The 56,586-nt window shown below is 57.9% G+C and carries 54 protein-coding genes and 9 pseudogenes (1 of these 63 only partly in view); 25 read left to right on the forward strand and 38 right to left on the reverse strand.

What is annotated here, in order from left to right:
- From G5S42_RS38490 to G5S42_RS38520, 7 genes are all read right to left on the reverse strand, one after another.
- Nucleotides 1–435: IS66 family transposase (locus tag G5S42_RS38490; RefSeq protein WP_217710312.1), on the reverse strand; the 435-nt coding region annotated here is incomplete at its 3' end.
- 63 nt (nt 436–498) lie between these two features.
- On the reverse strand, nt 499–837 hold the full coding sequence (gene tnpB, locus G5S42_RS38495; protein ID WP_176112030.1) for an IS66 family insertion sequence element accessory protein TnpB: 339 nt from the start codon (nt 835–837) through the stop codon (nt 499–501).
- Nucleotides 834–1,226: an IS66-like element accessory protein TnpA gene (gene tnpA / locus G5S42_RS38500; protein WP_176112031.1), complete on the reverse strand. Its 393-nt coding sequence runs from the start codon at nt 1,224–1,226 to the stop codon at nt 834–836. Before tnpA ends, tnpB (G5S42_RS38495) begins: the two co-directional genes overlap by 4 nt.
- Nucleotides 1,227–1,397: 171 nt before the next feature.
- The gene (locus G5S42_RS38505) at nt 1,398–1,622 is read right to left on the reverse strand and encodes a hypothetical protein (RefSeq protein WP_176112032.1); all 225 of its coding nucleotides are present in this window, start codon (nt 1,620–1,622) and stop codon (nt 1,398–1,400) included.
- An 86-nt stretch (nt 1,623–1,708) separates the two neighbouring features.
- Nucleotides 1,709–2,518, reverse strand: a complete 810-nt coding sequence (locus G5S42_RS38510) for a hypothetical protein (RefSeq protein ID WP_176112033.1) — start codon at nt 2,516–2,518, stop codon at nt 1,709–1,711.
- A 48-nt stretch (nt 2,519–2,566) separates the two neighbouring features.
- A complete protein-coding gene (locus tag G5S42_RS38515; RefSeq protein WP_176112034.1) occupies nt 2,567–3,178 on the reverse strand; it encodes an XRE family transcriptional regulator in 612 nt (203 codons plus the stop codon).
- Between the two features lie 21 nt (nt 3,179–3,199).
- Nucleotides 3,200–3,988, reverse strand: coding sequence for a TIGR04255 family protein (locus G5S42_RS38520; RefSeq protein WP_176112035.1), 789 nt, complete (start codon nt 3,986–3,988; stop codon nt 3,200–3,202).
- Nucleotides 3,989–4,755: 767 nt separating this feature from the next.
- Between G5S42_RS38520 and G5S42_RS38525 the strand changes: the two genes are divergently transcribed.
- Nucleotides 4,756–6,204 carry an FAD/NAD(P)-binding protein gene (locus tag G5S42_RS38525; RefSeq protein WP_176112036.1) on the forward strand — a complete coding sequence of 483 codons (1,449 nt, stop codon included), beginning with the start codon at nt 4,756–4,758 and terminating at the stop codon, nt 6,202–6,204.
- Between the two features lie 100 nt (nt 6,205–6,304).
- Here the strand turns inward: G5S42_RS38525 and G5S42_RS38530 are convergent.
- Nucleotides 6,305–6,400: pseudogene (locus tag G5S42_RS38530) on the reverse strand (IS6 family transposase); the annotation flags it as partial.
- Nucleotides 6,401–6,876: 476 nt separating this feature from the next.
- Here G5S42_RS38530 and G5S42_RS38535 point away from each other — a divergent pair.
- From G5S42_RS38535 to G5S42_RS38550, 4 genes are all read left to right on the forward strand, one after another.
- Complete coding sequence (locus tag G5S42_RS38535) at nt 6,877–7,164, forward strand: hypothetical protein (RefSeq protein ID WP_376777308.1); 288 nt, start codon at nt 6,877–6,879, stop codon at nt 7,162–7,164.
- Nucleotides 7,161–7,349 carry a hypothetical protein gene (locus tag G5S42_RS38540; RefSeq protein WP_176112037.1) on the forward strand — a complete coding sequence of 63 codons (189 nt, stop codon included), beginning with the start codon at nt 7,161–7,163 and terminating at the stop codon, nt 7,347–7,349. The genes G5S42_RS38535 and G5S42_RS38540 overlap by 4 nt, the downstream gene beginning before the upstream one ends.
- A gap of 223 nt (nt 7,350–7,572) precedes the next feature.
- Entirely contained in the window at nt 7,573–8,670 is a 1,098-nt protein-coding gene (locus tag G5S42_RS38545; RefSeq protein WP_176112038.1) for an IS5 family transposase, read from the forward strand.
- Between the two features lie 269 nt (nt 8,671–8,939).
- The gene (locus G5S42_RS38550) at nt 8,940–9,965 is read left to right on the forward strand and encodes an IS110 family RNA-guided transposase (protein ID WP_176112039.1); all 1,026 of its coding nucleotides are present in this window, start codon (nt 8,940–8,942) and stop codon (nt 9,963–9,965) included.
- A 334-nt stretch (nt 9,966–10,299) separates the two neighbouring features.
- Here the strand turns inward: G5S42_RS38550 and G5S42_RS46185 are convergent, their stop codons facing one another.
- Entirely contained in the window at nt 10,300–10,446 is a 147-nt protein-coding gene (locus tag G5S42_RS46185; RefSeq protein WP_512885501.1) for a transposase, read from the reverse strand.
- Nucleotides 10,394–11,107 carry an IS5 family transposase gene (locus tag G5S42_RS38555; protein ID WP_512885829.1) on the reverse strand — a complete coding sequence of 238 codons (714 nt, stop codon included), beginning with the start codon at nt 11,105–11,107 and terminating at the stop codon, nt 10,394–10,396. Before G5S42_RS38555 ends, G5S42_RS46185 begins: the two co-directional genes overlap by 53 nt.
- Nucleotides 11,108–11,585: 478 nt before the next feature.
- Between G5S42_RS38555 and G5S42_RS38560 the strand changes: the two are divergent.
- Nucleotides 11,586–12,319: pseudogene (locus G5S42_RS38560) on the forward strand (IS6 family transposase).
- A 123-nt stretch (nt 12,320–12,442) separates the two neighbouring features.
- Here G5S42_RS38560 and G5S42_RS38565 read toward each other — a convergent pair.
- The 6 genes from G5S42_RS38565 to G5S42_RS38590 all read right to left on the reverse strand — a co-directional run bounded on the left by G5S42_RS38565 (nt 12,443) and on the right by G5S42_RS38590 (nt 18,240).
- Nucleotides 12,443–13,876, reverse strand: coding sequence for an NAD-dependent succinate-semialdehyde dehydrogenase (locus G5S42_RS38565; RefSeq protein ID WP_176112040.1), 1,434 nt, complete (start codon nt 13,874–13,876; stop codon nt 12,443–12,445).
- An 86-nt stretch (nt 13,877–13,962) separates the two neighbouring features.
- On the reverse strand, nt 13,963–14,331 hold the full coding sequence (locus G5S42_RS38570) for a cupin domain-containing protein (protein ID WP_176112041.1): 369 nt from the start codon (nt 14,329–14,331) through the stop codon (nt 13,963–13,965).
- A 187-nt stretch (nt 14,332–14,518) separates the two neighbouring features.
- Nucleotides 14,519–15,121 carry a nitroreductase family protein gene (locus tag G5S42_RS38575; protein WP_176112042.1) on the reverse strand — a complete coding sequence of 201 codons (603 nt, stop codon included), beginning with the start codon at nt 15,119–15,121 and terminating at the stop codon, nt 14,519–14,521.
- Between the two features lie 148 nt (nt 15,122–15,269).
- Nucleotides 15,270–16,187, reverse strand: a complete 918-nt coding sequence (locus G5S42_RS38580) for a LysR family transcriptional regulator (protein ID WP_176112043.1) — start codon at nt 16,185–16,187, stop codon at nt 15,270–15,272.
- Between the two features lie 199 nt (nt 16,188–16,386).
- Nucleotides 16,387–16,887, reverse strand: coding sequence for a flavin reductase family protein (locus G5S42_RS38585; RefSeq protein WP_176112044.1), 501 nt, complete (start codon nt 16,885–16,887; stop codon nt 16,387–16,389).
- Nucleotides 16,888–16,914: 27 nt separating this feature from the next.
- Complete coding sequence (locus G5S42_RS38590) at nt 16,915–18,240, reverse strand: LLM class flavin-dependent oxidoreductase (protein WP_176112045.1); 1,326 nt, start codon at nt 18,238–18,240, stop codon at nt 16,915–16,917.
- A 467-nt stretch (nt 18,241–18,707) separates the two neighbouring features.
- Between G5S42_RS38590 and G5S42_RS38595 the strand changes: the two genes are divergently transcribed.
- Nucleotides 18,708–20,087, forward strand: a complete 1,380-nt coding sequence (locus tag G5S42_RS38595; protein WP_246392445.1) for an MFS transporter — start codon at nt 18,708–18,710, stop codon at nt 20,085–20,087.
- 17 nt (nt 20,088–20,104) lie between these two features.
- Nucleotides 20,105–21,394, forward strand: coding sequence for an NAD(P)/FAD-dependent oxidoreductase (locus G5S42_RS38600; RefSeq protein ID WP_176112481.1), 1,290 nt, complete (start codon nt 20,105–20,107; stop codon nt 21,392–21,394).
- A 53-nt stretch (nt 21,395–21,447) separates the two neighbouring features.
- Here G5S42_RS38600 and G5S42_RS38605 read toward each other — a convergent pair whose 3' ends face one another.
- The 7 genes from G5S42_RS38605 to G5S42_RS45895 form a co-directional block, all read right to left on the reverse strand.
- Complete coding sequence (locus G5S42_RS38605) at nt 21,448–22,287, reverse strand: response regulator transcription factor (protein ID WP_176112046.1); 840 nt, start codon at nt 22,285–22,287, stop codon at nt 21,448–21,450.
- A 103-nt stretch (nt 22,288–22,390) separates the two neighbouring features.
- Nucleotides 22,391–22,708, reverse strand: a complete 318-nt coding sequence (locus tag G5S42_RS38610; protein WP_376777226.1) for a RidA family protein — start codon at nt 22,706–22,708, stop codon at nt 22,391–22,393.
- An 87-nt stretch (nt 22,709–22,795) separates the two neighbouring features.
- Nucleotides 22,796–23,563, reverse strand: coding sequence for an ABC transporter ATP-binding protein (locus G5S42_RS38615; protein WP_176112048.1), 768 nt, complete (start codon nt 23,561–23,563; stop codon nt 22,796–22,798).
- A 20-nt stretch (nt 23,564–23,583) separates the two neighbouring features.
- Nucleotides 23,584–24,360 carry an ABC transporter permease gene (locus tag G5S42_RS38620; protein WP_176112049.1) on the reverse strand — a complete coding sequence of 259 codons (777 nt, stop codon included), beginning with the start codon at nt 24,358–24,360 and terminating at the stop codon, nt 23,584–23,586.
- Nucleotides 24,357–25,046, reverse strand: coding sequence for an ABC transporter permease (locus tag G5S42_RS38625; RefSeq protein ID WP_217710313.1), 690 nt, complete (start codon nt 25,044–25,046; stop codon nt 24,357–24,359). Before G5S42_RS38625 ends, G5S42_RS38620 begins: the two co-directional genes overlap by 4 nt.
- A gap of 98 nt (nt 25,047–25,144) precedes the next feature.
- Entirely contained in the window at nt 25,145–25,930 is a 786-nt protein-coding gene (locus G5S42_RS38630) for an ABC transporter substrate-binding protein (protein WP_176112051.1), read from the reverse strand.
- Nucleotides 25,931–26,028: 98 nt separating this feature from the next.
- The gene (locus G5S42_RS45895; RefSeq protein WP_176112052.1) at nt 26,029–26,472 is read right to left on the reverse strand and encodes a GNAT family N-acetyltransferase; all 444 of its coding nucleotides are present in this window, start codon (nt 26,470–26,472) and stop codon (nt 26,029–26,031) included.
- Between the two features lie 76 nt (nt 26,473–26,548).
- On the opposite strand from G5S42_RS45895, the gene G5S42_RS38640 reads away from it, so the two are divergent.
- The 3 genes from G5S42_RS38640 (at nt 26,549) to tnpC (ending at nt 28,924) form a co-directional block, all read left to right on the forward strand.
- Complete coding sequence (locus G5S42_RS38640) at nt 26,549–26,995, forward strand: transposase (protein WP_246391980.1); 447 nt, start codon at nt 26,549–26,551, stop codon at nt 26,993–26,995.
- Nucleotides 26,992–27,327 (forward strand): IS66 family insertion sequence element accessory protein TnpB, encoded by a 336-nt coding sequence (tnpB, locus tag G5S42_RS38645; RefSeq protein ID WP_176107070.1) that lies wholly within the window; start codon nt 26,992–26,994, stop codon nt 27,325–27,327. The genes G5S42_RS38640 and tnpB (G5S42_RS38645) overlap by 4 nt, the downstream gene beginning before the upstream one ends.
- Nucleotides 27,328–27,391: 64 nt before the next feature.
- Nucleotides 27,392–28,924 (forward strand): IS66 family transposase, encoded by a 1,533-nt coding sequence (tnpC, locus tag G5S42_RS38650; protein ID WP_176112053.1) that lies wholly within the window; start codon nt 27,392–27,394, stop codon nt 28,922–28,924.
- A gap of 244 nt (nt 28,925–29,168) precedes the next feature.
- On the opposite strand, the gene G5S42_RS38655 is transcribed toward tnpC, so the two are convergent.
- From G5S42_RS38655 to G5S42_RS38665, 3 genes and pseudogenes are all read right to left on the reverse strand, one after another.
- Nucleotides 29,169–30,284: an aminotransferase class I/II-fold pyridoxal phosphate-dependent enzyme gene (locus G5S42_RS38655; RefSeq protein ID WP_176112054.1), complete on the reverse strand. Its 1,116-nt coding sequence runs from the start codon at nt 30,282–30,284 to the stop codon at nt 29,169–29,171.
- Between the two features lie 287 nt (nt 30,285–30,571).
- Entirely contained in the window at nt 30,572–32,185 is a 1,614-nt protein-coding gene (gene pruA / locus G5S42_RS38660) for an L-glutamate gamma-semialdehyde dehydrogenase (protein ID WP_176112055.1), read from the reverse strand.
- Between the two features lie 278 nt (nt 32,186–32,463).
- Nucleotides 32,464–33,018: pseudogene (locus G5S42_RS38665) on the reverse strand (tyrosine-type recombinase/integrase); the annotation flags it as partial.
- Between G5S42_RS38665 and G5S42_RS38670 the strand changes: the two are divergent.
- Nucleotides 33,019–33,378, forward strand: a pseudogene (locus tag G5S42_RS38670) (NAD(P)/FAD-dependent oxidoreductase); the annotation flags it as partial.
- A gap of 77 nt (nt 33,379–33,455) precedes the next feature.
- Here G5S42_RS38670 and G5S42_RS44660 read toward each other — a convergent pair.
- Nucleotides 33,456–33,660: pseudogene (locus G5S42_RS44660) on the reverse strand (DUF4158 domain-containing protein); the annotation flags it as partial.
- Nucleotides 33,661–34,005: 345 nt separating this feature from the next.
- Between G5S42_RS44660 and G5S42_RS46190 the strand changes: the two are divergent.
- Entirely contained in the window at nt 34,006–34,197 is a 192-nt protein-coding gene (locus G5S42_RS46190) for an enolase C-terminal domain-like protein (RefSeq protein ID WP_488168792.1), read from the forward strand.
- Between the two features lie 75 nt (nt 34,198–34,272).
- Here the strand turns inward: G5S42_RS46190 and G5S42_RS38680 are convergent, their stop codons facing one another.
- The 7 genes and pseudogenes from G5S42_RS38680 to G5S42_RS38710 form a co-directional block, all read right to left on the reverse strand.
- Nucleotides 34,273–35,226, reverse strand: coding sequence for an IS5 family transposase (locus tag G5S42_RS38680; protein WP_176112056.1), 954 nt, complete (start codon nt 35,224–35,226; stop codon nt 34,273–34,275).
- 251 nt (nt 35,227–35,477) lie between these two features.
- Nucleotides 35,478–35,816, reverse strand: coding sequence for a M20/M25/M40 family metallo-hydrolase (locus G5S42_RS38685; protein ID WP_176112057.1), 339 nt, complete (start codon nt 35,814–35,816; stop codon nt 35,478–35,480).
- An 84-nt stretch (nt 35,817–35,900) separates the two neighbouring features.
- Nucleotides 35,901–36,722: a hydantoinase/carbamoylase family amidase gene (locus G5S42_RS38690; protein ID WP_176112058.1), complete on the reverse strand. Its 822-nt coding sequence runs from the start codon at nt 36,720–36,722 to the stop codon at nt 35,901–35,903.
- 144 nt (nt 36,723–36,866) lie between these two features.
- Nucleotides 36,867–37,529 (reverse strand): annotated as a pseudogene (locus G5S42_RS38695) (AAA family ATPase); the annotation flags it as partial.
- 752 nt (nt 37,530–38,281) lie between these two features.
- Nucleotides 38,282–39,433, reverse strand: a complete 1,152-nt coding sequence (locus tag G5S42_RS38700) for a porin (protein ID WP_176112059.1) — start codon at nt 39,431–39,433, stop codon at nt 38,282–38,284.
- Nucleotides 39,434–39,950: 517 nt separating this feature from the next.
- Nucleotides 39,951–41,480: an amidohydrolase gene (locus tag G5S42_RS38705; RefSeq protein ID WP_246392447.1), complete on the reverse strand. Its 1,530-nt coding sequence runs from the start codon at nt 41,478–41,480 to the stop codon at nt 39,951–39,953.
- Nucleotides 41,440–42,768 (reverse strand): MFS transporter, encoded by a 1,329-nt coding sequence (locus G5S42_RS38710; RefSeq protein ID WP_176112060.1) that lies wholly within the window; start codon nt 42,766–42,768, stop codon nt 41,440–41,442. The genes G5S42_RS38705 and G5S42_RS38710 overlap by 41 nt, the downstream gene beginning before the upstream one ends.
- 277 nt (nt 42,769–43,045) lie before the next feature.
- Here G5S42_RS38710 and G5S42_RS44665 point away from each other — a divergent pair.
- The 5 genes and pseudogenes from G5S42_RS44665 to G5S42_RS44670 all read left to right on the forward strand — a co-directional run.
- Nucleotides 43,046–43,365, forward strand: a pseudogene (locus G5S42_RS44665) (IS3 family transposase); the annotation flags it as partial.
- A 602-nt stretch (nt 43,366–43,967) separates the two neighbouring features.
- Nucleotides 43,968–44,780 carry an IS5 family transposase gene (locus G5S42_RS38715; RefSeq protein ID WP_176112061.1) on the forward strand — a complete coding sequence of 271 codons (813 nt, stop codon included), beginning with the start codon at nt 43,968–43,970 and terminating at the stop codon, nt 44,778–44,780.
- Between the two features lie 20 nt (nt 44,781–44,800).
- Nucleotides 44,801–45,274, forward strand: a pseudogene (locus tag G5S42_RS38720) (SEN1982 family lipoprotein); the annotation flags it as partial.
- Nucleotides 45,275–45,658: 384 nt separating this feature from the next.
- Nucleotides 45,659–45,865: a cyclic nucleotide-binding domain-containing protein gene (locus G5S42_RS45900; RefSeq protein ID WP_376777232.1), complete on the forward strand. Its 207-nt coding sequence runs from the start codon at nt 45,659–45,661 to the stop codon at nt 45,863–45,865.
- 21 nt (nt 45,866–45,886) lie between these two features.
- The gene (locus G5S42_RS44670; protein ID WP_176112063.1) at nt 45,887–46,345 is read left to right on the forward strand and encodes a TIR domain-containing protein; all 459 of its coding nucleotides are present in this window, start codon (nt 45,887–45,889) and stop codon (nt 46,343–46,345) included.
- Between the two features lie 1,275 nt (nt 46,346–47,620).
- Here the strand turns inward: G5S42_RS44670 and G5S42_RS38730 are convergent.
- The 3 genes from G5S42_RS38730 to G5S42_RS38735 all read right to left on the reverse strand — a co-directional run bounded on the left by G5S42_RS38730 (nt 47,621) and on the right by G5S42_RS38735 (nt 48,709).
- Entirely contained in the window at nt 47,621–47,950 is a 330-nt protein-coding gene (locus G5S42_RS38730) for a hypothetical protein (protein WP_176112064.1), read from the reverse strand.
- Nucleotides 47,951–48,018: 68 nt separating this feature from the next.
- Nucleotides 48,019–48,240 (reverse strand): SOS response-associated peptidase family protein, encoded by a 222-nt coding sequence (locus tag G5S42_RS44675; RefSeq protein ID WP_246392449.1) that lies wholly within the window; start codon nt 48,238–48,240, stop codon nt 48,019–48,021.
- Between the two features lie 19 nt (nt 48,241–48,259).
- On the reverse strand, nt 48,260–48,709 hold the full coding sequence (locus G5S42_RS38735) for an SOS response-associated peptidase family protein (protein WP_246392450.1): 450 nt from the start codon (nt 48,707–48,709) through the stop codon (nt 48,260–48,262).
- A gap of 592 nt (nt 48,710–49,301) precedes the next feature.
- Between G5S42_RS38735 and G5S42_RS38740 the strand changes: the two genes are divergently transcribed.
- Nucleotides 49,302–49,940: a class I SAM-dependent methyltransferase gene (locus G5S42_RS38740; RefSeq protein ID WP_176112065.1), complete on the forward strand. Its 639-nt coding sequence runs from the start codon at nt 49,302–49,304 to the stop codon at nt 49,938–49,940.
- 589 nt (nt 49,941–50,529) lie between these two features.
- On the forward strand, nt 50,530–51,231 hold the full coding sequence (locus G5S42_RS38745) for a GntR family transcriptional regulator (protein WP_176112066.1): 702 nt from the start codon (nt 50,530–50,532) through the stop codon (nt 51,229–51,231).
- Nucleotides 51,232–51,437: 206 nt separating this feature from the next.
- Here G5S42_RS38745 and G5S42_RS38750 read toward each other — a convergent pair whose 3' ends face one another.
- On the reverse strand, nt 51,438–53,108 hold the full coding sequence (locus G5S42_RS38750; protein ID WP_176112067.1) for an electron transfer flavoprotein-ubiquinone oxidoreductase: 1,671 nt from the start codon (nt 53,106–53,108) through the stop codon (nt 51,438–51,440).
- Between the two features lie 496 nt (nt 53,109–53,604).
- On the opposite strand from G5S42_RS38750, the gene G5S42_RS38755 reads away from it, so the two are divergent.
- The 5 genes and pseudogenes from G5S42_RS38755 to G5S42_RS38770 form a co-directional block, all read left to right on the forward strand.
- Nucleotides 53,605–54,792, forward strand: a complete 1,188-nt coding sequence (locus G5S42_RS38755) for an NAD(P)/FAD-dependent oxidoreductase (protein ID WP_176112068.1) — start codon at nt 53,605–53,607, stop codon at nt 54,790–54,792.
- Nucleotides 54,770–55,111, forward strand: a pseudogene (locus G5S42_RS44680) (HutD family protein); the annotation flags it as partial. The gene G5S42_RS38755 and the pseudogene G5S42_RS44680, both read left to right, overlap by 23 nt.
- A 114-nt stretch (nt 55,112–55,225) precedes the next feature.
- Nucleotides 55,226–55,423 carry a hypothetical protein gene (locus tag G5S42_RS44685; protein ID WP_246392609.1) on the forward strand — a complete coding sequence of 66 codons (198 nt, stop codon included), beginning with the start codon at nt 55,226–55,228 and terminating at the stop codon, nt 55,421–55,423.
- A gap of 47 nt (nt 55,424–55,470) precedes the next feature.
- Entirely contained in the window at nt 55,471–56,220 is a 750-nt protein-coding gene (locus G5S42_RS38765; protein ID WP_176112070.1) for an electron transfer flavoprotein subunit beta/FixA family protein, read from the forward strand.
- Nucleotides 56,220–56,586, forward strand: partial view of an electron transfer flavoprotein subunit alpha/FixB family protein gene (locus tag G5S42_RS38770; protein WP_176112071.1) — the 5' portion only. The gene runs 563 nt beyond the window's last position; 367 of the gene's 930 nt are visible here — the first part of the coding sequence; its start codon is at nt 56,220–56,222; its stop codon lies beyond the right edge, outside the window. The genes G5S42_RS38765 and G5S42_RS38770 overlap by 1 nt, the downstream gene beginning before the upstream one ends.

Here is a 56,586-nt window from a genome sequence, read left to right on the forward strand (position 1 = left end):
CGTGCGCTCGCAGCCACACTGGCATACGGTGCTCTGCGGCTCGTGGCGAATCTCTGTGCGCGGCAATTGCGCCGGCAGCGCTGCACGCTTCGGTTGCTGGGGTAGCGGCTCGGCTGCGGCTTGCGGCTGAAGTTGCTCGAGCTCAGCTTCAATGGCGGCGAGATCCGCGTCAATCGCCTCATCCAGCAGATTCATCTGATCGCTGCTGAGCTGCTCGCTGCGCCTGCCGAACTGATGGCGTCTGAGAATCGATATCTCGTGGGTCAACTGGTCGATGCGGGTCTGCCGGTAGCGTAATTCCCGCTCCTTCTCACCGACCTCCCGGGTCTTCTCTTCAATCTCCCGGTCTCTGTCTTCGACGCGCGCAATCAGTTGCGTGGCGAGCGCACGCAGCTGTTCCGGGCTAAGAGCGTTGAGGTCGGCGGGCAGGTCCATGCAGACGAGTCTGCCAGAACCCCGGAGAGCGCGAAAGCGCGACCGTATACGTCCCGAACGTCCTCAAACGACACGGATCACGCCGTCCGCGCCGATGCGCTGCCATGGCAAACCCACCACCAGACCGGCAAGTTGTTCCTGCGTGAGCGCATGTTGCTTTGGTTCGCTACCAGCGCGCGGCCACGCGAACTGCCCCTGATTCAGCCGTCGCGCAGCCAGCCAGATGCCAATCCCATCGTGAACCAGCACCTTCAGGCGGTTGGCCCGCCGGTTGGCAAAAAGGTAAGCATGGTGCGGATGCGCGGCGCCGAACACGGTGATCACCCGACCCAGCGCCGTATCGAAGCCGGCCCGCATGTCCAGCGGGTCGACTGCCAGCCACACCTGATCGATGCGGATCATGCAAGCCACTCGCGCAGCCAGGCAGCGCACTGCGCTGCCTCTGAGGTTGGCCAGCTAACCGTTATCGATTGGTCCGCGCGACGCACCTCGACGCGAATCTCAGCTGTGCGCGTGTTTCGCGTCTCAAGTGGCAGCGGTACAAATTCCGGCGCTGGCGCCGCTGCCAATGGCGCTGCCAGGTCGCTACGCGCCACGAGCACGCAATCGTTCGTTTCGGCCTGCTCGACCCAACGTCGAAGCAGATTGGCGTTCAGCTTGTGGTGCAACGCGATCGCCGCGAGCGACACCCCGGGCCCCTGGCAAGCTGCCACAACCTGAGCCTTGAACTCGACGCTGTAGCGCCGGCGGCGACGACGGCCTGGTGCCGCTGCTTCGTCAATAGTGTTCACGGTCCACCTATTTAAGTGGACACGATGCTCCCAAGACTCTCAACGCAACTCAAGATGGGATAACCGGGCGCTTACGACGCACTTGATGGAGCGACCATCAATGTGATCAGCCCTTCGACCGGCGAAAGAATTGGCGTGGTCGCCTGCCACAGACAAACCAAATGACGCCCATTATGCGTTTCGCACCCGGATGGAGACGGGTGGCTTCCCCGCTGTGGATCGAAGAAACAAAAATCCACCGAGGAAGGGGATGCTCCAGAAATAACGCTGAACCGCATCAAGCAAGTGCGAATCCAGTTCGGCCTGCGAGACGGCGGCAAGCGTCAGCATCGCGACAATTGCCGGCGCGAGGCAACTAATAATTGCCTTCTCGAACACTTCAAAGAACTTGGTCATTGCTTCCCCGCGTAGCGCTTTGCACACTTTATATAACAGCAAATCTGCACAGTTGCTGACTTTGCGGGTCTGAGTCGCGTCGTACCCTACGCAGGCGTCTCGCCGACAGGAAGAAAACCTTCGGGCGGGTCCGTTCGCAAACTGATGTATTCAAGTCGCCACTGATCGATCTTTCGAAGATCTGCTAGTGAGAGACGTGTATCAGCGACGGCGACACAACTCTCGAGAGCAATTTCCTTAGCGTCCTCGGGCTTGCCATAGACGCTCGTGAACAGATCGGAAATCTCGCTCGCGGCCTTCTCGGCAGCGGCACGCGCAACGGGGCCGCCTTCTGTAGCATCATATGCAAGGGTAATGCGCAGAACGTAGGGTTCACCGCCGTCGAGGTCCTGAAATCGCGCGGCGTCGAGGTCAAAGAAAACGCCCACCAGATGGGCGTTGTATGGCTCGAGAAGCTTGCCGGTCAGTTGCTCAACCGTCTTGCCCTTATGTTTTCGGCGAAGGCGACTCTCGAACGCGTTCGGGAAAGCCGGACGACCATACCGCGCGGCCAGCCATTGCTTGAGCGCCCTCTTCTCATCGGCATTCAGTGTGACCGACGCATCCGGAGCGGCAGCGATCGCATCGAACATCGCCGTATGGACCACCGTTCGAGCATCGTGACGCAGTTCAAGCACGAGCGTATGCCCTTCCCCGGTGGTGTAGCAGAGATGAAGCCGGCGTACGTTTCGGGCACGAGCGAACGTTGGGTCCACTGTCGCAACGATGTCCGCTACGATGCACTCGACAGAGGGCTCCTTGTCGTTGGCGAGGTCGCAGTCGTGCGAGATGACAACGACGCGATGTTCGCCTTCATCAAACACGAGTCCGAGGCCCAACGCATGAGCGTCAACCATGAGACTGCCTTGCCGCCAAGCACTGTCACGTCCCGGCATCCCGCCCCCTCAGCGATCCTCGACAGCACCTGGAATCGAAACATCCGATTGCCAGTCTGCTGTTGCTGGAGCCGCGGTATTCGACAGACCCGTGAGTGCATAGGACCGTTCCATTGCCCGAGCCTCTTCAATCAAAGTCTGCACGGTCGCCGAACTGTCCTCACCGGCCTTCAGGATGTCGAACAGTGAGCGATCTTCAAACGCTTTCATTTTCAGGAGACTCGACGCACGCGCGACTCCTGCCGCCTTGAACGCGTCAGCGATCTGACTCAACGTCCTGATGCGCACGAGCTTGTCAGCGTCCGGCATCGACTCTTCGGACAGCCACTTGTAGACCGCCTGGCGCGACACGTCGAAGAGAACCGCAAGATCGCCAATAGCGGGATTCAGCACTGCGCGGACATTTTCCAGATGTTCCTTCGCCGTCCGGATATCCGCGCGCGGGCGCCTGCGCGGCGACCGCACCGCCGTGTCATCGCTGACAAAGAGCCCTGTTCGAGGTGAAAGGTACCCGCTCCAACTGTCTACGTTCTCAAGCGGATATGCAGACCCCGTCCCAATGAACGGCCGCAGCATCACCGGGTAATGCTGCGCAGCGCCAATCGCTGGCAATGATTGCATATGTCTGTCTCCTGATTAGTTTTACGACCAAGCCTTTAGGGCACGAGGCGTAACGATCGCCTCAAACGCCCGGCGGATGTCTCGGTGCAATGCCTCGAGCTGGCTCGCGAGCGACGCGAATTCAAGCGGAAATCTCCCCTGAACGAAATGGTCCGTGTCGATGACCGCATGACGCTGCGGCTCCTGCTTCGCGAACCGGTCTTTAATCACGAGTCCGTGCGGTGCCACGTCCGGCGGAAATCCAAGCGGAGCCACGGCGCGATGCACCCTCGCCACAAGGATGCCCCGGTCAGCCAAAACCCCCGGCTGCGTCTCGAATACCTGCTCGCTCGATGCTGATTGCTCAACCGCGCCAAACTGCACGCCGCACAGGCCGCCTGCAAGATACTGATCGACCGTCTCTGCCTCGCGCGGCTGCACAGCATCGAGGTACCGCAGACCTAGGCGACTCACGTGATCAAGACCCACAACTTTGTGAACGTGTTCAAGCCCGCGCAATCCAGTTGGCAAAAACTGTCGGTGCGTGTCGTAGTGGGTAGTATGAAAGGCGATGAACGTCGGGCTGAGCACAAAGCTGGACGTACGGTCTGCCGTAGTCATCCGCCAGACCTTCAGGGTCCCGACTTTGGGGACAGGCGGTGCGTCATTAGCTTCAAAGACGAACTCCAGTTGCGGTATCGCCTGCTCTTCAAAGAGCGTATACCCGTCGCGGCGCAGCAGATCCTGCACTTCCCCAGCGTATTTTTCCATCGCCGGGATCGGGTTGAACTGCGCCTGCAGCAAGGCATAGTAGACCGGCGCATTGGCCATTCGTCCATTCATGATCAGCGGGCGCGAAAACGTAAAGAGTTGACATTTCGGTTGTCAGTTTACACCGTAGTTGACGCTCTCGCAAGGAGAACTGCTCAGAAGTGGCCCGCGGCGTGATGTCGCGGGGAGCGCTACGGCGCGGGACACCCGACGTGGCGTGGGAACGAGCGCACGCGGACCATGAACCGGGCCCTTATGTCCTCCACCGATCACACCAGCGCATAGAGACCGGCCGCCTAACCAAAAACGGTGGCGTCGCTTCCCCGGCTCCGCCGCCGTGTTACGTCGACCGCGCCCGTGACGCATACGACCGCCCGCATCCGCCGCTGTCCCGAAATGACGGCCCGGATAGCCCCAACTATCCGAGCCTCAATTTGCGGAGTATTGTTGACGCCCCGTTAGCCGGCCCCACTGTTTGAGGGTTCGTGGACAGCGCTGCGATGCCATTGAGGTGTGGCGCGGTCTACGCGAAATAGGTGCGCTACTGGGTTTGAACGGCACCCTCCAGACGACACACCCATCCGTCCCGAACCCATTCATTTGCGATGCGAATCAGTGTTATCCAAACAATCGATTTTGTAGCTTCGGGCGAAATGCCGCATAGTCGCTTCCTGCGACGCGCGGCACAGCTTCCGACTATCCGCGCCGGAAAGAGAGCTTTCCTGACGTGCCCCGATGCAAGCGACTCTATCGGAGCGGGTATCCATCTGAACGTCAAAATTAATTTTCTGCGTGAGCGGATACGAACAACCATCGGAGCCGTGGCAATGACTGTATCGATCGTGATAGTGGGTGCTGGCTTTTGCGGGACGATGACGGCCACATGGCTACTGTCGGATCAAACCGCAGAGCCCCTGTCGATCGCACTGGTCGATGACAGCTATAGCGTTTCGCGCGGTATTGCTTATCGGTCAGACGAAGAGGGGTGGCTCCTGAACGCCCCCGCACGGACCCTCAGTGTTGAGCGGGACAACGGCAACGGCTTTGTCGATTATTGCCGACAGCGGGGCCGTCCTGCCGAACCCGATGATTTCCTGCCACGTGCGTGGTACGGTGATTATCTTGCACATCTGCTAAAACAAGCCGTCGAAAACCGCGGGAAGCATCAGTTTTCTCAACATGACGGATACGCCGTCGCGCTGAAGCCCGTCGAGGATGGCCGAACGAAGGTTCATTTGCACACGGGTGTGGAGATTTCTGCCGATCACGTCGTCCTTGCGACCGGGCACAGCGATGGCCGCCGCTCCATCACTGTTGCAGCGACCGGTGGCGCTTCACTCGATCAACGTTTCCTCGCGAATCCCTGGGACGCAGTTAAACTGCGGACCGTGCCGGATGACAGCCATTTCTTCATGTGCGGGTCTGGTCTGACGGCACTCGACGTTGTTTACGCGCTGCACCGGCGCAGCGAAAAGTTGCGCTTCACGCTTATGTCCCGCCGTGGTTTGTTGCCTCAACACCACTGCCAGTCACCGCCGAGACTTCAGCCACAAGCGCGGCGGTCGCTTCTCGATCAACTGGCCGCCGGCCCCAGGCATTGCATCACCGTCGTACGCAAAGTCATTGCTGAACATCGCGCGAGAGGCGGTGACTGGCGCGAGGTGATCGATAGCCTGCGTCCAGCGGTACCGCAGATCTGGTCAAACTGGTCTGAGGCCGACCGGCGCGCTTTCGTGCGCCATATTGCGCCTTACTGGGACACACATCGTCACCGACAGCCAGCTTCCACGGCAGCGCTTGTCGCGTCACTCAGGATGAGTGGGCGTCTCTCGCTTATGGGGGGGCGAATCGAGACAATCAGCGCACATGGCGACGGGCTGCTGCTGGCTATTCGCCCGCGCGCAGCAACGGGCTCGCGCGTTGTGCACGCATCGTATTTCGTGAATTGCACCGGTGTCGGGATGGCTCCAGCTCATCGAGCTACGGCGTCAGATACAGAACCGCATGCAGATTGCATACACCGGCCTATAGCACACGCGTGTGATTCTCTTTTTGATCAGTTACGGCGCGACGGGATTGCAAAATTTGACTGGGCGGGGTTGTGTGTTGATGAGTCTTACCGCGTGGTTCGAGTCGATAGCTGTACGAATCCGTCTCTGTTTTATATTGGCCCTGCGCTTAGAAGACGCTTTTGGGAGGCGACGGCGGTGCCCGAATTGCTAATGCATATCGAGCGGATGACGGAGATCATAATGCGGCAGGTTTCTGCACATTAAACGCGAGCGCATTGCCTGACAGGGGCGTGGATGCAAGCGGGTTCTGTCGCAGTAAGATCGAGAGGTCGGTCAAGACCGATATGGCATGGATTCCTTGTCCAGCCAGCGAATAGAACTGATGTGCGGGAGTTTGCCAAACGCCGCCATCGTTCAATTTCCCCTTGACGATCATGTGCATGACTTCGATGCCACCTAGATGCTATGTGGGAGGGCAGCGGCAGTAAGCCCGACTGGAGTAAAACGGGATTTGCACACTCGTTTTCTCCGAAGGAGCACGCAAACGGGCGCGCCTGACGCAGCCCTTCCACACAGCATCTAGGGGCCGTTTTCATTCGATGAAATGTGCTTACATCTTGTCTTTTGCGCGAGCAGGCCAAGATGATTCGAACGTTATTGAGCGATGAAACGCTTGCCGGGCAAGGAAGGCGATCCAGAGGACGGCTTCGACAATCGTTCGTCAGCGTAGACCGCCCGCCTTGGATCATTCGCCAGACATCGCTTCGCAACGATGCACGTTGGCTCGCATGCCATCATGCGCGAAATGGCGTGACGCGTAATCAATAAGCGTAGGCACGTCAGGTGATACCAGCCGGTGTCCGACGCACTTGCGTCGGACAAACTCTCGATGCCGCGTCCGGAGGCATCCATCAACGATCTGGTGACGACATGGACATGAATGGTGTGATGACGGAAGAGGACGGCGGTGCGCCGCCTTCGCCGGGGGAAGCGGCCATCCTTGAGGAAGCATGCTGGCTGGCCGACTCGGGCCGCTACGCCGACTTCATAGACATCGAGAACGTGCTGCGTTTTGGTTACGGGCTGACCAATGCGCGGGCCCTGCTTGACCGGTATCTGGTTCGCAGGATGCTGAACCGCCGCTGCGCGGATGCCCGCGACGAGCGGCTGGTAGGGCGGTGCAGCATGAGATTCTGCGCTCATCCGATGGCAGAGGACGCATGACACCACGCGAAGCGCAGAACATTCTCTATGCGGCGTTCGTGGCTGCGGCCCTGATCGTGCAGGCCCAGCCGTACCGGGACGACGTGCACGCGCAGCGCCGGTTCGAGCAAATTGTCAACCGGCTTCTATCGGAGCACGTGCCCCGAGGCATGAGCGTGGCGGAGTTTATCCAGCACGCCGGATGACCGGCCCCCACACTGTCATCGGGCGCATTGAACCTTAGGGCAACGCTGAACAAGCCGTTGAATAACTGGAGCCCGGCGTAAACACAGGCAGATTCATCGTGGGTGAAGCTTTCCGCCTGCACTTCGCGCCGACTAGCAGGTTGCTGAAGTACCGCTGAAACACGTCATCGCGCAGAGTTCGTGAAGCGTTGATAGATGAACCACCACTTGCCCACTGGAGATCATGCGCGGCGCCGACACGTTCACCGAGAGTTTGTTTTCCGTACGCAAGCTGGACGACTTCGTGCCCAAGTCGCATCCGTTGCGTTCGATCCGCGTGATGGCGAACGAAGCGCTGGCGAAGATGGATCGACTGTTCGCGGGGATGTACGAAGCTGACATAAAGGGTGGACGGCCGAGCATCGCGCCAGAGAAGTTGCTGCGAGCCATGCTGATCCAGATCCTTTACAGCATCCGCTCGGAGCGCCAACTCATGGAGCAGGTGCAGTACAACCTGCTGTTTCGCTGGTTCATCGGCCTGGCCATGGATGACGAGGTGTGGGTGCCCACGGTCTTCACGAAGAACCGGGAGCGTCTGATCAAGCACGATGCCGTGATCGAATTCTTCAACGCCGTAGTGGCCATCGCCGAGAAGAAGTGCCTGCTCTCGGGGGAGCATTTCAGCGTGGACGGCACGTTGATCCAGGCGTGGGCCGGACACAAGAGCTTCGCACGCAAGAACGGTGACGATCAGGACAACGATGGTAGCGGCGCGGGCGACTTCAAGGGCGAGAAACGCAGCAACGAGACACATCAGTCGAGGACCGATCCAGATGCGCAGCTCTATCGCAAAGGCAAAACGGCCAGCGAATTGCGGTACATGGGCCATACGCTGACCGATAACCGGCACGGCCTGGTGGTCAATGCGCGCGTGACACGCGCCGACGGGCATGCAGAGCGTGAAGCCGCCAAGATCATGATCCACGACGCGCGGCAAGCGGCAGAGGATCCGAACGTAGAAATTACGTTGGGTGCAGACAAGGGTTACGACGCTCAGGAATTCATCGAGGCGTGCCAACAGATGAAGGTCACACCGCACGTTGCGCAAAACACCTCGGGGCGACGTTCGGCAGTGCCCGATACGATTGCCTCGAGCGCGGGCTACGCCATTTCGCAGCAAAAGCGGAAGTTGATCGAACAAGGTTTCGGCTGGGCCAAGACCGTAGGGCGCATGCGCCAGGTGATGGTGCGCGGCTTGAAGAAGGTGGACCAGATGTTCGTGTTGAACATGACGGCCTATAACCTCGTGCGCATGCGACCCCTGGCACAAATCCGCCCATAGTGGCTGGAAAAGGCGGCAATGAGGCCAGAAGCCGGCCTCACAGTGCTTTAAAAAGGTTGATGCGCGTTGAAATTGCACAATGCGAAAGATTTAGCGACGGTGGGCGCTCAAATCGTGGAAGGCCGATTCCGGGCGGGGGTATTTCCGCATCCTGCTAGAGAATGAAAGGGACTTCCCCGTCCCGAGGCTGCGGCGGAAGCCGCGAGTCGGCATCAATGTGCCAGGATGAAGTTGCGAACGTTCATCGACACCAGCGAGAGGGGAAGTCCATGGCTATTATCACTGTCGGAATCGATCTTGCCAAGAATGTATTTGCCGTTCACGGTGTGGACGAGACCGGTAAGGCGATGCTGATCAAGCCGCGTGTTCCGCGCGATCAGCTGGCGACGTTGATCGCACAGTTGCCTGCGTGCCTCATTGGCATGGAAGCGTGCTCCGGCGCGCATCACTGGGCCCGCATGTTCCAGCGGCACGGCCATACGGTCAAGCTCATGGCGCCCAATCTTGTCGCGCCTTATCGCATGTCGGGCAAGCGCGGCAAGAACGACGCGGCGGATGCTGCTGCAATCTGCGAAGCGGTGACGCGCCCGAGCATGCGTTTTGTGCCGCTGAAGGACGAACATCAGCAGGCAACGCTTTGCCTGCATCGGACACGACAAGGTTTCGTCGAAGAGAGGACAGCGACCTACAACCGGTTGCGAGGCCTGCTCTGGGAATTCGGCGTGGTGCTGCCACAGAGCCCGGACAAATTGCGCAGGTACATCACGGAACATCTGGACACATTGCCTGGCTGGGCAAAGCGCAGTATCAGCGATCTGCTTGAGCATGCCGGCCATATCGAGGATCGCCTGCTCGAATACGACCGTGCGATCGCTGAGATCGCGCGTGAGGACGCGCGTAGCAAGAGGCTGATGCAGTTGCGCGGCATCGGCCCAACCACGGCAAGTGCGCTGCTCGCCAGTATTGGTGCCGGGCACGACTTCAGAAACGGCCGACAGGTGGCAGCCTGGATCGGACTTACGCCCGGTCAATATAGCAGCGGCGGTAAGGCGCGGCTGGGCAGCATTACGAAAGCAGGTGACGCCTATCTGCGCGGCCTGCTGGTCAACGGTGCCCGCGCTGTCATTGCTAACCTCGGCGAGAAACAGGATCGCTTCAGCCGATGGGCCCGAACCCTAGTCGAGCGCCGGGGCTACTGGCGGGCAGCCATCGCGATAGCCGCAAAGAACGCGAGATTGGCGTGGGCTGTGCTGAAATATGGTGATGACTTCAAGCTCGAACCAGTGGCAGACTGACTCCGATTCGAGGCTGTCGGCCAACCTGCAACGGGAAACGGGCGCAGACATCATGAGCACATAGAAACGATCACTTTGCACTGCCAGCGGTGATGTGAAGCGGGTTGGACCCGCGCGGAGCGTACCTGAATAACACGGCGGGGATATCCATTCCCGGCTAGAGAATGAGGCCTCTGCGCGCGTCTTTCATCAGGGTCCGGACCATTGGTCCAACATGACCGGTTGTAGAACCGCAGTCCTTCACCTTCTCACACGCACCAGCGCGGCATTGCAGCATGTATCAACAGCGAACCTCGATTGAGCTTGTGCTCAACGGGGAAGCCCTTGTAGCGTGTTAGGAACTTTGAAGTACTGACACGGCGTGGACAAGCATGAGCATTGCGAAGACGAAATGAAGCCCAGCGAGAGTTTCGGGGAGCCGTTCATAGTCACGTGCGAGACGCCGGAAACGGTTGAGCCAGCCAAAGCTGCGCTCGACCACCCACCGGCGGGGGAGCAGAACGAAACCCTTTCGTTTCTTCGAGTTTGATCGCCTGAAGGTCAATGCCCTCGTCGAACGCAGCCTGCGCTGGCTCTTTGCCCGTGTATCCCTGATCGGCAAATGCCACCTTGACCGTTCGTCCCGTTACCTGCTGGACCTGCCGCGCAAGCTCCGCTACCTGTGCGCGCTCCTGTTCATTGGCTGGGGTCACGTGCACCGCCAGCAACTGTCCCAACGTGTCTACTGCAATATGTACCTTACTACCGCGCTTGCGCTTATAACCGTCATAACCCGCACGCGGGCCGCTCTCGCAGGTCGACTGTATCGTGCGGCCATCGAGGATGACCGCGCTGGGCTGTCCCCGACGGCCCTGTGCCACGCGTATCACCGAGCGCAGGTCACTCACCATGCTCTCAAAGCAGCCAGCCTGCAACCAGCGTTGAGTCTGCTGATACACCAGCTCCCACGGCGGGAAATCATTGGGCAGCATCCTCCACGGCGCGCCGGCACGAGCCATCCAGCGCAATGCATCAAACATGTCGCGCAGTTCGTATTTGCGCTGGGGCGCGTCAACGTCCATCAGCGTCAGATACGGCGCCGCGAAACTCCATTCCTCATCCGACACATCAGTCGGATACCCTTTGCGGTCCGTTGTTTTCATCCCGCCAGGATACCAGGTCTCAATCGAAGTTCCTAACACGCTCTAAGTGTTCACGAGAAATTGACTTGAAATTTGCAGCCATAGCCGGATAGCAGCTCGGCGAGTGGCTTTGTCCGGATGGGTACGAGTTCCCGTGCTATGGACGCGACTATGCCTTTTTGACGCAAACCGGTTTGAAGGCGTTCCACCGGTTCAGCAGGTTGGCGATGATTACGCCATCGCCTTCCTGCGACGCAAGCTCCTGCGTCAGCAGGGCGCTCGCCGATGCAGCGCTTGATGCGCGAGATCTGCGCCTCGACCAGCGAGCGCACACCGTAGCCGTATTTCTTGTGAAATGCATAGATGCCTTTGTCCTCGATGTATCTGACGATCTGGTCATGCCTGCGGGTTCGCTCCTCGCCGTGTCCGACAGCGTGAGCTGGCGGTGGGATGACGGGGGCACTGTCACGTTGGCGAGGTAGTCACGTAAGATGTCACGATGAAGAAAAGAAAATCGCTTTGTCACGGCCACCGGTTCCCGGCGGCAATCATTAGTCTCGCGGTTCGGTGGTATTTCCGGTTCCAACTTGGCCTGCGTGATATTGAAGAACTGCTGTTCGAGCGCGGTGTCGTTGTCAGTTACGAGACGATCCGCCGCTGGTGCGACAATTCGGCGCGGGCTTCGCACATCGCGTCAAGGCTGCTCGCCGCAAGCCTGGGCGCACATGGCATCTGGACGAAGTCTTCGTTACGTTGCGCGGTGAGCCTTATCTGCTCTGGCGGGCAGTCGACCAGCACGGCGCCGAACTCGACATCCTGCTGCAGAAACATCGCGATAAGGCCGCAGCAAAGCGCTTCTTCAACCGCGTGCTGGCCGCCTGTGCCGACGCGCCACGAAGGATTGTCACCGATCAATTGCGCAGCTATCCGGCCGCGAAGGCCGAAATTCCCGAACTGGCAAACATCCAACACGTCTTCGTCAAGGCTGCGGCCCGGGTGAACAACCGTGCCGAAAACAGCCATCAGCCTACGCGTGAGCGCGAACGCCGGATGCGTGGTTTCCGCGATCCTGGTCGCACACAAGCGTTCTTATCGAGCTTCGGTCCGATTCGCCAGCACTTCGCGCTCAAGCGACATTTACTGCGTGCCTCACTCTATCGCAAACAGCTCGCCGCACGCTTTGCCGGCTGGCATCGCTTCACTGGGCTCACCCAGGATCCGTCCAATTTCTGAGCAAATCTACCTCCTGTGCGCTCTTGCGTCTCGTATACCTTAACGTGACAACGCCGTTTGATGGTTTGCCTTGGCCTACGGGCCTTACATTCTGCGAAGGGCTCACGACCTCTACGGCGGTGATCAGCTTTTGATCGTGACGGCTTTGGTAACCAAGTAAGGTTCCAACGCCTCGCAACCGCCTTCCGAACCGTAACCGGAATCCCCGACGCCGCCAAACGGCATTTCAGGCCACGGCGTAGCGCCCTGATTAATCCATAGCATTCCGACATTCAAACGTTGCGAAAGCTGATGTACGCTCTTCACGCAATTCGTGAATGCGTATCCCGCAAGTCCATAGGGAAGCCTGTTCGCTTCTGATATTGCTTCGTCGAGATCATCGAATCCTCGTATCGCAGCGACAGGGCCAAAAGGCTCCTCATTGAAGATTGCGGCGGTTAATGGCACATCGGAAAGCACCGTAGGCGCGAAAAAATTGCCTCGATCGCCGATCCGGTTTCCACCCGTCAACAACTTGGCTCCAGACTCACGTGCGTTGCTCACGACCTCTTTTATGGCCGCCAAGCGACGCTTATTTGCCAATGGCCCTAGCGACGTGCTTTTTTCGAGACCGTCACCTACTTGCAACTGTTCGGCATAGGCGACCATCGCAGCCTCGAACGATCCGCGCAAGCTGTTATGGACGAGGAATCGCGTGGGCGAAATGCAGACCTGTCCCGCGTTTCTGAATTTTACGGCACCTAAAACTTTCGCAGCTTCCTCGACGTCAGCGTCTGCAGCGATGATCACCGGCGCATGACCGCCCAGCTCCATCGTCGTCCGTTTCATATGTCGGCCGGCCAGACTGGCCAGTTGCTTGCCGATAGCCGTTGATCCTGTGAACGTGACCTTTCGAACTGCTGGATGAGAAACAAGAAACTCAGAAACTTCCGCAGGATTCCCGAAGACCAGGCCTAAAACGCCCCGAGGAACGCCAGCGTCCGCAAATGCCCGAATAAGCGACGCCGGCGAGGCGGGCGTCTCTTCGGGCGCTTTCACAATGAAAGAGCAGCCCGTGGTAAGCGCGGCCGATAGTTTCCGAACGATCTGATTAACCGGAAAGTTCCAGGGCGTAAAGGCTACGACCGGTCCGACCGGTTCCTTCAGCACCAGTTGTTGAACATTCTGACTTCGCGATGGAACGACGCGTCCATAGACGCGCAAGCCTTCATCTGCGAACCATTCGATGATCTCTGACGCCGACAAGACTTCCGCCCGCGCTTCACCAAGCGGCTTTCCCTGCTCTTGCGTTAGGAGGGAAGCAATGGTCTCGACGCGCTCCCGCAGGAGCATTGCCGCGCCTCTCATCATCCTCGCTCTTTCAACCGCTGCGACGTTGCGCCATTCAGCGAAACCCGCTTCTGAAGCGGATGCAGCACGTTCAAGGTCCTCCTTTGCCGCGCAGGCGACCACGCCAATCCTTTCGCCGGTCGAAGGGCTGATCACATTGATGGTCGCTCCATCAAGTGCATCACACCAACTTCCGTTAATGAAAAGCTTGGTATTTGAATAGGTCATTTAACTACCTTCTATCATAGTGCAGCTCAACGGGACTTTGCGAAGACGCTTCGCGAGTCAACTTTCGACGTCGTTGGTGACACTTCTCAGGTGAGAAGCACGTATATTTTTCGCACTGCCTCGGTGACTCTCAAGGTTCCTGAGTAGCCGGCGGGGATAACGCCCGTGTCGCCCTTAGAGAATTCAGTCTGCGGTGTGGTTTCGCTCTCGAGCGAGAAGGTACCCTCCAGGACGTGGAAGATCTCGTTTCGGTTTGATGGATAGACGAACTTCCAGGCGCCAACCTCTGCCTCCCAGAAACCGACACCCGGACGTGATGGTTCAAAGTCCACCAAAGGACGGCTGATTCTCTTCGGCTTACCAGTGATAAGCATTTCGTCAGCCGGATAGGTCAAATTCTCCTGCAGCTGGGTCGGGTCGATCTTACAAATCCGTTGAAAATTCAACTGTTCCACAGTTTCTCCTAGTAAAAACGCTCTTACGTTGGGCATATCATAAGGCAACGCGTATGAGTTGGCGCGTGCGCCCCTCGCTGGCACCTTCGTGCTTAGCAGCTGACAGCAGGCCTGCACGCCGCCGCATGCAAACTCACATGGCCCGACGAGCGCGCAGGCATGACGGAAAATGGCGTTTCTAAAACAGTTATGTTCCGTCAACAAAACGTCCTTCCCCCGCCATGTCGACCAGTGGTCGACGGTTACTCGGCACCTCCTTTGCCTGGAGAAAATGCGGAAGTAGCGCAGCATCCCCAGATTGGCCCAGTGCTACACAGACTTCGATTGAAAAATCGTCTGGAATGCTTAGGTCGCTACGGATGAGGTCCCTGTTGATCCCTGCAAGAGCATGGGCGCCCCACCCTAGGAGGCTAGCTTGTAACGCAAGAAATGCCCAAGCAACTCCGGCATCAAATGAATGCGTAGGTAACGAAAATTCCTCAACTCTCCCAGGGAGCCGAAACGTCTGTTTTGACAAAATCACAACGATCGCGGCGGCACGGACTGCCCAGGATCGGTTGAATTCGTTCAAAAACGAAAGAAACGAGACCCATTGATCTGTTTCACGACGGGCGTAAACAAACCGCCAGGGCTGAGAGTTATAAGAGGAAGGAGCCCAACGGGCGGCTTCGAGAATAGTGAGAAGGGCATGCTCATCGATAGCATCCAAAGTGAAGGCGCGAGGTGACCAGCACTCGACGAACTGCGAATGGATTGGAAAATCAGTGATGCGAATTGTTTTTATACCCATAACCAAAGCTCGATAACGGTTTATTCAAATCAAAAAATGGATGCAACCTTTGAGAAGGACGTCTCAGCAGTCACGCCCGAATCCTACGTACTCGGAAAATCAATTGACACCGCCGGTTTCACTGCAGGGTTAGAAGGTCTTTGCGGAGTCATACATGAGGCCTACATGCTGCGGCCACCTCAGCCAACCATCGGTCACGACACTCCTTCATAAATGAAACAAATGTTCGTCCTACTTTCGACAACGGGCGAGATCTTGGGTATAGCAGTCCAACCCTGAAGGTAATGCAAGGGTCTACGAGACGAACATCGACCCGATCAAGGTACCCGTGAACACTGAAAGGATCGATAAAACCGACACCCATTCCCAATGCGGCCAACTCACATGTCGAGTGCGAGAATGAGGTATCGATTCGCATGACACGGTGTATGTCTCGCGATTCGAAAAGGCGATCAACATGCGGCCGGGCTTGATAGTGCGCCGTGGTGGAGATAAACGTACGCCCTTCGAAATCCTCCGGCGAAAGCATCGACTTTTGCGCAAGCTGGTCCCCCTTCTTCATAACGGCGTAGTAGGGAACATTACAGAATTCGTCTACTGAAAGGTCTTCGCGGTCGTAAGGCACTTCTGCAAGACCAAGATCGATTCCTTCCGTCGCAATCCAGTCCTCCACCTTCGTGGAGCTTTGAACATCCAGTGAGATATCAACGTCTGGATGAGCTTCACAAAAACGGGCTATGACCGCGGGCAAAAAAGTTATTCCTAGCGCCGGCATGCATGCGATCGAGATGCTGCCTACGCGGAGTTTCCTCACATCAGCGGCAAGTTCCCCGATCCTTTGGTACGCACGGAATGTGTTCTCTACTTGCTCGTGGATCATCCTTCCTTCAGGCGTCGGCACCAGCCTGCCAGCAGCGCGGTTGAACAATGTCACGCCGAGCTCCTTTTCGAGCTCGGTGATCAAGCGACTCACCGATGGCTGAGATAGCCCCAGTAAGTCCGCAGCACCGTTTACAGTGCCGACCATCATAGTCGTGCGGAATGCTTCAAGTTGCCGGATGTTCATAGTTTCGCAGTTGATAGCCCGCTTTAAACAGCCATCATCTATGTTTCGGACCAGCATCGCAAGGATGTGCCGACCGTGGTGCTCGGACGGTCGGCCATTTCCCGTGGTTCGCGGCTGGCGCTGCTTAATCAAGATTCGGTCACGATGAGCGATTACACTGGCCGACAATCCGTTCAACTTAAAGCACCGGCGTCTGCGGTCAAATAGTCAGAGGCGCGCTCCGTGCAAAGCCGCGTTCGTGCCACAGAAGGCATCCCGCATCAGCGGTTTCATTAAATGCAATCTCTCGGATTACTCCAACGATGATGGAGTGGGTAAATCCGTCATGCTGATCACTGATTTCGCAGTCCAATGCAACCGTCGCATCAGCCAGGACCGGTGCACCAGTCACGAGAGATGCCCATTTGTTGGCTGTGAAGCGGGCTTGCCCTTTGGTTTTGCGAAATGTGTCAACGACCCCGCAGTGCGCTGTGGAGAGCAGATTTACGGCGAAACCCCCTGCTTTCAGGATCGCGTCGTGGGATGAAGCGCTCTTGTTCACGCAAACGATGACCGACGGCGGGTCGTCGGATAGACTGCATACCGATGTAGCGATGAGCCCGAACGGCTGTCCGTCGTGCTTTGCGGTAATAACCGTAACGCCGGCAGCGAACAGCGACATCGCCTGCTGGAAGTTGCCTCTGGAACCGATGGTTTGCATTTGGTCACCTGCCTCGACTATGACGGATCACGCAACTTTGAAGGTGCTGGGTTTGAGGCCAAGGTTCTCGCGCAGAGTTCGTCCTTCATATCGATCCCTGAACAACTCGCGGCGACGCAGTTCCGGGATGAGGAAATCACTAATGTCGTCCATGCCGCCGGGAAGGATCGCCGGGCAAAAATTGAAGCCGTCGGCGCCATCATTCTTGAACCACTCTTCCATCTCATCAACGATGTCGCTCGCCGTTCCAATCGCGAGGCGTACCCAGAAAGTTGATGCAACGCGCTGGTAGAGTTGTCGAATCGAGAGTTTCTCGGTACGCGCCATCTCCAACAGATTCGATGCGATGCTCCTGAGTTTCTGACCACCGATGTCTGGCACCGGCCCATCAAGCGGATACCCGGACAGATCGCCCAGCGCGTTATAGAGCGAGGCCAGACCGCTCAGCGGGTGGATAAGCTCCTGAAGCTCGTCGAACTTGTCTTGCGCCTCTTGCCTGGTCTTACCTACGAACGGTGTAATGCCCGGCATTATTAGCAACTCCTCCGGCTCGCGACCATACTTCGCAAGCCGCGCCTTAAGATCGCCGTAGTAATCTTGCGCATGTTTCAGGTCGTGCGAGTTACTGTAAACCACGTCCGCGCATCTAGCAGCGAGTTCACGTCCGGCCTCGGAAGCTCCGGCCTGCACGATGATCGGCTCTCCCTGCGGTGTGCGCGCCGAATTCAGAGGACCGCGCACCTGGAAGTGCTTGCCCTTGTGGTCAGGAACGTGCAACTTGTCTTCGTGGTAGAAAAGTCCGCTTTCCTTGTCTCGAACGAACGCGTCATCCTCCCAGCTTCGCCAAAGGGATTTAACGACGTCGACGAACTCGTCGGCTCGTTCGTACCGCTCTTCATAAGCAAGGTTCTCGTTCCTGTTGAAGTTTTGAGCTTCCTCGTCTGACCATGATGTGACGACATTCCATCCGGCGCGGCCACCGCTGATGTGATCGATCGAAGCGTATTTACGAGCGATGTGGAATGGTTCGTTGTACGTGGTCGAGGCGGTTGCTACCAGGCCGATATTTGACGTCGTCGCGCCCAGTGCGGCGAGGAGTGTGAGCGGTTCCAACTCAGCATTGCGCATGTCACGCTCAAGAGATCCTTTCGGATTGTCATTGGCGCGGATCCCAAGACCGTCAGCAAAGAAAACCATATCGAGATGCGCTGCTTCCGCCTTTCGGGCTGTGCTCAGGAAGTACTCGAAACTGAGCGCGCCGTCCGCAGGCACGTCCGGATGCCTCCAGGCGGCCACGTGATAGCCGAGATATCTCATCGAGAGGCCGAGCCTCATTTTTCCGTCTTTGGTCATTGCAAGCGCTCCCATTCTTGGACTGTTCCGCCCGAAACATGGCGGTATGGGTGAATATTCGCGCTTCACCGTCCGATAAACAATGTCGCGAAAAGCGGCCGACTATTTGAAAAATGGATAAGGGTATTCCCTTACTTTTTAGAGCGCCGGAGGTACAAAGCTGCGTTCAGCGGCGGGACTGGCTGCGGTGTGCTGCGTCCGCGTCCGTTGCCGCGCTTCTCGACCTCGACATTGGAGATCGACGGCCGGGGGAATGCTTGAGCGAGGCAATGAGGTGCCGAGTGGGGTCTGTCCGCATCCGGGGAAACCCTCTATACGAATTTCAAATACCGGACCTTTTTTGACGGCATTGTGTCGTTCACGTGGACGGCACACCATCCTACTCATTCCGCCGTGCATGGCCCGGCGGCGCAACGAATAACCCCGCAGCTGGGAGCCGTTGATCTGGCAGCGGATGTCAAGAAGCGATGTCTCTTTCTGCCGCTGCTGTCGCAATGACGCGCGGCGATACACTGGTTGGGCTGGTCGCCAGCACCGACTGCAAAGGAAATAAGATGCTGAACAGAGCCAACACCCTTGACCCCATTACCTGCACGAAAGCCATAAGCAGCAGGATGCGCGATGTCATCGCCGCGAACTTCGGCACATTTTTCGAATGGTTCGACCTGCTCGTGTACGCAATGTTCGCTATTACTGTGTCGAAGCTATTTTTTCCGACCGGCGACGAGCGATCGGCGCTGTTGCTCAGTCTCCTAACCTTCGCTAGCTCATTCCTTATCCGTCCGGTCGGTGCGATCATCCTGGGTGTCGTCGCAGACAAACACGGCCGGCGCTTCACGTTAAGCCTCACGGCGTTCCTGATGTTGTGTGGCACTGCGTCCATCACCCTCGTGCCGACATACGACAAGATCGGCGTGTTCGCGCCGGTAATTCTAGTCGCGGGACGCCTGCTTCAAGGCTTTTCGGCAGGGGGCGAATTTGGAGCGGCCAATTCATTTTTGACCGAACAAGATGTAAAGCGCAGAGGGTTTTTTGGGAGCCTGCAATGGTCGACGTCGGGTCTCGCTGTATTGGCGGCCTCGCTCTTCGCCTACGGCGTGAATCGCTATCTGTCGCCGGAACAGATCGATTCCTGGGGCTGGCGTCTGCCGTTCGCCTTCGGGTGTCTGATCGGACCGATTGGCCTCTACATCCGCAGGAAAGTGAACGAGACGGCCGCGTTCGAGCAAGCGAGCGACGTGGTGCCACACAAGCCGCTGCGCGAAACGGCGCAATCACATATGTCAAGCGTGCTCATGGGCGCCATCATTTCCGGCGCTGGCGGCCTCGCGAGCTTTATGAACATCTATATGCCGACGTTCGCAATTCATAATCTGGGAGTCAGCAAGGACGCAGCCTTTTTGTCATCGATTCTGAGCGGCCTCGTATCCGTCGTGTTCCCGATAATCGGTGGCATCGCAGCGGACCGACTCGGCACCGTCAAGGTGATGCGTGCCGCACTACTGTGCGGCATGGTGCTGATCCTGCCGCTCTTTTACATGCTCACGCGTGCACCGAGCACCGCAACATTGATCGCATTCCAGTGCACCCTTTCGCTCGTGTTCTACAGCTTCTACTACGCGCCGGTCAGCTCGTTGCTATCACAACTCTTTCCCACGTCCTGCCGTACCACCGGCTCGTCGCTCGCCTACGTAATCGCGATGACGCTGTTCGGCGGACTCACGCCTGTCGTGACCAACCTTCTCGTAAAATTGACGGGCAGCATCATGTCGCCGGCCTATTACCTGATAGTGATTTCGACCCTCGCGCTCGTGGCTCTGATCGCCAGCCGCAAGCGCGTCAACTGACAAATCTCCAAGCTAATATGCTGCCCATTCAAGAAATCACATTGAAACCCGAATTGCCCAAGCAGGTCTCCGTCGCAATTATTGGCGGCGGAATCATTGGTATCAGCTGCGCGCTCGCGCTGGCGCGCAAAGGTGTCGACGTCGCGGTGTTCGAAAAAGGCACGATCGGTTGCGAACAGTCTTCGCGCAACTGGGGCTGGGTGCGCTCCATCGGACGCGACATTAAGGAACTGCAACTGTCTTTCCTCGCGAACGAATTGTGGCAGTCAATCCAATCGCAAATCGACGTGGGCTACCGGATGACGGGACTCGCATATATTGCGAAAGACGAGTCGGAGATGGCTCTGCATCAAAAATGGATCGATGCGTCCGGCGCCAGCGGTGCCCGCGTCAGGCTTCTTGGCAGAGCCGAACTCGCCAGGTTTCTCCCGCAGTCGAGCCGCGCATGGGACGGGGCGCTCTATAGCGCGATCGACGGTGTCGCAGAACCCACAATGGCCACACGAGGCATCGCCGAACTCGCTCGCGCGAACGGTGCATCGATCTTCGAACACTGTGCGGTGCGGGGCATTGATATTTCCGCGGGTCGCGTGTCGGCTGTCGTGACCGAGCACGGCGTCGTGAAATGCGCCGACGTGGTTTTGGCAGGCGGTGCGTGGTCGCGGCTGTTCTGCGGCAATCATGCAATTGACTTTCCGCAACTCAAGGTTCATGCGTCCGTGCTGCAAACCGCGCCTATCGACGCTAAACTGGACGTCGCGATCAACGGGGGCGACTTCACATGCCGCAAGCGCTGCGACGGCGGATACACAGTGTCGAAACTCGGCGCCTCGGTCGCCGATCTCACGCCCGATAGCATTCGCCTGAGCACGAAATTCCTGCGTGCCTGGCTCAAAGAGCGCAAGTATCTGCGACTCCGTTTCGGACGCCCCTTTTTTGATGAACTGAAGATTCCGCGCCGCTTCAATATTGACGCCCCGACGCCGTTCGAATCGTACCGCGTGCTCGATCCTGAGGCTAACAACGGCATGCTCAACGACGCAATGAATTGCCTGAAGCAGACCTTTCCATCGTTCGCCAATGCGACGATTGCACGTACGTGGGCAGGTATGATTGACGTCACGCCCGATGCACTGCCGGTTATCTCTAGGGTCGAGCGGATACCGGGCTTCTATCTGGGTTCCGGCTTTTCAGGCCATGGCTTCGGCATTGGACCGGCCGCGGGCGCTGTGCTCGCCGATCTGGTAACAGGCGATCGCACTCAGGTAGGGATCGAAGACTTCGCCCTGAACCGCTTTTGCTCTTAAGGGAGTCCACATGCTGCAGCGAAGCAGGAAGAACCCAAAGCGACTCACTGGACTCATCCGTTTGACGCGTTTTCCAACCAGCGCACGTACAATGCCATCAGCTCCGATTGAGTCGCAATATGCAGCTTCGCGTAAGCATTCTTGCGATGGCTTTTCACCGTCGTTATCGCGATATTCAGTCTCAGGCTGATAGATACCGACGAGTGTCCCTGAAGAATCAGCCGAATCACCTCTACCTCACGCGGAGACAATAAGTCCTTCCCGAACGATTCAAATGCCACATTGATAGCGTTGTCGTGAGGGAGTGCGGCATCACGGACGAAACATGCCCAGTTCGCCCGAACAACGGCAGAGACGAACGGCGCCATCACTTCGAGAATGGAAATCTCCTGCGCGCCAAAACCCGATAGCGAACTGGGTCGGAGAAAGCTCACCTCGGCCATGGCCCTGTCTGGGAGCTCGACGAGAAGCAATAGCTCCTCTCTCCGCTCGGGCCACCCATGGGTGATGTAACGCATTTCCTCTTTTTCAGACCACGCCGCGGGGATACTCTTGAACGACTGGGAAATTGGATATTCCTTAGGCACCAGATCCTTCATCCGGTACGCACCTGGCTCTATGCCGTCCAGATATGCCTGATAGCATGGACTCAGCACGTATGACAATTCGACAAAGTTGGTCAGGCCCTCCCGATAGGGTGTATCGCCGAATGTATCGAATAGCGGCACAGGACGCGTCTTTCCACGATACGCGACAATCGAAACCATCTCGAACGCCAGATTCAGATTCAGCAGCCGGAATGCCGCGGCATATGATCTCTCGCTACCGACAAAATCGATTGCCTCGCCGATCCATAAAAATTCGGGTCCTGGCTCGGAAAGGTTGATCGACATAAACCGCCCTCAAGTTCCTTCGAGACATGACGCGAGCCCCAAATCGTGTCCGCCCGACGACGGACACCTCCTCGACAACCCGCGCCAGCGCTCTCGGCCAACTTTAATCCAGGACTGTCGCGGTGATGACCACCTCGACCGTATAACCGGGAACGGCCGATTTTCCCTCGACCGTAGCACGTGGAGGAGGATCGCTCCGACTAACCCATGCATCCCACGCGATGTTCATTGCGGAAAAATCCGCAATGTCCGCGAGAAATATCTGCGCAAAAAGAATTTGATGCTTGTTGCTACCCGCCTCTTCAAGCAGGGCGTCGATGGTCTCCAGGATCCTTGGGGTCTGCGCTGTGACATCCAGATTGGGTTCATCTGCGACTTGCCCGGCGAGCCGCCCCCCCTGACGAACGCTGACAGCAGACATCCTCGGACCGGGATGGAGACGCTTTACAACCATGATGATAACCTCAATGTCTAAATGACTCTAGCAGTCCACTTGGTGGACCTCGGACTACTTCAATGGCCCGGTGAGGAACTTTACTAGCCTCTCACTTTTTGGACTTCCGAAAATATCAGTTGGCCGGCCACGCTCTTCCACAAGACCCTGATCAAGGAACATCACTTCGCTCGAGACTTCCTTCGCGAACGCCATCTCGTGTGTCACTACCACCATCGTTCGCCCCTCCTTGGCGAGTTCCTTCATGACCGAGAGCACTTCGCCAACCAGTTCGGGATCGAGTGCAGATGTGGGCTCGTCAAACAACAGTACTTCGGGGTCGACGGCAAGTGCCCTGGCGATCGCTACGCGCTGTTGCTGCCCACCGGACATGTGTGACGGGTACATATCAGCAACCTTGTCCGGATCCAGCTTGACCTTCAGGAGGACGTCGAGTGCACGTTCATGGGCCTCCTTGCGCGAACGCTTCTGCACCCTGATCGGTGCCAGCATCAGGTTCTCGATTACTGTCAGATGTGACCAAAGATTGAAGTGCTGAAAGACCATCCCAAGCCGCGTACGCATCTTTTCTAGCTGGCCGTGGTTGACCGGCATGATGCCGTCGCGTGTTTCTTTCGTCTGCAGTTCCTCGCCGTTCAGCCGGATCACGCCGGCATTTGGCCGCTCAAGCATGTTGATGCAGCGCAGGAATGTACTTTTCCCTGATCCGCTCGAGCCGATGACGCTGATGACATCGCCCTTCTTGGCATTTAGCGAAACGCCTTTGAGGACCTCGTGTGCGCCGTATCGCTTATGTACGTTTTCAACCGAAAGTGCATTCATGATCGTTACTCGTGTTCTGATTAATCCTGTCGCGCATCCTGTAATTCGGCCGCGGACGAGCTTGCAGACTTGACCGCAACGCGCTGCGAGGCGCCTGGCCGGACGTGAGCCATGTATCGTTTCTCCAAAGTGCGGAAGATTCTCAGGATCGCAAATGTGCACAAGCTATAGAGCACGAGCGCAAACAGGTAGGGCTCGAACGGTGCCGCATACTGCATGCTGATTGCGCGTGCAACGCCACCCAGGTCGAGCAGCGTGATGCCGGAGGCCAACGCTGTTCCGTGCAGGGTGAAAACAACCTCGTTGCAATACGCCTGCATCGCGCGACGGAGCGCACTTGGATAAATTACAGATCGAAGGCGAGCCCACTTGCTCATCCCGATCGCCACAGCCGCCTCCACCTCCCCGGGCGGCGTAGCCTTGAGCGCGCCAGCGAAAATTTCACAAGTGTATGCTGCAGTGTTCAGTCCGAATGCGAGCCACGCGCAGACGTACGCCTCCTGGAGGTAGGTCCAAAGCCAACTCTCACGGATGAATTCGACTTCAGCAAGCCCGTAGTAGATGACATACATCTGGACGAGCAGTGGACTTCCTCGAAAGATGTATGTAAATAACCAAACGGGCGTTGACAGCCAACGCGATTTCGATATGCGCATCACCGCGAGCGGCACTGCCAGCACAAGCGCGAACGCCAGAGAAATCAAAAGAAGCTGCACGGTCAACCACAAACCGGTGGTGATTTCGCCGTCAGTCCACAAAAACAGCCGGAGATTATCCAGAACAATATTGAAGTTCACAGATTCACCTCTCGAATTCCGAGCGAGAATTTCATGTTGAGTCGTCGCAGAATCCAGAGCGAGACAGTCGTAAGGGCGAGATAGACCGCACCGGCGACACAGAAGAACAGGAAGATGTGGTGTGTGGCGCGTCCGGCCGCAGTCGAGAGGAAAACCAACTCGTTCAAACTCACCATAGAAGTGATTGCGGAGGCCTTTACAAGCGCGAGCCAATTGTTGCTCAGACCGGGGATGGCGAATCGCATCATCTGCGGGTAGAGGATGCGAAAAAGCACGGTTCGCTTGCGCAACCCAAATGCGTAACCGGCTTCGAGTTGGCCAGCCGGAGCTGACAGTATCGCGCCTCGGAACGTCTCGGCGACATATCCACCGTAGACCGCCCCGAGAATTATCACGCTCGCCATATAGGAGTCGATCTCGATCGAACGTCCTGGAGATATTTTGTTCACTGCATAGTTGAGTGCGGCTTGGCCACCGTAATACAAGAACAACAACCACACAAAGTCGGGCGCACTTCGGGCGAGCGACGTGTATAGCGACGCGATGGTATTGAGGACGCGATTTGACGCGGACTTACACATGGCTGCCACGAGCCCCAGAACAACTGCAACAAGCAACGAAGCCAATGCGACGTTGATCGTTGTCATGGCACCAACACCAATCGCGCGAGCGTATCCATAAAGCATTAGACATCTCCACAAACATTAAGGAAGGCAGTCGCCGCAGAATGCGGCAACTCTCCCTCTCTCTCCGACTTCCACACGGGAGTCAAGGACTCGGTGCGTCAGATGCCTGAATAGATATCGAAATTGAAGTAGCGCTTGGCTATGCGATAATATTCTCCGCTCGCGCGGATTGCGTTGATGGCACTGTTCAGGCGATCGCGGAGCTGAGAATCGTCCTTGCGTACGCCGATCGCGATGCCGGCGCCGAAGTACTGTGAGTTTGTGACCGGCTTTCCGGTGAAGGCAAAGCCAGTACCCTGCGGCTGGTTGAGGAAGCCGGTAGCGAGCATCGTGCTATCCCCCATTACGGCGTCGAGGCGACCGGAAGCGAGATCTGTCAAGGCATCTTCATCTGATGGATAGGTAACGACCTTTGCGCCCGCTGGTGCGAGGACCGCCTTCGCAAACGATTCATGAGGACTCGAGCGCTGCATTCCGACTTTCTTGCCCTTCAGCGTCTCCGGTCGGGTGGGATCAAATGAAGAGCCAGAACGGGCGACCATGCGAGAAGCAACGCTGTAGTACTTCTCGGTGAACGAAATCTTCTCTCGGCGCTCCGCTGTGTCGGTCATCGAGGACATGATCGCGTCGAACTTGTTGCTCATGAGCGCCGGAATCATGCCATCCCAATTCTGGACAACCCACTCACACTTAGTTTTGAGCTGGACACAAAGTGCATTACCGATATCGACGTCGAAACCATGAGGCTGTCCGTCTGTACCCATTTCGTTAAACGGGGGGAATGCGCCCTCGACTCCCATACGAATCACGTCCGACCCTTGTGCGTGGGCCGTCGCCATAAATACGGATGCAACAAGTGCCAGCATCACTGTGGACCTTTTCATCGCTCGTCTCCTTGCTCGCTTTAATATGGAATTGAAACCAAGATTCGCCTACAAACTGCGTTCAAAGCCACCGGTTCTCCCGATTGCTCGCTTTCTTTTTATCTTCGGTACTGAACTACAGAAGCACGAGTAGCTACAGTCTCATACAAACTCTGCGCCCTCTTGTTCGCTTCTTCCGTCTGCCAGTACGTGCGATAACACTCCCGGACATCCGCCTCCTGGAAGGCCTTATCAAGAAGCTGACGTGCTACCCCTAGCCCTCGTGCGGCCTCAGAAACAAAGAGGTCCTCAATCAGGCAATTCCACGTCGCGGCCCAGCTTGAACGATGGAAGAGATAGATAACAAACCCTGTCATCCGGCCTGCCCCGTCCTCGCTGACGGCGCACTGATGATCTCCACCCTGCGTCGTGATCCGATCCCACGTCGCCTCCGTGACTCGCGTCGGAACGTCCGTCTGATAAAAGTGTAGATAGGACTCCCAGAGTGGCAGCCATCGCTCATAGTCCGTACTAACGGCTGCCCGTACAGTTACCTTTTGCATGCCCTTGCCTTCGTGCTAACGAGGTTTTTAGTCCGTTTGTTACTGCTGTCCTGCGTAAGCACCCGGCCAAGTCATCTTGATCGCCAAGTCGTGCCGCCCGACGATCATGTCCATTCAAATTTTAAATGGACAGGTGTACATGACGGACGAAGTCGAGGTTGTCCAGGATGTGGTGCAGCCGACACGGCGCCGGCGGCATAGCAAGGAATTCAAGGAGACGGTCATTCGGGCGGCAATGCAGCCGAATGTGTCGATTGCGGCCGTGGCACTGCATTACCGGTTGAACGCCAACCTGCTGCGTAGCTGGGTTGCGGCGCGGGAGGAACGCGATGCCGCTGAAGCGGCCCGACAGGAATTGAATGTCTCGTCGCCGGAATTTGTGCCGCTGCAGATGCAGAATGGTGTTGCAGCGGCGACGCACATCGAGATCGAGGTACGCAGGGGCGCGACGGCGATCACGGTGCGCTGGCCACTGTCGGCCGCGAGCGACTGCGCAACGTGGCTGCAGGGGTGGTTGCGTTGATTCGCATCGATGCCATCTGGCTCGCGACGGAGCCGGTCGACATGCGCGCCGGTGTCGATACGCTGCTCGCACGCGCGGTCAAGGTGTTCGGGTCAGTGAGGCCCCATCATGCCTACCTGTTTGCCAATCGGCACTCGACTCGAATGAAGGTGCTGGTCTACGATGGCCTGGGCATATGGCTTGCCGCACGGCGGCTGAACAAGGGGCGCTTCGTCTGGACGAACGGCGAGCAGGCGGTGAGCGTGGGGCTGAGCCCTGAACAGCTTCAGGCTCTGGTGATGGGACTGCCGTGGCGCACTCTCGCGCCGGATCACGCGATCACGGTGGTTTGAGCCCCGTAAGTACGTAAACTGTTTCCCTTGCTGCATGGCGCGCCGCTCTGGCAGACTGGTCGCCATGGACATACCCGCCGATCTCGACGCCCTCAGTACCGAACAGATACGCGAACTGAACGTGAAGCTGATGGCAGAGATCGCCGAGAAAGAAAGAGAGTTGCAGTACCGGCAAACACGTATCGACCAGCTTACGCACGAACTCTCGGTCATCAAGCGGCAGCAGTTCGGCAGGCGCAGTGAGCAGCTCAACAAGGAGCAACTGAGCCTGCTCGAGGAAGCGCTCGACGCGGATCTGGCGGCAATCGGGCTCGAGCTGCAGGGGCTGAAGTCCGGCGAGCAGGCAGGGACACCACGGCAACAGCCAAAGCGTGAACCGCTTCCTCCCGAACTGCCACGTACCGACATTCATTACGAGCCGGACAGTACGATCTGTACGTGCGGCTGCGAGCGCGTTCGCATCGGCGAGGACATCAGCGAGAAGCTGGATTACACGCCCGGCGTGTTCACGGTTGAGCGGCACATCCGGGGTAAATGGACGTGCAAGGCATGCGAGACGCTGGTGCAGGCTGCGGTGCCGCCGCACGTGATCGACAAGGGCATCCCGACCACCGGTCTGCTCGCTCAGGTGCTGGTCGCCAAGTACAGCGATCACCTGCCGTTGTATCGACAGGAGCGCATCTTTGCGCGGGCGGGTCTGGCGATCGCGCAATCGACGCTCGGCGGCTGGGTTGGCGCGTGTGGCGTGCGCCTGCAGCCCCTGGTCGATGCACTTCGCGAAGAGGTATTGCAGCACGCGGTACTGCATGCCGACGAGACGCCGGTACAGATGCTTGCCCCGGGAAAGGGCAAGACCCATCGAGCCTATCTGTGGGCGTACAGCACCACGCAGTTCGCCGATCTGAAGGCGGTGATCTATGACTTCGCCGATAGCCGCGCCGGCGAACATGCACGCGCATTCCTGGGCGAGTGGCGCGGCAAGCTGGCGTGCGACGATTACGGGGGCTACAAGTCCAGCTTCAGGAGTGGGGTCACAGAGATCGGGTGCCTGGCCCACGCGCGCCGTAAATTCTTTGATTTACACGTCAAGCACCAGAGCGAGCTGGCCGAGCCCGCGCTGCGATACTTCGGTGCGTTGTACGAAGTAGAACGCGACGCCGCACAACTCGAGCCCGATAGAAGACGTCTTGTGCGTCAGGAGCGGGCTCGCCCCATCGCCGACGAACTCCATGCATGGCTGCTCACGCAACGGCAGCGTGTGCCGGACGGATCCGGGATCGCCGCGGCACTCGACTACAGCCTCAAACGTTGGGAGGCGCTTACGCGCTATCTGGACGATGGACATGTGCCAGCCGATAACAACTGGGTCGAGAATCAAATACGGCCGTGGGCCCTGGGGAGGTCGAACTGGTTGTTCGCAGGATCTCTGCGTGCTGGAAAACGCGCGGCCGCGATCATGACATTGATCCGCTCTGCACAACTGAACGGACACGATCCGTTGGCTTACCTGAAGGACGTGTTGACGCGCTTGCCGACACATCGTGCCGCCGACATAGCGCAACTGCTTCCTCATCGCTGGACGCCGACCGCTGCTTGATCGTTTGATCGTTTGAGCGATCGCCCCAGTCAAGATGCCTTCCCCGGGTGCTTACTGTCCTGCAGCGACGCGCTCAGGTTCATCATCTGTTCCCGCGAATTGAGCAGAGAAACCAATGCCGCCGAAGAGCAAATGGCATGGCTTCTCAGCAAAGTTCCGGACTTGCCATAGCTTCGGCGCAGGAAGGCACCTCACGTATGGTTTTCACACCGCTCATCTGCACACGGAACGAGCTGCGATCGAATTACAGTTGCTCGCGTACGGCGGCGGAGATACCCGCCAGACCCTTTCGGAGTTCATCCTCCGTCGGCCATGCAAACCCGATGCGCATGTGCAGCTTTGACATTTCGAACCAGTTTCCGGCACCGACGTACGTATGGTGGTTCTGCAACACCGATCGATAGAACTCGTCTGTGTTGAACGTCGGTGGCACTTTCAAGCGCGGGAAGCAAACGACCCCGCCTTGGGGCTCCACCCACTCTACGTAGGGATCCGAGTTGACCCAGTCGCGGGTGATTCCCAAATGACGGAGGTTCCTCTTGATGCTCTCGGCCAGCCAGTTGTCGCGCTCCTTGAGAACTGCAAGCCCGATCGCTTCGTCAACCACCGACCCGCAAATGCCGATTTGTTCTTTTGCCGCGAGAAACAGCCGGTAAAGCGCCGGGCTGCGCGTCGTTAGCCAGCCAAGACGAATGCCGGGGGTACCGTACGCCTTCGACAGGGACGAGACCGAAATGAAACGATCACTGATGGTTGCTGCGGCTGGGTACGGCGTACCGTAGGTCAGGTCACGATATGTCTCATCGACAAGCACAAGGCAGTCGTGCTTGTCGGCGATCGCCTTGAGGCCAACGATTTCGTCCCACGTCATCATGGTGCCAGTCGGATTGTGCGGGCACGTCACGCTGATGTACGCCGTGTTCGGGCGTACTGCACGTTCGATTCCTTCGAGGTCCACCTTGAAGCCTTCCTCGAACTTCAGGTCGATGTACGTCGTTTCGCAACCGATCGCGCGCGGCGTCTCGATATTTGTCGCGTAGTTCGGGCGTACGACGACGAGGTGCGAATCCTTGTCCAGCAGGGACGTGGCGATGATGAACAGGGCACCCGCAGCGCCGTTGCAGATCAGGACGTCATCAGACGTGACAGATTGGGCGCCGCTTTGTTTCGCGATAAGCTCTCGAAGCTGCTTGTCGCCGCGATGCTCGCCGTACAGCAGAACGAGATCATCAAGGTTATCGACGTTGAAATCGCGGAACCTCCGGTCCGAGATCGAGCTCTCCGACAGGTTGTATTTGATCTTCTCGTAACCCAGTTCTTCCGGCGACTCCTCTTCGAGGATCATGCGCACGTATTTCATAAAATCTTCCCGTTAGTTGGTGAATCAGACCGATGCCCGCTCTTCGAGCCAACTGCATGGCGTTCGAATAATCTTTACCGGACAGAATTCTTAGCTCCATCCCCCCAGAGGAGGAGCCACGACCTTAGTACAGGATCGAACTGGCTAGACAAAGGACCGTTGCGTGGCCTGCATCCATGGCACACGAATTCAACGGACGTAAATCCCAATGCAGCTTCAGCGGTACGCCGTATAAGCGAAACTCTTCGCCTGGTCTCCAGCGATGAGACCGGCGGAACACGAACGTGTTAGCCCCTCATGTGTGGATACCGATAGTCCGTTGCCGGCACGTAGGTCTCTTTGACTGTGCGAGGCGACACGCAACGCAAGAGGTTGAGAATCGAGCCAGCCTTGTCGTTAGTACCGCTGCGGCGGGCGCCGCCAAAAGGCTGCTGTCCAACGACCGCGCCCGTCGGTTTGTCGTTCACGTAGAAGTTGCCCGCGGCAAATCTAAGACCTGTGCTCGCTTCATTGATCACTGCCCTGTCGGTCGCAAACACCGCGCCGGTGAGCCGGTACGGGCTGGTTTCGTCGACGAGCTTGAGAATTTCACGCCACTCTTCATCGTGGTACACATACAGAGACAGGACCGGCCCGAAGATCTCCTCCTGCATCGTGACAAATCGAGGATCGCTGACCTCAATGACCGTGGGCGACACAAAGTAGCCTTTACGGGCGTCACACTGCCCGCCGGCGATGATCGACGCCTCACCGGAACGCCGCGCGGTGTCGATATAGCCATTGATTCGCTCGTAGGCACGCTGATCGATAACCGCTCCCAAGAAGTTCGAGAGATCCCGCACGTCCCCCATCTTCAAAGTCGAAAGATCGTCGAGGAGTCGCGCTTTGACCCGCGGCCAGAGCGATGCCGGGACGTATGCGCGCGACGCCGCGCTGCACTTTTGCCCCTGGTATTCGAATGCGCCTCGGAGCAAGGCGGTGCTCAGGGCGTCCGCATCCGCCGACGCATGAGCAAGAACGAAGTCCTTCCCGCCCGTCTCACCAACCAGCCGGGGATAGCTTCGATATTTCGGAAGCTGCTCCGAGACGGCACGCCAGAGGTTGTCGAACACCGCAGTCGAGCCAGTGAAATGGAGGCCCGCAAATGAAAGTGAGCTAAGCGCGACAGACGAAACCGTCTTTGCGTCTCCTGGGACAAAATTGATGACCCCAGGCGGGAGTCCCGCCGCCTCGAGTAGTTGCAGAACATAGTAGTTGCTGAGCGCCGAGGTGGCTGCCGGCTTCCATAGCACAGAGTTCCCCATCAGCGCGGGCGCACAGGCCAGGTTGCCGCCGATGGCCGTGAAGTTGAAGGGGGTAACCGCGTAAACGAAGCCTTCGAGCGGCCGATACTCAAGTGCATTTCGCGCACCCGCAGCGGAGATTGGCTGCAACTCCTGCAACTCTCGCGCGAACTGGACATTCCACCGCAGGAAATCGATCAGTTCACACGCCGAGTCGATCTCGGCCTGATATACGGTCTTGCTCTGCCCCAGCATTGTCGCGGCGTTCATTTTGTGACGCCACGGCCCCGAAAGCAGATCGGCGGCCCGCAGGAACACCGCTGTACGCTCCTCCAGCGGCCAGTTGGACCACTCCAGTTGATTCTCACGATGCGACTGTATGGCCGCCTGCACGTTTTCTGTCGACGCCTGCTGCACGTTTGCGATCAGGTGATGATGATCATGGGGACACGTTACCGGCAGCCGTTCTCCCCCCCCAATTCGCTCGCCATTGACGATAACCGGAATATAGACGACCTCTGCGGCCTGACACACGAGTTCACTTTCGAGCGCGGCGCGCTCCGGTGAACCCGGAGCATATGTGAGGATAGGTTCATTCTGTACATGCGCACATGCCATAAGGCTCGTCTCCAATTCTCTAGAAGTTCGAAGGAATTGAAAACGTATCCAATACCAGCGTCTCCAACCATCCTTCCAAGGGAGGAGCACGTTGCCGACGTCGCTTCAACGACAGCACCGGACAGTACAGGTTTGCGATTCAGCTGCAGTGAGCAGAAAGCGTCGCATCTCCAGTCCGACTTTTGATGCGAATGGACGTTCGTTTTCCTGCAAGGGGTTCCTATCATAAGCGCCGGTGTTATGAAAACTGATGGGCTTATGTAGAAGTCCGTATAAACAACCTCCTGCTTGAAGTCCCGTGCGGCAAACGCCTGATCGAACTGTCGGGCGCGCTGCACTTCATCGCTGTGCAGATAGGTCGAGGTCGTCGAGATCGACGAATGGCGCAGATTGTCGCGCACCATGATCAGCTCGGCGCCCCGCGCCAGCGCGTGCGAGGCGTGTGTGTGCCGCACCCAGTGCGGGCTCGCCCGGCGCAGCTTCTCGGCCGTCCCGGGCCGCTCTTCCTGGATGGCATCGGCTACGAGCACGAAGAACCGCCTCAGCACGCGCGAGAGCCGCGTGCTTTCGATGCCGGCGGCGTCCCCCTCGAGGCTAGCCACAAGCGGCGTCGCCGGGTTCCAGCGCGCGGGCGTGACCGGCAGGCCGCGCTGCACGAGATACTGGTCAAGTGCCGTTCGTGCAAGCGGCGGCAACGCCACCTTGCCGCGCTTGCCCCCTTTGCCGGCCACGTGCAACCAGTGATCGCCGTGCTCGTCCCGGCGGATGTCTGCGAGCGTCGCGCCAACCAGCTCGCTAGCGCGCGGGCCCGTCGCATAGCCGAAGTCCAGCAGAATACAGCGGACACCGAACAGGGCGACATTCCGATGGACTATGTTATCGATGTCGGAGCGCAGGTCGCGAAGCGTTTCCCGGCGTACGAGACGGCAGGCATTGCGTCGTCGTGGACCGGCGTGTACGACGTGACACCAGACTGGAACCCGGTGCTCGGTACACTGCCCGGCATCAGCGGGCTTGTGGTCGGCTACGGCTTCTCGGGCCACGGATTCAAACTGTCGCCGACAGTCGGCAAAATCCTAGCGCAAGCAGCCCTTGGCCAGCCCACCGACGTTTCGCTCAAGCCGTACTCAGTCGAACTTTTCGCCACCGGCGAGCTTTTGACGGGAAAATATGGCCTCGGTGCAGTTTCGTGATGCGATGAGGTCCGCTCACCTCGCGATTCGTCCGCTGGCGTCATTCACGCCGCAGCCGTGGCGCAACGGCGGCCGGCAGGAATGGTATCGAGCGGAGGGAAAAAGTGCAGTTGCTGGAAGACCTTCAGCAGCACCAGCAGGCCCAGTCGAGGTCGCTCGCCGCGCGTCGACCGACGTGCCCAATCGAGCTCGTCGGGCAGTGGCGTGTAGCAGGTTTGCAGTTCCCGGGGTGCCAGGACCTCGGGGGAAGCGCGGGTACGCGGAGCGTTCGAGGGTAGCCATTGCGGATCGTCCGGATCAGCAGAGGGCCGCTCAGATTAGCACAAGAAAAATCAGACGTTACCGCTGATACCCCTTCATCGGCCAGCAATTCGATAACCGTGCGCAGAAGGCTCCAGATCGACGTGAACTGCGATGTTGATGTGACTCTTATGCACTTGACTCACAGTCACGATAAAGCGCGCCGTGGCCGCACTGCGCCATCATCAGGGGCCGCCAGCGCCCGCGCGCCGGTTCTTGGCGATAGACGCGAAATCGACAGACAGTGTTTGTGATTTCTAGTCCGTTGACCTGCTCACGCCCTAGCGACGATCGCTGTGCATTTGGGACGGTCGATTTTCTAAATTGGTGACCGTAGAAGACGGCGGCGATATCGGTACCACCGGCGGCCTGATGGAAACGAGAAAGATTGCGGCGATGGCCGAGGCCTCCAATCTGCGCCTCGCGCCGCATAATTGTGCTAGGGAAGGTCTGCACAACTCGTTTTCAGAGAGTTGGCCGTTTGCCACTTGCGTCGTATCAGCCATGAGAGTCTGCTGACAGGTTGGTCGCCTGGCTTTTTGAAGCGTGACGACCACTGTTTGCCGAGATTCGCGGCCTGAATCTGCGAGCGTTTCAAGCGTTCCACAAAGCCTTGCGTGCCATCCACAGGTTGCCCAGAGCAAATAGTGTCGTGATCTGGGCGGTGTTCTTCATCAACCCCCGGTACCGGGTCTTCGTATAGCCAAACTGCTGTTTGAGGACGCGGAACGGATGTTCAACCTTGGCGCGGATGCCGGCCTTCAGGCGTTCAATCTGATCGAATATCGCGTCCAGCCGATCGGTTAGGTCCAGTTGTCTGCGCCTGCCTGGTCGCATCGCGACATGCCAGCGAACCGCGCTTACCTGGCAGCGCTTTTCGATACCCTGATATCCGGCGTCAGCGGACACATCCATTTCCTGGCCGTGCAACAGCGCTTCGGCCGCATTGATGTCATGAACGTTGGCGGCTGTGCCGATGACCGTGTGGACCAGGCCCGACTCTGCGTCCACGCCGACGTGCGCTTTCATCCCGAAGTACCATTGATTTCCCTTCTTCGTCTGGTGCATTTCCGGGTCCCGTGTACCAGAGCCGTTCTTCGTCGAAGTGGGTGCGGAAATCAAGGTAGCGTCGACCGCCGACCCCACCTTCAGCATCAAGCCTTTCTCGCTCAGGATCTCATTGACCAGCGTGAGCATCTGCGCAGCCAGGCCGTGCGTTTCGAGAAGGTGACGGAACCGGAGAATCGTGCTCTCGTCCGGCAAACGCGTCATACCCTCGTCCAGCCCAGCAAATTCACGATACAGCGGCACGTCATAAAGCGCCTCTTCCATCGCCGGGTCTGACAGACCAAACCACTGCTGCATGAAGTGGATCTGCGGCATCGTCGCAATAGGAAACGGCGGCCTTCCAGTCTTACCCCTTGGATAGTGCGGTTCGATCAACGCAATCAACCTCGACCATGGCACAACGCGCCTCATCTCATCGAGAAATTCCCGCTTGCGCGTGCGTTTCGTTGAAAGATCCAGACCAAGACCAAGCTGTGTCATCGAGGTACCCCTTAAACCTGCCTTCTCCCAGGATAGTCCACCGAGACGTCAACGCCAGGACTTTTGCAGACCCTCCCTAGCATGTTGTGCACAGCAGGCACGCTGCAAGTAAGCGTTACCCTCACAGACTTCATGACGCTCGAAATCTATCCATACTTCAGCGACGCCCAAAACTACGTGCAAGTACTCGAGAACCCGCCCGAAGCTCGTTGCGCCGGCTTCCCAGGCTTTTTATCGGCTTTCCTGCATGGTTAGCGATCGCAACGTCCGGCGAGTTTGAGTAACGATTTGCACAAGAGATTCGCTCCCGCCTCTAGCTGCTCTGGCGCGGTCCATTCATCTTCGTGATGGCTGATACCACTTCGTGAAGGAACAAAAATCATTCCGGTCGCGACAACTTTGGAGAGCCGGCACGCGTCGTGCATCGCACCACTGGTCATCCGCAATGCCTTATAACCGTCACTCAGAGCCGATGATTCGACGATATCCACGATTTCATGGTTGAATTGGATAGCTGGAACGCGCATCGTAGATCTCACCGTCGCTTCAACTCGCTCATCCGCCGCGAACGTCGCTGCAATGTCGCTCACGGATTGCTCGATCCGATCAAGTACTGCCTCGCTCTGATGCCGCAGATCAATGGTAAAAGACGAAAAGCCGGGAACCGTATTCGGTTACCCGGGCTGAACGGCAACTCTTCCAATTGTGAATCGAACTTCGCTATCGAGAGAAAGCGCAAACCGCCTCATTGCTTCGGCCATTCGCGCAACCGCGAAAAAGCTGTCTTGCCTGTCATCCATCGGGGTTGTGCCGGCATGACGATCACTGCCGGATACATCTACTTCGTACCAGCGAACACCCTGAACGCCCGTGACGACGCCGATTTCCCGACGGCAACGCTCGAGGACCGGTCCTTGCTCAATATGAAGTTCAATGTAAGCGGCAGGCTTGATAGCGTCTCTGTCCATCGAGCCGGCGTAACCGATGCGTCCGAGTTCAGCGATGAAGTTCTTGCCATCGGCGCCAGTGATTGCCGAGGCTGCCCCTATGTCGATATGCCCCGAAAAGCCGCTCGAACCCGTGAGCCCCGGTGAGAATCGCGCACCTTCCTCATTGGTCCAGTCAATGACGACTATCGGTCTGCTCGTTCGAATGTTGTGATCATTCAACGTACGGATGACTTCAAGGCCGGCCAAGACGCCATAAACGCCGTCCAGCTTACCTCCATTCGGTTGCGTGTCCAGATGGCTACCAGTAAGCACCATGCCACTGTCCCCGTCCGAGCCGCAGCGAACCGCAAAGATGTTTCCAAAAGCATCGACGTGAACCTGACATCCGGCTTCAGTGCACCATTCAACGAAACGGTCTCGCCCCTGTTTGTCTTCATCAGTGAGAGCGATCCGACAACAGCCCCCATTCGATTTGATCCCGAAACGAGCCATTTCGGCGATGGATTGTTCAAGTCTCGGTAAGTTAATCTTCGGAAATGTATTCATCGCTTGTCCAGGCAAAGGTTCGGGGTTCCAATGCTTACTTATTCGCCCCGCTACCAAGTCAGTCTCGTCGGCTAGATCAGGTTAAACCAGGTGGTCTTCAACGCTGTGTACTTTTCGAGCGCATGCAGCGATAGGTCACGACCGATACGCGGTCTGATCATAGCCGTTCAAGCTGGTTGCCACATCATCCGCGTTGCGAATCCCGTAAAACGGCAGCTCCTCGACCATCAAACGCGCGACGATCTCGATCTTGCCGCGATCTGCAACGCGGTCTTCTGCGACAGGATCTCCCGCTGCCCGACCAGGAACGTAAAGAGCTTGATTTGTTGCCGGTCGAGCGCGTCGTGCACATCGCGCAACCACTCGTATTCGTTATCGTTGTAGCGCTGCGCCTCATCGCAAAACAGCAGCAGCGTCCCACTGCCCTCCCGCTCGGCCGCCTCGCGGATACGCAAGGTCAGGCGCATCCGTTTGGCGGAGTTGATGCCCGCATTTGGCGCGTGGTCGCCGACCGCTTCCAGCAGGTTCACGACGAACGGCCCCTCCGCGTGAGAGGGTTTGTGTTCGCACTGCGCGTGGTAGCTCGTCAATTTCGGCAGGTCGCGGGCCAACAGCAACCGCATACTCGATCGCGCGGGTCTTGCCGATGCGCGGGGGACCGTAGATCAACGCGCCCATGATCGGGTAGCGCAAGCATTTCATCACAAGTTCGTGGAGCACTTCGATCGCGGGCGTCGCGATTCGGTAGTTGCCGGTCGCCAGCGGACGAAGCGAAGGATCGATGGGACGTGGAATCTCGACGGACATGATGCCCTCCTCTCGGAAGCGGTGGATCAACCTACCTGGCCGGTACCGATCTTCAGCTTGCGTGGATGGACCCTCGCCCGGGAGGTTTCGGACTGCCCTACATTGGGAGCCATGTCGGAGACGGCGGTCTGTCAATGCCGACCGTAATTTCCCCAAGGGGGATTATTTATCCGACAGCGACAGCCTGTCGCTACGACGCAGGGACGTGCGCGGTGCCGGCGATGCCTCGCCAGCCGACGGTGGCCGCAATGATTCGAAATCCGGCTGCGCCCCGAAGCCCGACGGTGTGCTCGCCTTGGCCGCGGCGGCGGCCCCCGAACCGGCGAATAGCGGGGCGGCGGATGATCCATTGGCAGGCGACGCAGCAGCCGAATTGGTAGTTGAAACGGCCGTCGAAGCATCCGGCGCAGTAGCCAATGAATCCTCGGCGCCGAGTGCAACCGGCGCGGCGAAGTCGGCCACCTGTCGCACACCGGCGCCCGTGGCTTCGTGCGCGGGCACGGTCTGGACCGGTGATGCGCTCCACGCGCCGCCCGGAGCTAAGCTCCGTGGCGCCGTGCTGCTGAAATAGGAGGACGCCGGAGACGGCTAACGGTAGGCACCGGCGGACAACGGCGTGTTATCGCTCATGACGAGGGTCTGGCTCGCCCTTCACGCGAATAAAGAGATGAGAGATACGTTATCTTTCAAACGTACCACGGGTAGACGGGAGCGCCGCCCACCCGTGGAGCATTGTTCTACATCTTTGGATGTCAGAATCGGTGACGCATACCGACAACCACCAGTGTCTGGGAGTTACCGTTTCCGGTCAGCCCATATGAACCCACCGATGCAACTGCGTCAACGAGCCCTCCGGCGACGGTTCGCTGCGTTCCGCTCGCATGCTGGTAAGCGGCAACCGCGTAGAAGTCCGTGCGCTTCGACAAGGCGTAGGTAACGCCCCCCGTCACCTGGTTATACGTTGCAGACGTATCACCTCCAGCGCGGGTGTAGATGTACCCGATTCCGCCAAGGACACTGGGAGTAATCTGATAGAGGGCATACACTTTTCCCGAATTGAAGTGCTCTTGCGATTTGAACGTCGACTGCGCGTCCGCGTTAAACGCCGAATAGCTATACACAGCTCCGAGGGTCAACGCAGAAAGCTGGTAGCGGGCCGCCGCATGCGCAATTCCGATCGATGCCGCTGTTTGATAGCCGTTGCTGATGGGTCCGTCAAAAATCGAATCCATCGTACCGCTCCAGTTGGTCCGCAGCTGTCCCGGGGCAGCCGCAGTATTACTTCCATGAAGATAGCCTGCCGCGATGCTCAAGGGTCCGCCGGTATAACTGGCTGCCGCAGAGTAGGTATTTCCTGAGCCAGGTTGCCCCGCCACACCGTTCAGTGCGTACAGTCCTTCGAACTGGATACCTCCAAACAAGGGGCTAACGTATTTGATTGCGTTCGAGATGCGCGCACTGTTGTCGTTGTTATCGACGTCTCCGGGGGTTGTGGCTGGAGATCCCAAGACGCTTTCGAGTGTCAACCCTTGAACCTTGTCAACCATCGGGTCATACTGCCGCCCCAGCTTAAGAGTGCCGACACTGGCGCTCGTGATACCGACCCACGACTGCCGGCCAAATTCGCGCCCACCTTGACCAAGTGTCCCGGTGCCGACATTAAAACCATTTTCAATCTGAAAGATTGCCGCCAACCCACCACCTAGGTCTTCTACGCCTTTCAAACCCCATCGATCACCATTGAGATTACCGTTCATCATCGCATAGCGGCTGCCTTGATTGGTGTTGACGTAGCCAAAACCTGCGTCAATCAAACCGTACAAGGTAACGCTCGATTCCGCATGGGCCACGCCAGCGAGTGCGGTTGACGCCAACACAACAGCAACAGACTTTTTCTTTTGCATTTGATCTCCATGAATCGTTGAATAATGACTGCGCAGACTGAGACACAGTGCCCTGTTTTTATATGTTGTACTAAGTTGATAGCCATCCGCCATGCCCCCCGTCGTGACCGGACCGCGTCTTGAACAAGTCCGACGTTCCCCATCACGTACACATGTCCATTTGAATTCGAACGGACACGGTCGACAGCGCGTCCGAATCAAGGTGACTCCTACGGAGTGGCGTTACGGCTGGATTGCGTCAAGCTCAAGCATCGCTATCAAACATGAACAGTTGTTGATTCATACAACGACGACTGTTACTGCCGACAACCGCGGACCCCGGTCGGCGGGGCAGGCATCCGTGCCGCGTCAGCGACGTTCGTCCCCACTCCGGAAGCCGAGCCGACGCATGGTAGAAAGCTCGCCTGCAAGGGATGAGCGTCAGACGCGGCACGCCGTCGGGGGCCAGCAGAGAGCACGCCCGCCCCCGGCCCCACTGTGACTCGCCAGGCCGTCCGGGACTGCGACGGGCTCGTTCTCAGGCGGCTTGTTGCGGCAAGCGGGGGGGGAGTTCGGCGGGCATCAGACAGGTGAATGGGTCAAGCGCACTTTGTCGCCGGAACTCATCCTTGATGGCCGTACGGAGCCTATCGTCCGTCAAGACGTCCGCTCCGGTTGCCGCCATGATCTTTGCGGCATAGGCCAAACCCTTGCGGGCCGGATCCGAATTGCTCTGCGCGGTCCATTGCCAAGTGTGGGACGGCGGGCCAATGACATGAGTCGCCGCCAGAAGCTGCACTGTTGGCACCGTGCGACTCACATCACCGACGTCCGTCGATCCCATGACCGGCTCAGTGACATCGCGCAACGGCCAGACTTCGTCACACAGCACCGTGTGCTCGCGCGGCGCGAGCTGCCACAACTCGTAGGAAGCAGCGATCGCTTTCGCCGAACAGGACGTCTGAAAAGGCGCTGCGATTGCGCGGTCACGTTCGTCGAAGCCAGTAGGCCCCAACTTCACCAAATTGGCGTGGAGCGCTTCTTCCAAGGGACGATTGCGAAGCAAGCTTGCGACCGCAGCGTGCACGTCTTCGCTCACCTCGGTCTCTGTCATCAACGCTGCGCCTTTGGCTACCTTGCGGACCCGTTCGGCCAGTTCGACCAATTCCGTCTGTTGGGCCGCGCGGATCGAATAACGAACCGTAGCGTGGCTCTGCACGACATTCGGCGCGATGCCGCCCGCATCGATAATGGCATAGTGTATGCGGGCATGGCGCGACATGTGCTCGCGCATATAGTTTACGCCGACGTTCATGAGTTCGACGGCGTCCAGCGCGCTGCGGCCGAGATGGGGCGTAGCTGCAGCATGGGCGGTGCGCCCCGTAAAGCTGAAGTCGATTCCGAGAGTGGCGAGAGAGCCAGAGTCCCATACCATGTTAAAAAAGGCTGGATGCCACGTGATGGCGGCGTCGACGTCGTCGAAGGCGCCTGCGCGCGCCATAAAAGCCTTGCCCGCTCCGCCCTCCTCTGCTGGACAGCCGTAGTAACGCACGCGCCCTTTCAATCCGTTAGCCGCGAGATAGTCCTTCACAGCCGTCGCCGCCAGGAGAGCCGCGGCGCCAAGAAGGTTATGCCCACACCCGTGTCCGTGTCCGTCCTTTTCGACCGGCGAGAACTCGGCCAGTCCGGCCGCCTGGCTCAGTCCCGGAAGCGCGTCGTATTCGCCCAGGAACGCGATGATGGGTCCGCCTTCGCCGGCCTCACCCATAACGGCGGTCGGAATGCCGGCGACATTTCGGACAATGCGAAACCCCTCCTGCTCCAGCATCGCCACATGCTCCGTAACCGATCTGAACTCGTTATAGGACAGTTCAGGCGTTGCCCATACTTTGTCACTGAGCACGAAGAAGTCTTCCTTTTTTACATCGACGAGGTTCCAGATTTCTTCCGCGACTGCCATTGATTTGCCTCTCTGCATCAGTTGAAAATAGGTTTGAAACTCTAGCCTTCCGCGGGACAGTCCGCCTTCAATCCAACACAACTCCATTCGCGTGACCGAATCGGTCAAGACCTTTTGGAAAGGCCATGATGGCAAACAGCATGACCGCGCTTGCCATAACCGCATAGAATGCGGGAGAAGCGGGATTGCCGGTGTGTTTCAGCAACCAGGTGACGACAACCTGTGCGGTGCCACCGAAGCTAGTGATCGGAACGGCATAAGTGACACTGAGGCCGAGAGCTCGCACGCGCGCCGGCAACGCTTCGCCAATCAGCATCAGAACCGAAGGTCCCGCCACGGCCGGCATGGCACTCATCAATATGGTGGCGATGAGCAAGGTCGACACGCTCTGCGAGAGAATAAGAAGGTGGTATGCCGGGTAGATTCCCGCGAGCAGGACCGTGTATGGAAGCGCCACTATGACCCGGACGTTATAGCGATCACAGAGCCACCCACCAAGCAGACCGAACACGATCAGCGACGCACCTAACGCTATCGCCGAAAACATGCCGATATGCGGCGGCATTTTCAGTACCGCGATGGAGTATGTGGTCATGTAGACCGCTACGTAGAAAACCGCGGTGCTAGCTCCCAGCATCGCCATACCGGGCAAAATGGCTCGGCGATGGCGCCACAAATCGCGCCATGGAGTGGCCGTCGTATTCGCCCCACGGCTACGGCCATCGAAGGTCTCGGGCATCTGTTTGCGCAAGTAGAGCGCAACCGGGACGAGTAGGAGCCCAAGGGCGAACGCTAATCGCCATCCCCAACTCTGCATGTTCTCCGGCGCCAGTAGCGATGTGAACGTGACGCCGACAATCCCTGCGGCGAAACCCGAAATGCCCTGGCTGGCGGTCGACCAACTCGTATAGAAACCGCGTCGCCCCTCGGGAGCAGCTTCCATAAGGAATGCTACGGCCGGCCCGACTTCGCCGCCCAAGCCGAACCCCTGGATGAGCCGGCTGATGACCACGATGATCGGAGCGGCGACACCGATGGTTGCCTGATCGGGAGTCAAGGCCAGTCCCATAGTGCCGACAATGATCAGCGCGATGGTAAGAAGCAAGGCCGGCTTGCGTCCGAGGCGGTCGCCGAGCCGGCCGATGAACAGCGCACCAAGAGGGCGAGTCACGAAACCCACCCCAAAAACTGCGACGGAAGCAAGAATTCCTGTCAGTCCGTCCAAGGATGGAAAGAAAGCCCTTGCTGCGTAGACCGCGAAGAACGAGTAGATCCCAAAATCGTAGAACTCAAGAGCATTGCCCGCGATCGCCGCAACAACCGCTCTCGTAGGCACTCGTCGTTCCGATTGCGCGAATCGCGAGTGTGGCGGCCGGCGCTCATCAAGCACAGTCATCTTCTGTCTCCATTGGGCGAATTCTTCGTTCGCGGTTCGTGATTCGTTGCTGTCCTCCACTAACGAATGCAGTGGCATCGATAGAAGTCTGCCTCGCTGATGTGAATGACACAATCCGGCCAAAATAGGTCATGTATTTGAAACCCGTATAGGGTGCGCCTCGATACCGATACTGGATCGACTCGCCAGCATCCGGTGCTTCACTAGGGTAGACTTGATACGTCCTTTGAAGTAATTCTCACAAAAGACCGTACCGACATTCGAACTGGCGAGCCACGTGAAAACATCAGACGGAGCGTGTCACTACGTCAGCATTCAATACAGACAACGACTGACTGAGGCTAGAATCGACCCGTCGGTCGGCAGCCGGCCGACGTCCGCGAGAACGCGCTGCATGAACCGATGAACGGCATCTCCAAGACGGAACCGTTTCATCGCCGCGCCCCTTGGAAAACGAGGGAATCCGTCGAATAGGCAACCCTGGAATGTGTGGGCTGGCAAGACCGTCATCGTCTGATGGAATCGCTCGGCTATCTCCCGCACGCTGGGGCTGAAGCAAGCTATTACAGCAAGTCTGAAGTGCCTGCATGTAGTTAAACCAACCAGCCTGCGGTTCAGCTCGCTTGCACGTGTCCGCAACACAGCGATGATCGGACTCTTGGATCGGAGCGACAATGACTGTGCGTGTGACTGTGCGTGGAAAGCACATTCAGCGGATCCTCACATCGGCCACACAAAGGGCTGTTAGCTTACTCAAAGCTATCCGGAATCATCTCCGTCTTTCCCGGCAATCGTACTCGTGGATAAGTCTTGTAAAGAACGTCGTCCGAAAAGCCTCTCACATTCGATTTTGAACGCCTCGATCTCTCGCCACTTCTCCGCAGAGGAAAGGCCAGGCTCCGTCGCTAGCACGGACGCTGCTTGATCGAGCTCAGCCTCGCTGAATTGACGCCGCCAACCAAGTCCGGTGCGCCGAAAAAGAAGATCCATGAGGGTCACGGCATGTTCTTTCTGTATGCCATGCTGGAGATCTGATAGTCGTGTTGACAGCCCCGATACCAATGCGGGCGAACTGTCGCTTGCGGGCGGCTGCTTTGGCGCATAGTCTGGTCGTTGCCGTCGGCGCCGGGGTCTTAGCCGCTTTGCCACCGCCTTAGAGCGTGTTAGGAACTTCGATTGAGACCTGGTATCCTGGCGGGATGAAAACAACCGACCGCAAAGGGTATCCGACTGATGTGTCGGATGAGGAATGGAGTTTCGCGGCGCCGTATCTGACGCTGATGGACGTTGACGCGCCCCAGCGCAAATACGAACTGCGCGACATGTTTGATGCATTGCGCTGGATGGCTCGTGCCGGCGCGCCGTGGAGGATGCTGCCCAATGATTTCCCGCCGTGGGAGTTGGTGTATCAGCAGACTCAACGCTGGTTGCAGGCTGGCTGCTTTGAGAGCATGGTGAGTGACCTGCGCTCGGTGATACGCGTGGCACAGGGCCGTCGGGGACAGCCCAGCGCGGTCATCCTCGATGGCCGCACGATACAGTCGACCTGCGAGAGCGGCCCGCGTGCGGGTTATGACGGTTATAAGCGCAAGCGCGGTAGTAAGGTACATATTGCAGTAGACACGTTGGGACAGTTGCTGGCGGTGCACGTGACCCCAGCCAATGAACAGGAGCGCGCACAGGTAGCGGAGCTTGCGCGGCAGGTCCAGCAGGTAACGGGACGAACGGTCAAGGTGGCATTTGCCGATCAGGGATACACGGGCAAAGAGCCAGCGCAGGCTGCGTTCGACGAGGGCATTGACCTTCAGATGATCAAACTCGAAGAAACGAAAAAGGGTTTCGTTCTGCTCCCCCGCCGGTGGGTGGTCGAGCGCAGCTTTGGCTGGCTCAACCGTTTCCGGCGTCTCGCACGTGACTATGAACGGCTCCCCGAAACTCTCGCTGGGCTTCATTTCGTCGTCTTCGCAATGCTCATGCTTGTCCACGCCGTGTCCGTACTTCAAAGTTCCTAACACGCTCTAGCCAATCGCGGTGCCTGCCGCCCGGAGTCTGGCCGGCGACAAGCGATCCCACGGACCACGGTAACCCTTATGCGTTTTATGACGCCGGAATGGGGTTAGTGCAGGCAGGAATTGCAACGGTGAAGGAGGAAGGACCGAGTTCTTCCACGAACTTTCGCAAACAGGCGATCTTTACGCTGACCGAAGAAGGTAAGAAGCTGCTGGTTACGAATGAGCGGCAGCCGTTTCCCAGCAAGCTGTACGGCGCATTCTGCTATGGGAAAGCAAAACTCACGAAGGTCCTGAACTGGGACGACCCGATGAAACTAGGCGGCGCCGTGGTCACGACTGTGACGTACGCCTACGAACTAACAGACGTACCGAAGTGGGCGGAAAACAAACAGCTTCAGACGTCATTCCCCGCGTTAGGCAACGACGTCACAGGCAAGGGTAAAGCGAACCTTGGTGTTTCGTTGACCGATGGGCATTGGCAGCCTGCCACCTGATTGGCTCGCTGGGGCTGAAAATCTGCCCAATGCAGCCTCACCGTGCCATGGGCGGAAATCGAACGTGGCCGGTCCCACAGAACGTGCGTGCTCGAAGCCAGAATCGCGAACTTTCGACCGTTACCGCCCTACGACCGAGCCCCTCGGTGATTCACCATTGACTCGCATTCGCTCACAACTGTATGGGCGTCGGGAATCGTTAATGTAGCGCCGAGCTTCATCGCAAAGGCCAATCGACAAGGGTCGACGATTTTCCGGCGTCGGCAGTGACATCGGCTAAGTAAGAACATTTTATCAATAACAAAACGGGGTAACCGTGAAGGAAAGATTTGAGGGAGAAGCGCGGTGCCAAAATCTCATTGACGCGCTTGAAATGCAAGGAATTTGCCGCGGTATTCCAGAGCTGCCGCAGCGGCTGGCCAATACGGTGAACTTGTCGAGTTTCAAGACAATGAAAAGCTCATCACACAGGGCGAGCAATCCAGCGACGTTTATTTTTTGTTGACTGGGACTACGAAGATCATTGTTGGTAAGAAAGAAGTCGATCGCGTTGATGCCGGTCGGCACGTAGGTGAAATGGCGGAAATTTAGGCACTGCCGCGCTCCGCGACTGTGATCGCTGACCGCGCTATTGTCGCTATTAAACTATCCGAGACTCAATTCATCGAGCTGTGCGATCAGTTTCCCCGGATCTACGAGCACCTTGCTGTGGAACTTGCGCGGCGGCTGGAGCGACGCAACAAGGCGCTTGCGCGCTCAGACGAAAAAGTGAATGTCTTCGCGATTTCATCAGTCGAAGCCCTGTCGGTCGCTGAGACCGGTGTCCTCGCGTTCGAACATGCGGAAAACATCAAGTTTTGGAACTGGCCAGACAATGTGTTCGGAGTGAGCAGTTATCCGCTCGACGACCTCGAGCGTCATCTGGACACGGCGGACTTCGCGATTGCCATCGCACAGGATGATGACCTCACTACATCCCGCAAGGAGAGGAAGCCAAATCCACGCGATAACGTCATCTTTGAATTGGGACTTTTTATGGGGAGATTGGGGTTCGCCGCCGAACCACCTTGATGAAGCCAAAGGGCGTCGCTGTAAAGCTGCCTAGCGATCTTGCGGGCGTGACTACTATCGAGTATCCAGCAAAACTGTCTGAAGACTCACCTGACCGTGACATGGCGGCGGCATGGACGAAAGTCCGTGCGCATATCGAGAAGGTAAATCGATGAACAATGGTGAGATAGCGAAAGTCCGTGATGCAATCGAGCAAGGTCTCGATCGCGCTGAATCCAATTGGGAGAAGGTCGGGCACCTGAGTGAGGCGCGACTGCAGAAGTCGGTCGAATCGTACGCTATGGACAGCGCCGACTCGAATATCCCTGGTTATCCAGTTGCGTCAGCAGATAGACCAAAAGTCGACGAGTTCATTGCGCTAGAATTGACATGCGGGGATCGACTCAAAGACTCAAGACAATTATCAAAACCGCAAAGATCTACGGACTGCAACGGGTCTATTACGAGACGTCTGCGCTTTTGCCTGCCGTCGCCGTTACCTGTGGCTTTCAAGGCGGGACGGTCACGGAATATTTGGGTGACGGCGGGTTGATATTGTTCGGGGTGGACAAGGACGACAGGGAGAAGTCTGTCCGGCTCGCATACCGTTCCGCGGAGAATTGTATCGGCCATATGCGGTCGCTGATCAACGACGCCATCGCAAAACGTTACTCGCTACCGGCAGTTTCACTTGGAGCTGGGCTCGCAATGAGCAAAGCAATGATCACCGTGGTCGGAATACAAGGAACTATCAGCCCAAAGCGATTGGTTCGTGTGTATGGGATGCCACGAAACTCAGTGGCGGAGTAAACGCCGTCCACGTTTCGCGCGATATAAACGGCGTATGGCCAACATCACAAGGCGGCTTAATGCGATTCAGGCAGCTTGATCTGAAACACGTCGAGGGGTACAAAATGTATAAGGAACCGGCGACAAGCCAACGAGCCCTCGCGAATTGAATGACCGTTTCCCGGGCAGATTGGAGATCTGTCCGAGCGACGTCGCAAGCGAACGACTACTGATGGCCGACTTTTGCCTAGGCGACCTATCCTTTTAATCTACAAGGGGTAACTGCGGGCCGCTGGTCGTATCGGCCACCGGAGATTTCCGCGGGGGAAGAGGGTATGCCTCCGCGAGCATTGCTTCCACTGGATAGAGGTTCAAAAAAGAGCGCGCCTCGTCGATCGATCGGGTTACCTCGCTTGCCCCGTGTCGTAAACACGCCTGTATTCAGGGGCATTCGCATTTGCTCACTGCACCTTCGCGGTATCATCGATCGCAGCAGGCGGACGCATGCTATGACCGATCGTCTGCATTCACTTCTTCATCGTCCTCCGGGAGCTCGAGCGGCGCGTTCGATTCCGCATCTGACCATGCGGCGGGTATGGCATCAATCGCTTTCAACCCATAATCCTCCGGGCACTCAACGATCGCATCGATCTCTTCAATGATGAGTTCGCGTACATATGCGTTCTCGTCCTGCCCGAACCGTCGCCACGCGCGCTCGATGAAGTGGTGCACCATCACGACGGATCGCGCATCTATCTCAATCGCTATGCGGATATTCAGAACTGGATTACTCGCCCGTGGAGACTGCCACCGACCAACCAGAAACTTCGCGCTCATCATTCAACCCGGGATGTTATTCGCACCAGCATACCCAGCGCAGACGGTAGTCAAGTTGACGTGCTTGCTCAATCGACAAGCGGTAGCTGCGGATCGCCGGGTCGGTCGGCCACTCGCAATTTACGCGGCGGAAGGGGATATGGTTCCGCGTGCATTGCTTCAACTGGATAAAGCTTCAGAAAGGACCGAGCTTCATCGGTCGATCCGCAGGAGAGCCAATCGCCATACTGCGCCGGCGGGACAATGACGACTGAGCGCTTCTCGGCACCGGGCTTGTGAAAGCGCTTCATCAGCGGATGCTCGTCTGAGTCAACGGTGAGCATCGTGAAGGAGAGGGTATGCGAGCCGTCGACTTCCTTCCAGGGAGCGCCAGAGCCCGGCGATCGCGAGCGGTTCACCGCTAGCTGTGCCGATTCTCCAACACACAGCCGTACCTGTCTCGTAGTTGGGTTCAAAGAATGCACTACACGGGACAAGGCAGAGTTGGAGATTCTTCCACGCGCCGCAGAAGCTGCGTTTCTTCCCGACTGATTCCGAACGCGCGTTCATCGTATCGAACGCCTTCACACCCGGAGGAATATGCCGCCGCGGAACGATGCCGAACCAAGCGCCAAACGTCTCGAATGCGTCGCCACCGCGGCGCAAGATCGGCGCGTAGTAGTCCTTGTAGATCTCGCGCTTGTAGTCGAAGTCCGGCTCCGGGAACAGGCTAAAAGCGTCCCAGGCGTCGTTAGGATTTGCGTCGTAGCTCGTGCACATCAGTTCTCTCCGATATTTCGCCACGTTTCGCCGACGCTCGATGCTTACGGTTGCGGCTTTCGCGCTCCGGTAGCGGCCGAAAAACAGTAAGGCAGCTTCGGGCGACTGGATACCGGTTCATTGCCGTGGTGAGCGTCGAGCCCCTGATCACTTCTGTATCTCATGCTTAAACATTGAGCAAGGCATTCAAATGGGTTGGCTCCCAGTGTCGTGCGCGGACGCACTGCGCATGACATGGTTCCGGCGCCGCCCGAAAAACCGGTGTGATCGTGCGTAGCGACCGTGGCGGTCACTATCGTCGCAGCCAGAGTTGGCGCAATCCCTCGGCGACGCTCACATTGCGCGCTTTCCGACACTGACATGGCGAATTGGCATACACCTGACAATATCGACACCATCTGGCCATCGCATACCTGCCCGAACCATCTCGGCACGTCTCTTGCACGTTCGCTGGCGTCATGCGTGAGTTGTGGAATATCGCTCCAGGCTGCGGCAATAGCGTTGCCGCGCGATGACTCCCGCTTGCCGATTGAACCGGCTCGTTTGGCTGCAAGCTGAAAAAAGCTTCGGATAACATAATGAGGATTACCAAATGCAAAGTAAACAGCACGTGATGGGGGACAGGGATCATCGCGCCTGGGTGGGTCCACCTGATTATTACGACCGCTTGGGTGCCGTGCAATTCGTTACATTGCTTCTGCTGGGGTTGAGAGAGGAACACTTTTTATTGGATATCGGATGTGGTTCACTACGTGGAGGCAGGTTCCCTTTGATGTACCTCAATCCCGATCGCTATTTCGGCATTGAACCGGAAGAATGGTGTCTTCGGCAAGGCATCGAGGCGGAGGTTGGCTCCACACTTGTCACTTTGAAGCGACCACAATTTTCATTCAATTCTGATTTAAATACAACCAGTTTCAATTGCCAGTTTGACTACATAATTGCCGCCGGCATATTCATGCACGCGAGCAAAACGCAAATTATAACGTGCTTAAAATCAGTGTCTCGGAGTTTGCGATCTAATGGGAAATTTGTGGCGGCTTTTCTGGAGGGAGGTTCAGACAGCAGCTGCGCACACTGGTCGTATCCGGCAGTTCAGTATTACAAGGCTTCAACCCTTCGTTTGCTCGCGGGGGAATGTGGATTAGAGCTCGTCCTCCTCGATGCTCCGCACCCACTAGGGGCATCAATGGGTTGTTCTAACGCATATGAAGGAGCAGCAACACGTTAATCATCACCTTGGACTCGATGCGTTCTCGTGGGAAGAATATCTTTCGTTTCAGTTATCGAAACGAGGAATAGCTCCCAAGAGTCATGAAGGCTATTTGCGTCATGACCTGAGCAGGGTCATTCGCAGCGACGACGAATCTGTTGTTCCGCAAGCGAAATTGTCGTCATCAGAGCCACCAATCGACGACGCTGCGGCTCACACAATGGAGACTTAGGGCGCGCGCCAAAGCGCCGTTGTGGCGATTGTCGCCATGCGATTCTTGACCATCGGCAACGCTGAATGTCCGTGCGGTAGGCTCGCGAGCGCCCGGGGCGCATAACGTTCTTGCTTCCCCTCGCTGTTGAGAAATCGGTAGTTGGCTGCGGACCCCTGAACCAGGGGCTAACTGTTCGCAAGAGACGTTGCGACAGCGCATGATGGGCGGGACTGTTGGCTACGCTTCGCCGTGCGATTTGAAAATACACACGGTTGGCACAACCGCTTTCGAATCTAGCAGTTTGGTGGAGCCCAATTCACGGAAACGGATGCAGACGCTTTTTAACGTGTAGCAGGCGACGGTCTTAATGCTTCGCTCCGAGGGAGGTCTTTGATGTCACAGGTAGCAAAAACAAGGGTATCAAGAGCTGGCACCGTGGACAAAGCGCCGTCAACCCGCTATCCGATATCGAAGATCCATCAGACGTTACGTGATCGGATCTGCACTCTGTATTATCCCCCCGGCACCGTATTGCGCGAGACGGCGCTTGCGGATGAATTCCACGTCAGTCGCACACCGATTCGGCAGAGTCTTCAGAGGCTCGCATACGAAGGCCTCGTGGAAACAAGAAATGGCATCGGTACGATAGTCACGGGCGGTGATCTCCGGGAATATCGTGACACTTACGCATTCCGGCTAAGGTTGAGCGAGATTCTTGGCGACTTTTGCTCTCCAGCAGACGCTCCCCACGCGCTCGAGCGGATGCAACAGTTGGCGGTTAAAGCGACGACGCTGCAACACAGGCCACCGAATTCAGGAGCATTCTGGAAAGTCCTCGATGAGTTGCATTCCGTAATCAACGGCCTCATAACGAACGTACAAGTGCGCCAAACGCATAACCGCTGTTACGTGCAAGTCTCACGGGTTAGGCTGAATATTGTGGAACTTGTATGGGACGAAGAACTTAGAAGTCTTAATAGGGAGCTGGACGAATGCTGCTTGGCGCTGCGCGCTGGGGACATGCGTGCTCTTGGACTTGTGCAACGCAACCACATCTCGTTCGGTCTCGCACGCATCGCTCGGCTGATCTCATAGTGTGCCGGACAGGTCGTGTAGTTTGGTCGGTGCCGCCGTGCTGTAACTCGAAAATGCGCCAATACAGAAATGAAGACCGGCTCACACAGCCTCACAGAATCACGATGTTCGCGTTCCTCGGGATGTCGCGTTCGACTGCTCTTGCCTGATATCGGTACCTGGGTAGAACTTCAGGCGCTTGCAGCCTATCGGAGCCCTCGGCCTGGCTACATATTCGGATAGTTCGGCCCGCCACCGCCTTCCGGCGTGACCCACACGATATTCTGCGTCGGGTCCTTGATATCGCAGGTCTTGCAGTGCACGCAGTTCTGCGCATTGATGACGAGCCGCTCGTTGCCTTCGTCATTCTTCACGAACTCGTACACGCCAGCCGGGCAATAACGCGCCTCCGGTCCCGCATAGGTCTGCCAGTTCACGTTGACCGGCACGCTCGGATCTTTCAGCGTCAGATGCGCCGGCTGATTTTCCTCGTGGTTCGTGTTCGAGATGAACACCGAAGAGAGCCGGTCGAACGTCAGCTTGCCGTCCGGCTTCGGATACGTGATCGGCTTGCACTGCGAAGCCGGCTTCAGCATCTCATGATCGGAATGCTGGTGATGCAGCGTCCAGGGCACGTTACCGCCGAGCAGCTTGTGCTCGACGCCGACCATCAGCGTGCCGAGGTAGAGACCCTTGCTCATCCACTGCTTGAAGTTACGCGCGCGATACAGCTCGGTGTACAGCCACGACGTCTTGAAGGTTTCCGGATAAGCGGTCAGTTCGTCCGACTGACGGCCGGCCTGTACGGCGGCGAATGCGGCGTCGGCGGCGAGCATGCCGGTCTTGATCGCGGCGTGCGAACCCTTGATGCGCGACGCGTTCAGGAAGCCCGCGTCGTCGCCGACAAGTGCGCCGCCCGGGAACACCAGCTTCGGCAGCGACATCAGACCGCCCGCGGTGATCGCGCGCGCACCATACGACACGCGCTTGCCGCCTTCCAGAATCGCGCGGATCGCCGGATGCGTCTTATAGCGCTGGAATTCCTCGAACGGCGACAGATACGGATTCGAATAGCCGAGGCCGACCACGAAGCCGACCACGACCTGGTTGTTGTCCATGTGATAAAGGAACGAGCCGCCGTAGGTGTCGTTCTCGAGCGGCCAGCCGGCCGTGTGCATCACCAGACCCGGCTTGTGCTTCGCGGGATCGATCTCCCACAACTCCTTGATGCCGATGCCGTACACCTGCGGATCGACGCCGTCGCGCAGCTTGAACTTCTCGTTCAGCTGGCGGCCGAGGTGGCCGCGCGCGCCTTCGCAGAACAGCGTGTACTTCGCGTGCAGCTCCATGCCGAGTTGGAAGTTCTCGGTCGGCTCGCCGTCCTTGCCGATGCCGAGGTTGCCGGTCGCGACGCCCTTGACCGAGCCGTCGTCGTTGTACAACACTTCAGCCGCCGGAAAGCCCGGGAAAATCTCGACGCCGAGCGCCTCGGCCTGTTGACCCAGCCAGCGCGTCACGTTCGCGAGGCTGATCACGTAGTTGCCGTGGTTCTTGAAATTGTCCGGCAGCGCCCAGTTCGGCACGCTCTTCGCACCCGTTTCGCTCAGAAAGAGGAAGCGGTCTTCCGTCACTTCAACATCTAAAGGCGCGCCATTTTCCTTCCAGTCGCAAATGAGTTCGGTGATGGCGCGCGGGTCCATGACCGCGCCGGAGAGAATGTGCACCCCGATCTCCGAGCCTTTTTCCAGCACGCAGACGCCAATCTCGGCGCCTTTTTCCGCCGCCCGCTGCTTCAGACGGATCGCCGCGGCAAGGCCAGCCGGGCCGCCGCCGACGATCACGACGTCGTATTCCATCGATTCACGCGCGTTCTGCACGGATGCAAGTTGTGAGGTCATGCTCAAGACATTTCTTGTAAAGGTTATTCTCAGCCTACCCGCTTTGAAGTCGAACAGCGCGCACATAAGCGAAGCTTATGGAGCACAAACTGGCGACGCTCCAGGATTCGGGACGGAGCTACCTCTAGCCATCAGCCGAAGAGATAGGCATATGTAGCGATTAAAACCAGTATTCCGACGATCTCCCCCACCACAGACGCTACTGGTTTCGGAGCGAACAGCCGTACGAGGCCTCTCGTCGAAAGGCCAGACAGAAATGCGATGGTGATCGACGCTATCGCTAAATATGCGCCATGCGCGAATGCCAGCAATTGAATTTTGCATCCCGTGGACAACCTTGACGACCCAAATAATGCCACGGGACAAAGTCACCGTACGTTGTCCTCGCCTGTTCGAACGACCCACTTATGACCTTTCATCAGAATTGCTTATTGAAGCATTGGCGAGCATCTTCGGGTGCAGACTCTGATCATCGTTTCTGTCAAAGGACATGGCCGTGAACAACTACGATGTTGTCGTAATTGGAGCTGGGGTGATCGGTACCTCGGTCGCGTTTCACCTACAAAAGCTGGGCGCCAGAAACGTGCTGGTACTCGACCGCGCGACCATTGGCGCAGGCACGACGTCACAATCGTCTGGCATTCTGAGAACGCATTATTCGGTAAAGGAAAACGTCGAATTGGCACGTAAGTCGTGGTCGGTGTTCAACGATTTCGCTGCCTATCTTGGCGACGAAGAAGCTTCTTGCGGCCTGGTCAAGTGCGGCTACATGATCGTCTCGGCGGATAACGAAAAACTTGAACCGCTCCGTGCATCGCTGGAGCAACAGAAGGCCCAGGGTATTCCCCTCGAACTGCTCGATGCGCAGCAGGCAAAAGAACGCATGCCGATTGCCATCTTCGACGACGCCGCGCTAATCGGCTATGAACCGGAAGCTGGGTTCGCGGATGCATATCTCACTGCAACCAGCTTCGCACGCGCCGCGCGACGTGGCGGCGTGACGATCCGCGAGAACGTTACTGTGAACAGGCTGTTGATCGAGAGCGGAAAGGTGGTGGGCGTGTCGACGAGCGTGGGCGATTTCAGTACCGGTGCCGTTATCAGCACGCAAAACATCTGGACGCCGGAGCTGGCTGGCTGGACCGGCAGGACGCTCCCACTTGCGCCGGAACGTCACGCAGTTCTTGCGCTCGAGTGCCCCGAAGCGCCCTACACTTTCCAGATGCCGGTATTCAAGGATCTCGCATCGGAAGGCATGCTGTATTACCGCAGTTACGGCGGGAACCGGATGCTGGTCAGCGAAGGAGTGGTCGGCGAGAAACTGAGCACGGCAGACACCGAACAGGGAGACATCCCGATGGACTATGTCGTCGATGTCGGCGCACAGGTCGCCGAGCGTTTCCCGGCATACGAGACGGCAGGCATCGCGTCTTCATGGACCGGTGTCTATGACGTGACGCCGGACTGGAATCCCGTGCTCGGCGCGCTGCCAGGTATCGATGGCCTGGTGGTCGGCTATGGCTTCTCGGGCCACGGCTTCAAGCTTTCGCCCACGGTTGGGAAGATACTCGCACAGGCTGCGCTGGGTCGGCCGATAGATGTCTCGCTCAAACCCTACTCTATCGAGCGGTTCGCCACCGGCGAGCTGCTGACCGGCAAGTATGGCCTCGGCGCCGTTTCGTGAAGTGACAGCGTCTGTCGAACTGGCGGTCCGGCCACTCGCTTGCATAGCACCGCAAGCCTGGCGCAATGGCCAAAGTACGACGCGTACCCTGGCAGAGGCCGCTGACGGAGGCTGGCGTATCAGCCTCGCCGACGTCGAACGCGATGGCTCATATTCGCGATTCGTCGGTATGAACCGCGTGTCGCTTGTCGTTCGGGGTGTAGGCGTCACGCTAAATGCCGGCTCAAGACGCATAGACATGCGACACGGATGTGTGTCGGCGGAATATGACGGAGACGCCATCTGGCAAGCTAGTCTGCTTGACGGGCCAGTCCTGAAACTGAACGCCATCGTCGCGCGAGAGCGCTACACCGCTCGCATCGTGGTTCTACGGGAACCAATGCATCTACCGTCCGGATGCCTCGCGCTCGTGCTGACCCTGCATGGAGCCAGCATGCTGCGTGCACGCGATCTCTGCGAAACGTTCTTGCTTCCTGAAGCATATGTCTACACGCGCCCGGAAAACGGCGGCGCGTTCGACATCGAGGCAGCCCGCGATAAGGAACAATACGAGTTGAACGGCGAGGCGCACGACGAAGCTCAGGCGCCCTACGCGGCACTCGTCATTATCGAACAGAAAGCGCGCGGATGACATGCGCGCGCTCCCAAATTCCCCCCCGAGCAACGAGGAAACCAGGCATGAAGGTCATGGCAGCAGTTAAACGCGTTGTCGACTACAACGTAAAGGTCCGCGTGAAGGCTGATCAGACGGGCGTCGACATAGGGAACGTAAAGATGTCGATTAATCCTTTTGACGAGATCGCCGTCGAGGCGGCGACTCGCCTGAAGGAGGCTGGAGTCGCTCACGACGTGATCGCGGTCACTTGCGGCCCCGCGCAAAGCGGCGAGACTCTGCGTACGGCGCTCGCTATCGGTGCCGATCGCGCTCTGCATATCCAGACTGAAGCTGAACTGCAACCGCTGGGGGTCGCAAAGCTGCTGAAGGCCGTGGTCGAGCGCGAGCAACCGCAGCTCGTCATTCTCGGCAAGCAGGCCATTGACGACGACGCCGGTCAGACCGGCCAAATGCTCGCCGCACTTCTCGACTGGCCGCAAGCCACATTCGCAAGCGCTATCGAGATCGAGGGTAACGTCGCCACTGTTACCCGGGAAGTAGACGGCGGCCTCGAAGTGCTTCAGCTGGATCTTCCGGCCATCGTAACGACTGACTTGCGGCTGAACGAGCCACGTTACGTGACGCTACCCAACATCATGAAAGCGAAGAAGAAACCGATGGACACGGTCACGCCGGCCGATCTCGGCGTGGATCCCGCGCCGCGGCTGAAGACGCTGAAAGTCGCCGAGCCGGCCGCCCGCAAGGCGGGAGTACGCGTGACGGACGTCGCCACATTGATCGACAAACTGAAGAATGAAGCAAAGGTGATCTGATGACCACACTCGTCATTGCGGAACACAGAGACGCGGCGGTCTCGTCCGCCACACTGCACACAGTCAACGCAGCGCGCCAGCTCAATAACGGCGTGCACATGCTTGTCACAGGTTATAACGCGCATCCCGTCGCCGAAACCGCAGCCAGAATCGAAGGCGTCGACGTCGTCATTCTGATCGATGCGCATATTCTGGCCGATGGCCTGGCGGAAAACATCGCCGCACAGGTGATTGCACTGGCGCCGTCTTATACACATGTGCTGTTCGCTGCGACTGCTGCGGGCAAGACCGTCGCACCGCGTGTTGCTGCAAAACTCGACGCATCTCAGATCTCGGACGTCATCGCCATTCATTCGGCCGATACGT

The organism is Paraburkholderia youngii (assembly GCF_013366925.1).
Classification (GTDB): Bacteria; Pseudomonadota; Gammaproteobacteria; order Burkholderiales; family Burkholderiaceae; genus Paraburkholderia; species Paraburkholderia youngii.

What these genes read in the sequence shown, in the direction of transcription:
- tnpB (WP_176112030.1), bottom strand. Translation starts at nt 837, where the DNA reads ATGATCCGCATCGATCAGGTGTGGCTGGCAGTCGACCCGCTGGACATG.
- G5S42_RS38505 (WP_176112032.1), bottom strand. Translation starts at nt 1,622, where the DNA reads ATGACCAAGTTCTTTGAAGTGTTCGAGAAGGCAATTATTAGTTGCCTC.
- G5S42_RS38510 (WP_176112033.1), bottom strand. Translation starts at nt 2,518, where the DNA reads ATGGTTGACGCTCATGCGTTGGGCCTCGGACTCGTGTTTGATGAAGGC.
- G5S42_RS38515 (WP_176112034.1), bottom strand. Translation starts at nt 3,178, where the DNA reads ATGCAATCATTGCCAGCGATTGGCGCTGCGCAGCATTACCCGGTGATG.
- G5S42_RS38520 (WP_176112035.1), bottom strand. Translation starts at nt 3,988, where the DNA reads ATGGCCAATGCGCCGGTCTACTATGCCTTGCTGCAGGCGCAGTTCAAC.
- G5S42_RS38525 (WP_176112036.1), top strand. Translation starts at nt 4,756, where the DNA reads ATGACTGTATCGATCGTGATAGTGGGTGCTGGCTTTTGCGGGACGATG.
- G5S42_RS38535 (WP_376777308.1), top strand. Translation starts at nt 6,877, where the DNA reads ATGAATGGTGTGATGACGGAAGAGGACGGCGGTGCGCCGCCTTCGCCG.
- G5S42_RS38540 (WP_176112037.1), top strand. Translation starts at nt 7,161, where the DNA reads ATGACACCACGCGAAGCGCAGAACATTCTCTATGCGGCGTTCGTGGCT.
- G5S42_RS38545 (WP_176112038.1), top strand. Translation starts at nt 7,573, where the DNA reads ATGCGCGGCGCCGACACGTTCACCGAGAGTTTGTTTTCCGTACGCAAG.
- G5S42_RS38550 (WP_176112039.1), top strand. Translation starts at nt 8,940, where the DNA reads ATGGCTATTATCACTGTCGGAATCGATCTTGCCAAGAATGTATTTGCC.
- G5S42_RS38555 (WP_512885829.1), bottom strand. Translation starts at nt 11,107, where the DNA reads ATGAAAACAACGGACCGCAAAGGGTATCCGACTGATGTGTCGGATGAG.
- G5S42_RS38565 (WP_176112040.1), bottom strand. Translation starts at nt 13,876, where the DNA reads ATGACCTATTCAAATACCAAGCTTTTCATTAACGGAAGTTGGTGTGAT.
- G5S42_RS38575 (WP_176112042.1), bottom strand. Translation starts at nt 15,121, where the DNA reads ATGGGTATAAAAACAATTCGCATCACTGATTTTCCAATCCATTCGCAG.
- G5S42_RS38580 (WP_176112043.1), bottom strand. Translation starts at nt 16,187, where the DNA reads ATGAACATCCGGCAACTTGAAGCATTCCGCACGACTATGATGGTCGGC.
- G5S42_RS38585 (WP_176112044.1), bottom strand. Translation starts at nt 16,887, where the DNA reads ATGCAAACCATCGGTTCCAGAGGCAACTTCCAGCAGGCGATGTCGCTG.
- G5S42_RS38590 (WP_176112045.1), bottom strand. Translation starts at nt 18,240, where the DNA reads ATGACCAAAGACGGAAAAATGAGGCTCGGCCTCTCGATGAGATATCTC.
- G5S42_RS38595 (WP_246392445.1), top strand. Translation starts at nt 18,708, where the DNA reads ATGTCTCTTTCTGCCGCTGCTGTCGCAATGACGCGCGGCGATACACTG.
- G5S42_RS38600 (WP_176112481.1), top strand. Translation starts at nt 20,105, where the DNA reads ATGCTGCCCATTCAAGAAATCACATTGAAACCCGAATTGCCCAAGCAG.
- G5S42_RS38605 (WP_176112046.1), bottom strand. Translation starts at nt 22,287, where the DNA reads ATGTCGATCAACCTTTCCGAGCCAGGACCCGAATTTTTATGGATCGGC.
- G5S42_RS38610 (WP_376777226.1), bottom strand. Translation starts at nt 22,708, where the DNA reads ATGTCTGCTGTCAGCGTTCGTCAGGGGGGGCGGCTCGCCGGGCAAGTC.
- G5S42_RS38615 (WP_176112048.1), bottom strand. Translation starts at nt 23,563, where the DNA reads ATGAATGCACTTTCGGTTGAAAACGTACATAAGCGATACGGCGCACAC.
- G5S42_RS38625 (WP_217710313.1), bottom strand. Translation starts at nt 25,046, where the DNA reads ATGCTTTATGGATACGCTCGCGCGATTGGTGTTGGTGCCATGACAACG.
- G5S42_RS38630 (WP_176112051.1), bottom strand. Translation starts at nt 25,930, where the DNA reads ATGAAAAGGTCCACAGTGATGCTGGCACTTGTTGCATCCGTATTTATG.
- G5S42_RS45895 (WP_176112052.1), bottom strand. Translation starts at nt 26,472, where the DNA reads ATGCAAAAGGTAACTGTACGGGCAGCCGTTAGTACGGACTATGAGCGA.
- tnpC (WP_176112053.1), top strand. Translation starts at nt 27,392, where the DNA reads ATGGACATACCCGCCGATCTCGACGCCCTCAGTACCGAACAGATACGC.
- G5S42_RS38655 (WP_176112054.1), bottom strand. Translation starts at nt 30,284, where the DNA reads ATGAAATACGTGCGCATGATCCTCGAAGAGGAGTCGCCGGAAGAACTG.
- pruA (WP_176112055.1), bottom strand. Translation starts at nt 32,185, where the DNA reads ATGGCATGTGCGCATGTACAGAATGAACCTATCCTCACATATGCTCCG.
- G5S42_RS38680 (WP_176112056.1), bottom strand. Translation starts at nt 35,226, where the DNA reads ATGACACAGCTTGGTCTTGGTCTGGATCTTTCAACGAAACGCACGCGC.
- G5S42_RS38690 (WP_176112058.1), bottom strand. Translation starts at nt 36,722, where the DNA reads ATGAATACATTTCCGAAGATTAACTTACCGAGACTTGAACAATCCATC.
- G5S42_RS38700 (WP_176112059.1), bottom strand. Translation starts at nt 39,433, where the DNA reads ATGCAAAAGAAAAAGTCTGTTGCTGTTGTGTTGGCGTCAACCGCACTC.
- G5S42_RS38710 (WP_176112060.1), bottom strand. Translation starts at nt 42,768, where the DNA reads ATGACTGTGCTTGATGAGCGCCGGCCGCCACACTCGCGATTCGCGCAA.
- G5S42_RS38715 (WP_176112061.1), top strand. Translation starts at nt 43,968, where the DNA reads ATGAAAACAACCGACCGCAAAGGGTATCCGACTGATGTGTCGGATGAG.
- G5S42_RS38730 (WP_176112064.1), bottom strand. Translation starts at nt 47,950, where the DNA reads ATGAGCGCGAAGTTTCTGGTTGGTCGGTGGCAGTCTCCACGGGCGAGT.
- G5S42_RS44675 (WP_246392449.1), bottom strand. Translation starts at nt 48,240, where the DNA reads ATGAAGCGCTTTCACAAGCCCGGTGCCGAGAAGCGCTCAGTCGTCATT.
- G5S42_RS38735 (WP_246392450.1), bottom strand. Translation starts at nt 48,709, where the DNA reads ATGTGCACGAGCTACGACGCAAATCCTAACGACGCCTGGGACGCTTTT.
- G5S42_RS38740 (WP_176112065.1), top strand. Translation starts at nt 49,302, where the DNA reads ATGCAAAGTAAACAGCACGTGATGGGGGACAGGGATCATCGCGCCTGG.
- G5S42_RS38745 (WP_176112066.1), top strand. Translation starts at nt 50,530, where the DNA reads ATGTCACAGGTAGCAAAAACAAGGGTATCAAGAGCTGGCACCGTGGAC.
- G5S42_RS38750 (WP_176112067.1), bottom strand. Translation starts at nt 53,108, where the DNA reads ATGACCTCACAACTTGCATCCGTGCAGAACGCGCGTGAATCGATGGAA.
- G5S42_RS44685 (WP_246392609.1), top strand. Translation starts at nt 55,226, where the DNA reads ATGCTGCGTGCACGCGATCTCTGCGAAACGTTCTTGCTTCCTGAAGCA.
- G5S42_RS38765 (WP_176112070.1), top strand. Translation starts at nt 55,471, where the DNA reads ATGAAGGTCATGGCAGCAGTTAAACGCGTTGTCGACTACAACGTAAAG.